At 63.6% G+C, this 56999-nt stretch carries 51 protein-coding genes (1 of these 51 running past the window's edge); 29 read left to right on the top strand and 22 right to left on the bottom strand.

Translation table 11 applies throughout. The features are described 5' to 3' along the window. The 8 genes from FYJ44_RS14960 to FYJ44_RS09545 all read right to left on the bottom strand — a co-directional run. On the bottom strand, nt 1-208 hold the beginning of the coding sequence (locus tag FYJ44_RS14960) for a GntR family transcriptional regulator (RefSeq protein WP_287700782.1). Its footprint begins 449 nt before the window's first position; only the first 208 of its 657 coding nucleotides appear in the window; its start codon is at nt 206-208; its stop codon lies beyond the left edge, outside the window. Nucleotides 209-287: 79 nt separating this feature from the next. Further along, complete coding sequence (locus tag FYJ44_RS09575) at nt 288-1574, bottom strand: TRAP transporter large permease (RefSeq protein ID WP_154511532.1); 1287 nt, start codon at nt 1572-1574, stop codon at nt 288-290. Continuing rightward, nucleotides 1571-2077: a TRAP transporter small permease gene (locus FYJ44_RS09570; RefSeq protein ID WP_195841007.1), complete on the bottom strand. Its 507-nt coding sequence runs from the start codon at nt 2075-2077 to the stop codon at nt 1571-1573. The genes FYJ44_RS09575 and FYJ44_RS09570 overlap by 4 nt, the downstream gene beginning before the upstream one ends. An 89-nt stretch (nt 2078-2166) precedes the next feature. Then, a complete protein-coding gene (dctP, locus tag FYJ44_RS09565) occupies nt 2167-3210 on the bottom strand; it encodes a TRAP transporter substrate-binding protein DctP (protein ID WP_154511528.1) in 1044 nt (347 codons plus the stop codon). A 171-nt stretch (nt 3211-3381) separates the two neighbouring features. After that, complete coding sequence (eno, locus tag FYJ44_RS09560; protein ID WP_154511526.1) at nt 3382-4668, bottom strand: phosphopyruvate hydratase; 1287 nt, start codon at nt 4666-4668, stop codon at nt 3382-3384. 43 nt (nt 4669-4711) lie between these two features. After that, nucleotides 4712-6094: a glycerate kinase type-2 family protein gene (locus FYJ44_RS09555; protein WP_154511525.1), complete on the bottom strand. Its 1383-nt coding sequence runs from the start codon at nt 6092-6094 to the stop codon at nt 4712-4714. Nucleotides 6095-6410: 316 nt separating this feature from the next. Next, nucleotides 6411-8180 (bottom strand): calcium-binding protein, encoded by a 1770-nt coding sequence (locus FYJ44_RS09550; protein WP_229772642.1) that lies wholly within the window; start codon nt 8178-8180, stop codon nt 6411-6413. A gap of 115 nt (nt 8181-8295) precedes the next feature. Beyond that, nucleotides 8296-10668: a heavy metal translocating P-type ATPase gene (locus FYJ44_RS09545; RefSeq protein WP_154511521.1), complete on the bottom strand. Its 2373-nt coding sequence runs from the start codon at nt 10666-10668 to the stop codon at nt 8296-8298. A gap of 85 nt (nt 10669-10753) precedes the next feature. Between FYJ44_RS09545 and FYJ44_RS09540 the strand changes: the two genes are divergently transcribed. The 12 genes from FYJ44_RS09540 to FYJ44_RS09485 all read left to right on the top strand — a co-directional run bounded on the left by FYJ44_RS09540 (nt 10754) and on the right by FYJ44_RS09485 (nt 23068). Beyond that, entirely contained in the window at nt 10754-10951 is a 198-nt protein-coding gene (locus tag FYJ44_RS09540) for a heavy-metal-associated domain-containing protein (RefSeq protein WP_154511519.1), read from the top strand. Between the two features lie 697 nt (nt 10952-11648). Further along, the gene (locus tag FYJ44_RS09535; protein ID WP_154511517.1) at nt 11649-13121 is read left to right on the top strand and encodes a M99 family carboxypeptidase catalytic domain-containing protein; all 1473 of its coding nucleotides are present in this window, start codon (nt 11649-11651) and stop codon (nt 13119-13121) included. Between the two features lie 4 nt (nt 13122-13125). Further along, nucleotides 13126-14136: an NAD(P)H-dependent glycerol-3-phosphate dehydrogenase gene (locus FYJ44_RS09530; RefSeq protein WP_154511516.1), complete on the top strand. Its 1011-nt coding sequence runs from the start codon at nt 13126-13128 to the stop codon at nt 14134-14136. 236 nt (nt 14137-14372) lie between these two features. Continuing rightward, on the top strand, nt 14373-18140 hold the full coding sequence (locus tag FYJ44_RS09525) for a complex I subunit 5 family protein (RefSeq protein ID WP_154511514.1): 3768 nt from the start codon (nt 14373-14375) through the stop codon (nt 18138-18140). Continuing rightward, nucleotides 18140-19111 (top strand): respiratory chain complex I subunit 1 family protein, encoded by a 972-nt coding sequence (locus tag FYJ44_RS09520; protein ID WP_154511513.1) that lies wholly within the window; start codon nt 18140-18142, stop codon nt 19109-19111. The genes FYJ44_RS09525 and FYJ44_RS09520 overlap by 1 nt, the downstream gene beginning before the upstream one ends. Before the next feature lie 10 nt (nt 19112-19121). Then, on the top strand, nt 19122-19571 hold the full coding sequence (locus FYJ44_RS09515) for an NADH-quinone oxidoreductase subunit B family protein (RefSeq protein ID WP_008682106.1): 450 nt from the start codon (nt 19122-19124) through the stop codon (nt 19569-19571). Next, nucleotides 19572-19733: a hypothetical protein gene (locus FYJ44_RS09510; protein WP_154511511.1), complete on the top strand. Its 162-nt coding sequence runs from the start codon at nt 19572-19574 to the stop codon at nt 19731-19733. A gap of 1 nt (nt 19734) precedes the next feature. Beyond that, entirely contained in the window at nt 19735-20313 is a 579-nt protein-coding gene (locus tag FYJ44_RS09505; protein WP_154511509.1) for a hydrogenase, read from the top strand. A gap of 30 nt (nt 20314-20343) precedes the next feature. Beyond that, the gene (locus FYJ44_RS09500) at nt 20344-20880 is read left to right on the top strand and encodes an NADH-quinone oxidoreductase subunit C (protein WP_154511507.1); all 537 of its coding nucleotides are present in this window, start codon (nt 20344-20346) and stop codon (nt 20878-20880) included. Next, complete coding sequence (locus tag FYJ44_RS09495) at nt 20877-21959, top strand: hydrogenase large subunit (protein WP_154511505.1); 1083 nt, start codon at nt 20877-20879, stop codon at nt 21957-21959. The genes FYJ44_RS09500 and FYJ44_RS09495 overlap by 4 nt, the downstream gene beginning before the upstream one ends. Nucleotides 21960-22104: 145 nt before the next feature. Further along, entirely contained in the window at nt 22105-22488 is a 384-nt protein-coding gene (locus tag FYJ44_RS09490; protein ID WP_154511503.1) for a hydrogenase maturation nickel metallochaperone HypA/HybF, read from the top strand. Next, nucleotides 22481-23068, top strand: a complete 588-nt coding sequence (locus tag FYJ44_RS09485; protein WP_154511501.1) for a 4Fe-4S dicluster domain-containing protein — start codon at nt 22481-22483, stop codon at nt 23066-23068. Before FYJ44_RS09490 ends, FYJ44_RS09485 begins: the two co-directional genes overlap by 8 nt. A 536-nt stretch (nt 23069-23604) precedes the next feature. Here the strand turns inward: FYJ44_RS09485 and FYJ44_RS09480 are convergent. The 8 genes from FYJ44_RS09480 to fliD all read right to left on the bottom strand — a co-directional run bounded on the left by FYJ44_RS09480 (nt 23605) and on the right by fliD (nt 33549). Continuing rightward, nucleotides 23605-24159, bottom strand: coding sequence for an HPP family protein (locus FYJ44_RS09480; protein WP_154511499.1), 555 nt, complete (start codon nt 24157-24159; stop codon nt 23605-23607). 111 nt (nt 24160-24270) lie between these two features. Further along, a complete protein-coding gene (locus tag FYJ44_RS09475; protein ID WP_154511497.1) occupies nt 24271-25587 on the bottom strand; it encodes a 4Fe-4S binding protein in 1317 nt (438 codons plus the stop codon). 255 nt (nt 25588-25842) lie between these two features. After that, nucleotides 25843-26319 (bottom strand): pyridoxamine 5'-phosphate oxidase family protein, encoded by a 477-nt coding sequence (locus FYJ44_RS09470; RefSeq protein WP_154511495.1) that lies wholly within the window; start codon nt 26317-26319, stop codon nt 25843-25845. A 63-nt stretch (nt 26320-26382) separates the two neighbouring features. Beyond that, on the bottom strand, nt 26383-26877 hold the full coding sequence (locus tag FYJ44_RS09465; protein WP_154511493.1) for a flavodoxin family protein: 495 nt from the start codon (nt 26875-26877) through the stop codon (nt 26383-26385). A 30-nt stretch (nt 26878-26907) separates the two neighbouring features. Then, complete coding sequence (locus FYJ44_RS09460) at nt 26908-27609, bottom strand: Crp/Fnr family transcriptional regulator (RefSeq protein WP_154511491.1); 702 nt, start codon at nt 27607-27609, stop codon at nt 26908-26910. Nucleotides 27610-27795: 186 nt separating this feature from the next. Beyond that, nucleotides 27796-29400, bottom strand: coding sequence for a hydroxylamine reductase (hcp, locus tag FYJ44_RS09455; RefSeq protein WP_154511489.1), 1605 nt, complete (start codon nt 29398-29400; stop codon nt 27796-27798). 171 nt (nt 29401-29571) lie between these two features. After that, on the bottom strand, nt 29572-30234 hold the full coding sequence (fliS, locus tag FYJ44_RS09450; protein ID WP_154511487.1) for a flagellar export chaperone FliS: 663 nt from the start codon (nt 30232-30234) through the stop codon (nt 29572-29574). Between the two features lie 57 nt (nt 30235-30291). After that, on the bottom strand, nt 30292-33549 hold the full coding sequence (gene fliD, locus FYJ44_RS09445) for a flagellar filament capping protein FliD (protein ID WP_154511485.1): 3258 nt from the start codon (nt 33547-33549) through the stop codon (nt 30292-30294). A 301-nt stretch (nt 33550-33850) separates the two neighbouring features. On the opposite strand from fliD, the gene FYJ44_RS09440 reads away from it, so the two are divergent. Next, on the top strand, nt 33851-34099 hold the full coding sequence (locus FYJ44_RS09440; RefSeq protein ID WP_154511483.1) for a hypothetical protein: 249 nt from the start codon (nt 33851-33853) through the stop codon (nt 34097-34099). Here FYJ44_RS09440 and rdgB read toward each other — a convergent pair. Together rdgB and FYJ44_RS09430 are read right to left on the bottom strand one after the other, a co-directional pair. Then, nucleotides 34086-34718: an RdgB/HAM1 family non-canonical purine NTP pyrophosphatase gene (rdgB, locus tag FYJ44_RS09435; protein WP_154511481.1), complete on the bottom strand. Its 633-nt coding sequence runs from the start codon at nt 34716-34718 to the stop codon at nt 34086-34088. The two genes, FYJ44_RS09440 and rdgB, sit on opposite strands and share 14 nt — an antisense overlap. Nucleotides 34719-34738: 20 nt before the next feature. Continuing rightward, nucleotides 34739-35644, bottom strand: coding sequence for a DMT family transporter (locus FYJ44_RS09430; RefSeq protein ID WP_154511479.1), 906 nt, complete (start codon nt 35642-35644; stop codon nt 34739-34741). Nucleotides 35645-35782: 138 nt separating this feature from the next. Between FYJ44_RS09430 and FYJ44_RS09425 the strand changes: the two genes are divergently transcribed. The 4 genes from FYJ44_RS09425 (at nt 35783) to FYJ44_RS09410 (ending at nt 41086) form a co-directional block, all read left to right on the top strand. Next, the gene (locus tag FYJ44_RS09425; protein WP_154511477.1) at nt 35783-37078 is read left to right on the top strand and encodes a molybdopterin molybdotransferase MoeA; all 1296 of its coding nucleotides are present in this window, start codon (nt 35783-35785) and stop codon (nt 37076-37078) included. Nucleotides 37079-37215: 137 nt separating this feature from the next. Beyond that, nucleotides 37216-38277 (top strand): N-acetylneuraminate synthase family protein, encoded by a 1062-nt coding sequence (locus FYJ44_RS09420; RefSeq protein WP_154511475.1) that lies wholly within the window; start codon nt 37216-37218, stop codon nt 38275-38277. Next, a complete protein-coding gene (locus FYJ44_RS09415) occupies nt 38274-40028 on the top strand; it encodes an LIC12162 family transferase (RefSeq protein WP_154511473.1) in 1755 nt (584 codons plus the stop codon). Before FYJ44_RS09420 ends, FYJ44_RS09415 begins: the two co-directional genes overlap by 4 nt. Next, on the top strand, nt 40025-41086 hold the full coding sequence (locus tag FYJ44_RS09410; RefSeq protein WP_154511471.1) for a tetratricopeptide repeat protein: 1062 nt from the start codon (nt 40025-40027) through the stop codon (nt 41084-41086). The genes FYJ44_RS09415 and FYJ44_RS09410 overlap by 4 nt, the downstream gene beginning before the upstream one ends. Before the next feature lie 266 nt (nt 41087-41352). Here the strand turns inward: FYJ44_RS09410 and FYJ44_RS09405 are convergent, their stop codons facing one another. Both FYJ44_RS09405 and FYJ44_RS09400 read right to left on the bottom strand, forming a co-directional pair. Further along, nucleotides 41353-41757 carry a DUF302 domain-containing protein gene (locus FYJ44_RS09405; RefSeq protein WP_154511469.1) on the bottom strand — a complete coding sequence of 135 codons (405 nt, stop codon included), beginning with the start codon at nt 41755-41757 and terminating at the stop codon, nt 41353-41355. Between the two features lie 130 nt (nt 41758-41887). Continuing rightward, complete coding sequence (locus FYJ44_RS09400; RefSeq protein ID WP_154511467.1) at nt 41888-42457, bottom strand: DUF417 family protein; 570 nt, start codon at nt 42455-42457, stop codon at nt 41888-41890. 656 nt (nt 42458-43113) lie between these two features. Between FYJ44_RS09400 and FYJ44_RS09395 the strand changes: the two genes are divergently transcribed. Further along, nucleotides 43114-44301: an EAL and HDOD domain-containing protein gene (locus FYJ44_RS09395; RefSeq protein ID WP_229772641.1), complete on the top strand. Its 1188-nt coding sequence runs from the start codon at nt 43114-43116 to the stop codon at nt 44299-44301. A 205-nt stretch (nt 44302-44506) separates the two neighbouring features. Here the strand turns inward: FYJ44_RS09395 and FYJ44_RS09390 are convergent, their stop codons facing one another. Then, complete coding sequence (locus FYJ44_RS09390) at nt 44507-45337, bottom strand: putative metalloprotease CJM1_0395 family protein (RefSeq protein WP_154511463.1); 831 nt, start codon at nt 45335-45337, stop codon at nt 44507-44509. A gap of 158 nt (nt 45338-45495) precedes the next feature. Beyond that, a complete protein-coding gene (locus FYJ44_RS09385) occupies nt 45496-46536 on the bottom strand; it encodes a methyltransferase (RefSeq protein ID WP_154511461.1) in 1041 nt (346 codons plus the stop codon). Nucleotides 46537-46613: 77 nt separating this feature from the next. On the opposite strand from FYJ44_RS09385, the gene FYJ44_RS09380 reads away from it, so the two are divergent. The 11 genes from FYJ44_RS09380 (at nt 46614) to FYJ44_RS09330 (ending at nt 56888) form a co-directional block, all read left to right on the top strand. Then, the gene (locus FYJ44_RS09380) at nt 46614-47393 is read left to right on the top strand and encodes an AzlC family ABC transporter permease (protein WP_229772640.1); all 780 of its coding nucleotides are present in this window, start codon (nt 46614-46616) and stop codon (nt 47391-47393) included. Continuing rightward, nucleotides 47390-47746, top strand: coding sequence for an AzlD domain-containing protein (locus FYJ44_RS09375; RefSeq protein WP_229772639.1), 357 nt, complete (start codon nt 47390-47392; stop codon nt 47744-47746). The genes FYJ44_RS09380 and FYJ44_RS09375 overlap by 4 nt, the downstream gene beginning before the upstream one ends. Further along, a complete protein-coding gene (locus FYJ44_RS09370; RefSeq protein WP_154511459.1) occupies nt 47746-48090 on the top strand; it encodes a DUF4911 domain-containing protein in 345 nt (114 codons plus the stop codon). Before FYJ44_RS09375 ends, FYJ44_RS09370 begins: the two co-directional genes overlap by 1 nt. 130 nt (nt 48091-48220) lie before the next feature. Further along, the gene (gene pyrH, locus FYJ44_RS09365; RefSeq protein WP_154511457.1) at nt 48221-48937 is read left to right on the top strand and encodes a UMP kinase; all 717 of its coding nucleotides are present in this window, start codon (nt 48221-48223) and stop codon (nt 48935-48937) included. Between the two features lie 85 nt (nt 48938-49022). Next, nucleotides 49023-49583 carry a ribosome recycling factor gene (gene frr, locus FYJ44_RS09360; RefSeq protein WP_154511455.1) on the top strand — a complete coding sequence of 187 codons (561 nt, stop codon included), beginning with the start codon at nt 49023-49025 and terminating at the stop codon, nt 49581-49583. A gap of 186 nt (nt 49584-49769) precedes the next feature. Further along, nucleotides 49770-50501 carry an undecaprenyl pyrophosphate synthase gene (locus FYJ44_RS09355; RefSeq protein WP_154511453.1) on the top strand — a complete coding sequence of 244 codons (732 nt, stop codon included), beginning with the start codon at nt 49770-49772 and terminating at the stop codon, nt 50499-50501. Continuing rightward, nucleotides 50491-51300: a phosphatidate cytidylyltransferase gene (locus tag FYJ44_RS09350; RefSeq protein WP_154511451.1), complete on the top strand. Its 810-nt coding sequence runs from the start codon at nt 50491-50493 to the stop codon at nt 51298-51300. Before FYJ44_RS09355 ends, FYJ44_RS09350 begins: the two co-directional genes overlap by 11 nt. A gap of 183 nt (nt 51301-51483) precedes the next feature. Further along, nucleotides 51484-52797: a 1-deoxy-D-xylulose-5-phosphate reductoisomerase gene (gene dxr, locus FYJ44_RS09345; protein WP_154511449.1), complete on the top strand. Its 1314-nt coding sequence runs from the start codon at nt 51484-51486 to the stop codon at nt 52795-52797. Between the two features lie 13 nt (nt 52798-52810). Continuing rightward, complete coding sequence (gene rseP / locus FYJ44_RS09340; RefSeq protein ID WP_288230097.1) at nt 52811-53947, top strand: RIP metalloprotease RseP; 1137 nt, start codon at nt 52811-52813, stop codon at nt 53945-53947. Between the two features lie 17 nt (nt 53948-53964). Continuing rightward, nucleotides 53965-54777 (top strand): tRNA (adenosine(37)-N6)-threonylcarbamoyltransferase complex dimerization subunit type 1 TsaB, encoded by an 813-nt coding sequence (gene tsaB, locus FYJ44_RS09335; protein ID WP_154511447.1) that lies wholly within the window; start codon nt 53965-53967, stop codon nt 54775-54777. A 458-nt stretch (nt 54778-55235) separates the two neighbouring features. Then, nucleotides 55236-56888, top strand: coding sequence for a sensor histidine kinase (locus tag FYJ44_RS09330; protein ID WP_229772638.1), 1653 nt, complete (start codon nt 55236-55238; stop codon nt 56886-56888). Nucleotides 56889-56999: the final 111 nt, after the last annotated feature.

Genomic DNA, 56999 nt, shown 5'->3' with positions numbered 1-56999 from the left:
CTATGGTGACCAGGCCCTCATGCTCCAGGCTGGCTATGGCCTCGCGGATGGGCAGGCGGCTGATTCCCATTTCTTCCGACAATTCCTGCTCAATCAGGCGGTCGCCGGGTTTCAGCTTGCCGGACAGGATGGCCTGCCGGACCTGGGCAAGAGCTTTGTCCCGGAGGGTGGTCTTTTTTTCTTTGGTGAAAATGGTTGCGGAAGGCACGGCGCTGACTCCAAAAGTTAAGGGGAACTCCTGAAAAGTGGCGCTACGGTATAGGGTTACGCATTGAAACTCAAGACAGCTATAAAAATCCGAGCAGGCGCGGCAGGAAGAGCGTCAGCTCGGGAAAGACGTTCAGCAGTACGATGACGCCGATATTGGCGCAGAACAGCGGCAGAATAGCCACAAAAACCTTTTCCATGGGCAGTTCCGCGATATCCGCCGTGGCGAAGAGCACCAGGCAGACCGGCGGCGTTATCAGCCCCATGACCAGAAGCATGACCATGATGATGCCCCAGGTGAAGGGATGCAGGCCCACCGAAACAGCCAGGGGCGCCATGATAGGCGCAAAAAGCAGAATGGCCGGCCCCTCGGTCATCCACATGCCCACAAAAAGCAGAAAGATGTTCATGCAGAGCAGAATCAGCCAGGGGCTGGGCACATGGGCCAGCACCGTGTCACGGAGCAGCAGCGGCAGACGTTCGAAGCCGAAAATCCAGGACATGATCCCGATGAAGGCCAGAATAAAGAAAAGCTTTGCGGAGCCGCGCGCCGCGGAAAAAAAGATGTCCGGCAGTTGCGAGACGTTAAGACTCTTGTACACCCCGAAGCTGACGGCCAGAGCGTAAAGCACGGCGCAGGCCGCCGCCTCGGTGGGCGTGACCACGCCGGACATGATGCCGCCCAGGATGATGACAGGCATGAGCAGAGCCAGGGAGGCGTCCTTGAAGCTCACGGCGAATTCGCGCGGCGTGATCTTGACCTCATGCCGGGGGTAATGGCGCTTCTTGGCAAGCATGTAGACGATGATCATCTGGGACAGGCCCATAAGCAGGCCGGGCACGATGGCCGCCGCGAACATGCCGCCCACCGAGAGATCCGTGGCCGCGCAGTAGACCACAATGACGATGCTGGGCGGAATGATGGGACCGATCAGCGACGAGGCGGCCGTCACCGCCGCCGCGAAGGGCCGGTCATACCCTTCCTTTTCCATAGCCGGGATGAAGATTTTCCCCAGAGCCGCCACGTCGCCCAAAGCCGCGCCGGTTATTCCGGCGAAAAACATGCTGGCCATGATATTGACCTGAGCGAGTCCCGCGGGAAAGCGCCCCACCAGGATATTGGAAAAAGTCACAAGGCGTCCGGAAATGGTGGCCCGGTCCATAATTTCCCCGGCCAGGAGGAAAAAGGGAATGGCCATCAACACAAAGGAATTGAGCCCGTTGAAAATGAAATCAGGCAGCATGTTCAGAAACATGTCCTGCCCGGAGAAGAGAAAGTAGGCGCAACCGGCTACGCCCATGGCAAGGCCGATGGGCATGCCCAGCAGAAGCAACAGCAGAAAAATCGCGGTGAGCAGAAGTATCACGACGCACCTCGTGCCGACTTACTGAAACAGTGCAGGAGCAGGTCCACAAACTGGAAAAGTGTTTCAAGAAAAATCAGGGCAAAGGCCACGGGAATGGAAAGGCTGGGCAGGAACATGGAGATGCCGAGGGAAACGGCCTGCACCCTGGCGGCATGCTCCAGAGCCCCGGCGGAGTGAAACAGAATCAAGGCGATGAAGGCGGCCTGCACGAGCAGAAGCAGGGCCTTGAGCAGCGCCCGCAGCCGGAAAGGAAGACGGTCAATGAAACACTCCACATACAGATGCCCCCTTTCGGACAGCACAAAGACCGAACCGAAGACAGCCAGGGAAATCATCATGTAGACCGAACTTTCCTCCGCCCAGGGCATGGGAATGCCGAGCAGATTGCGCAGCAGCACCTGCATGCCCACGATCACGAGCATGCCCGCCAGCATGAGGATGCAGTACCAACGGCAGATGCGGTGGATGCCTCTCCGGAATTTCCGCAGGATGGGGGTGATCATGACGTTCCCTCCTGTTTTCCGGAGCCTCCCCTCGCGGAGGGAAGGCTCCATCCTGTCTGACGAGCGTCAGGAGCAAAAGAGCTGTGCCGCTAATATCCCAGTTTCTTTTCCGCCTTGGCTGTCTCCTCCAGCACCCGGTCCACCAGGGCCGGATCCACGCTTTCCTTGAGCACTCTGAGCACGGGCTCACGCGTGGCGGTCTCGAACCGGGCCTTCTCCTCCGCCGTGGGCGCATAGACCTGCATGCCTTTGCTCCGGAGGTAAGCAAGGTCGATGCTTTCATTGACCCGGCTCAGATAACGGGTCACCTGGGCCGCTATCCTGCCGGAGCGCAAAATGTCCTGACGATATTCGGACGGCAGGCTCTGAAACCATTTCTCATTCACAAAGATGGCGACCACGCTGTACAGATGCCCGTCCAGAGTCAGGTACTTCTGCACTTCGTCCAGGCGGGCGATGCGGATATTGGCGATGGGATTTTCCTGGCCGTCGGCCACGGCGGTCTGCAGGGCGGTGTACAGTTCGCTCCAGGAAACCGGCGTGGGGCTCGCGCCCAGGGCCTTGACCATCTCCAGATGGGCGGGCACGGGCATGGTGCGGATCTTCATTCCCCGCATGTCGGCCGGACTTTTGATCATCCGCTTGCTGTCCGTGAAATGCCGGAAGCCGCCGTCCTCGCCCCAGGCCAGCGGCCGGATGCCCGCCTTTTTCGCCATGTCCTCTTTGAGCCAGTCGCCCAGCGGGCCGTCCAGCACCTCATAGGCGATGTCCGGTTCCTTGAACAGATAGGGAATGGAAAGAACCGCAATGTCCGGATAGAAGGGGGCCAGCCCGCCTTCGGAAATGGATACCGCCTGAATCACGCCCCGGGTGAGCTGCTCCAGCATGGCCTTCTGTGTGCCCAGAGTACCGTTGGGATAAATGCTGACCTTGACGTGGCCGCCGGTTCGGCGCTCCACTTCATTTTTAAAAACCACCAGAGGGGAATGGAGGTGGGAATAATCCTTTTCGGGATTGGAGTGCGCCAATTTCATTTCGTAGTCCGCGGCCGGCGCGGACGCAACGGCGCCGAAGCACAATCCCCCGGCCAGAAGCGCGGCAAGAAGAAAACGGATGGTTCTTGTGGCGTTCATAACGGCTCCCTTGGTGTTTGAAGATGCTGCTGACTGAAGTTTGTTGCCCTGCCGACTGTATCCTTGTTTGTGTTGCGCCGATGCGCGTTCAAATCCGCGTGAAGCCGGGGCTCTGCGCCGCAAGCGCACTGTGGCGGCGCGATGGCAAAAGAGCCGGTTTAGAAACACGTCCTAGACCGACAGCCAGCGCCGCACCTCTTCCTCTCCGATCATAGCGGCCGCCGCGCCCAGGGATTCCTCAATACGCATAAGGGTATTCTGCTGCCGGGTGCGTTCGCCGGTCTGAGGCGCGCCCACCTTCATCAGCCGCGCGCTCACGGCCATGCCCAGCTCCGCCGTGGGGTCTCCCGGCGAAGTGGCGGCGCGTAGCGAGGGAATGACCTCCATGCCCTGCGCCATGGCATAGCGTGCCGCGTCCAAAGCTTCGGTCACCGTGCCGATCATATTCGGCTTGAAAATCATGGCCCCGGCGCTGTTCAGGGCCGCTCCCCGCCGCAGCCGCTCAATATTGGTCACAAAGAGGTCGTCCCCGCAGATCAGGGTCGCCACTTTGGCGTTGAGACGGGCGAAGCCCTCAAAATCGTCCTCGTGCAGAGGGTCCTCAAGCATGAAAATGGGATAGTCGCGCACCAGCGCCGCGAAATAATCCACCATCTCCTCCGGGCTGAGCCGTCCGAAGGACATGGCGTAAACATTGGCCTCGCGGTCGAAAAGATGGCTGGTGGCGCAGTCCAGGCTGAGCACGAACCTGCCGCCGTAGCCCGCGTCCTCCACGGCGGCCAGCAGGGTGTCCAGCACGGCCCTGGGATCCGCCGCCGGAGCGCCGATGCCGCCCAGATGGCCCGGCCGGTAGGCGTCGGCCCCATGCCGCTTTCTGATGACTTCGGGCAGGCGCAGGGAAACTTCCACTCCCATGCGCATGGCCTCAGCGAAATTCGGCGCGCCCAGAGGCACGGCGTGGAATTCCTGAAAATCCGCCGGTCCGGCGGAATACGGGCCGCCGTTGATCAGGTTGAGCAAAGGCAGCGGCAGCGCATGGCAGAGAGCGCCGCCAAGATGTTTGTACAACGGCAGATCCATCTGCCGGGCTCCCAGCTTGGCCACGGCCAGCGAAACGCTGCACAGCGTGTTGCCGCCCAGAGCGGATTTGTCCGGCGTGCCGTCCAGTGCAATGAGCGCCGCGTCCACGCCCCGCTGATCACGGCTGTCCATGCCCTTGAGAAGAGGCAAAATGCGTTCGCGCACCAGGCGCATGGGTGTGCGCACGCCCATGCCGCCGTAGCGCGCTCCGCCATCGCGGAGAATGGCCGCCTCGTGGCTGCCCGCCGAGATGCCGAAGGAGGCCGACGCCCGGCCGCAGCGGCCGTCTGCGCTGACAACATCTACTTCCAGCACAGGACAGCCCTTGTTGTTGAGAACTTCTCTGGCGAGGATGTCGCTGATGCGCCACTGGTCCATTACCGTCCCCCTTTGCCCGCAAGGGCGCTGAAAAGCCCTCCGCTCAGCGGATATAGATGATGTTCAGATCGCAGAGATTCGTGCCCGTGTTGCCCGTTACCAGGTGGTCGCCCAAAGCCGTGAGGGCCGGGCAGCAGTCATGCCGGTCCAGCGCGTTCAGGATGTCGATGCCCGCCTCCCTGGCGCGCCTGACCGTCGTGCAGTCGGTCAGCCCACCGGCCAAGCCGGTGGGGCCGTCCGTGCCCTCGGTCTCAATGGCGGCGATGCCGATGCCCCGCAGATCCCCGACCTGCTGGGCGAAGGCCAGGGCCAGCTCCTGCGAGGGTCCTCCGCTGCCCGCCTCTCCCTCCAGGCGCACCGTGGTTTCTCCGGCGGCGATCAGGATGCAGGGCGGCGCCACGGGACGCTGGCGGCAACGTACCTCCCGCGCCAGCGCGCCGAGAAAAAGCCCGGCCTGCCGGGAATCCCCTTCCAGAAACGAGGTGAGCACCGTGGCCACGAGGCCTTCCCGCTCCGCCGCCGCCACAGCCGCCACACAAGCGTCCTCCAACCCCTGGATCACAAAAGTGTGGACGCGCGGCAGCCCGGCCTTGGGCGTTTCCGGCAGGGAGGACCCGCGCCGCAGGTGCGCGACGACCGACGCCGGAGCGCGCTCCAAGAGGTGGTAGCGCTCCAGTACGGCCCAGGCATCGCCGAATGTGGTGGGATCAATGCCGATCTGTGTGCCGGTATAGGCCACCGGCACCCGGGGCGTGCCCACCGCCTCGTCGCCCACCCGGTCCGAAAGCACGAGATTGATCATTTCCGCACCCACGGCCGCCACCCGCTGGGCCAGACGGCCGCCGTTGACCGCCGAGACGTGCCGCCGCACGGTGTTGATCTCCAAAATTTTCGCCCCGGCGGTGAGCAGTTGCCGGGTCAGGCGGCTCTCTTCCTCAACCGGAATGCCGTCCGCCGGGCAGTTCATCAGGGCGGAGCTGCCGCCGCTTATCAGGGAAAGGATCAGGTCTTCCGGAGTACAGGCGTCGAGCAGTTCAAGAATGCGCCGGGTGGCCTTCCAGCCCGCCTCGTTGGGATAGGGGTGCCCGCCCAGCGTCAGCTCAATGTGACGAAGTTCATCGCCCGGCTCCAGTTGCTTGACGATGACGATGCCGCGCGCAATACGCTCTCCCAGAATCTTTTCCAGCGCGCGGGCCATATGGTTGCCCGCCTTGCCCGCGCCGATGACGAAAATCCGCTTGTACTTCGCGAGATCCCAGGTTCTGTCGCCCACATGCAGGCAATTCCCCTCCAGGCAGACCAGGGAGGCGATCCGGCTTTCAGCGTTGAGCATAGTCAACGCGTTGTTGGCGATGTGCAGCAGAACGGTTCTCACGGCGGGGTCGCCGGTGTTCAGCAGTTCCTGGCTATTTTTGATGGGAAGCATGGCCCCTCCGTTTCAGCGTGTGACGCCCCGGCTTATGGCCGCGGCTTGGGACTCGGCTTGATTTGAGAACTATCGGGCATATTGTATTTTGTCAACAATATTCAATATACAAATTGCTCGCAGTCGAAAAAAAACAGCCCGCCTCCCAAGGGAGACGGGCCGCGCAAAGCAGCGTTCGGCGATGTTTTTCGCGTAATGAATTCAGAATGTTATGGCATCAAAACTGAGTACACAGGTTCCGGAATGAGCGCACGGGAAAGCCGTAAAAAACGGAAGAGAAAAATCACATGCCACGGGTTCGCAAGAAGGACGCCGCTTACCCGGCCAGTTTCATCCAGCGGTCCCAGGAGACGGAACCGTCACGGCCGTAGCGGCGCACCGTCCGGATCATGCCGCCCTCCGGGTCCTCGTAGTGTGCTTCCCGCCGGGCTATGCCGTTGAAGCCTTCCCGATGTCCATCGGCATAGACCACCGTGGCCGCAGGTCCGGCGGCGTTTTCCGACTCCGCATCCATCACGAGACGGTAGCGGTTGATGGCGGCAAGCAGCGCCTTATCGACGCCGCCCATCTGCGCCTCCGGCCTGTTTTCGGCAACCGGGGCGTCGGCGTTGTCGACGGCGTCTTCGGAGCCGGGCGACTTTCGGCCGTCGGAAGTCGCAACATGCCGGGAAGTTTCGCCATTGTTGATGACTATCGTGCTTTCGCCCGAAGCCGCGATGACAGTGTTCCGCGCGATCTCGCCGGTTTGCGTGGGCCTTGTCCGCAGGGCATGCTCTTCGGCCGTCTGCCAGGTTCTGGCCTGATCGCTCACGCCATTGCGCCCCATGCTGATGGTGTTGCCGCCTTCACCGGCGCTCACCGTATTATTGACGCCGGTGGCAAGGTCCACCACATCGCCTTCGCCGTCGCCCGTGTCAAAGGAAGTGCCGTTGGCATAGTCGGCTCTCAGCGTATCCTTGCCGCCTCCGCCAAGAATGACGGTTTGGGAAAAGACGCCGTCGGCATTGTCGTCTCCCTCGCCAAGATCAAAGACGCCTCCCCAGACCACGCCGTGCAGGCTGTCACGCCCCGCGCCCGCAGTGACGTCGGAATTGACGAAGTCGGCTTCGGCGACCAGGGTGCGCATCAGGTTCATGCCCAAATCGCCGAAGGAGTTGTCTCCGTCGCCGCCGTCAATGCTGCTGTTGATGAAACGGCCGTTGAAAAGGTCGTCGCCGTCGCCGCCCTGTATGATGCAGGCGTTCAGAAACATGCCGCTCATGGTGTTGCCGCGCCCGGTGGAACCCGTGATGGCCGAAGCGGAAAAATAACCGCTGAAGACGCCGTTGCCGTCCTCAAGATTAACGTCCGCCTCTTCGAACACGCCGGAAAAAGACGAAAGCCCGGTCAGCTTGGAAAACGACGCGCCCTTGAAATAGCCGCCGAACGTCACCCTGCCCGTGGTGTCGGTGAACGTGCCGCCATTGTACTCACCCAGATACGTGACACTGTCGCCGCCGGAGTACGTGCCCGCGGCGCTGGACAGATTATAGACCACAGTCCCCTGCCCGGCCTGCACATCACAGTTGGACACCCGGAAGAGCAGTTCGTTTTCACCTCCGGCCTTGAGGACTCCTCCGGTCATGGCCGCGCGGCCGGTCAGAATCTGCGGCTCGCCGTCCGCGTTCCAGACCACTCTGGCGTCTTCTTTGATCTCGGCGGCGACAAAATCCTCGAACTTGCCCGTCTCCTGATTTCGTTTGGAGATGGTCAGGATGCCGTCGGCAAAGTCGGCGCGATAGTCTCCGTTTCTGTAGAGGGCGGCGTCGTCCGAAACCTTGCCGTCACTGAGATCCTGATCGCTTATGGAGCGGAACTGTCTGACGTTTTTTCCGCTTCGCGCGGCCTCTCTGACCTTGTTGAAAAGATCGCCGGACTTCAGTTCGACATCGTCGCCCTTGCCGACAATCACGTTGTCCGGAGCCCCGCGCGCGAAACCGGTGGCGGTCAGCGCGCCCACATCCCGCCCCACCCTGATTCCGCCGGAATCAGGGTGCCACAGAGAGCCAAAACTGTTGGCGGTCAGGAGGCGGCTTATAAGACTCATACAACATTTATCGGCCGCTTGCGATAAAACATGAGGGCATTTCAACTTTTCTTGAAATGCCCTCATCTTGTTATTTCCGCGGCCGGTTCCGTCAGTTCCGCCGGTTCTGCGGAGGCTATGAAGTGATCTTGAAAAAACGCAGCCGCAGGGCGTTGGTCACCACGGATACCGAGGACAGGGCCATGGCCGTGCCCGCCAGCATGGGCGAGAGCATGGGGCCGCCGAAAACGTGCAGCAGACCGGCGGCCACGGGCAGGCCCAGGATGTTGTAGCCGAAGGCCCAGCCCAGATTTTCGCGGATGTTGCGCATGGTGGCGCGCGACAGCGCAAGGGCGGTGAGCACGGCTTCCATGCCGCCGCGCATCAGCACGATGTCCCCGGCTTCAGCGCTGACGTCCACGCCCGTGCCCACGGCCATGCCCACATCGGCCAGGGCCAGGGCCGGAGCGTCGTTGATGCCGTCGCCCACCATGCCCACCACCTGGCCTTCGCCCTGAAGACGACGCACATAATCGGCCTTTTCAGCGGGCAGCAGTCCGGCGGCCACCTCGTCCACCCCGGCCTGACGGGCCACGGCGCGGGCCGTGCGTTCGTTGTCGCCGGTGAGCATGACCACCCGCACGCCCATGGCGTGCAGGCGGGCCACCACCGCCGGGGATTCCGGCCGCAGGGCGTCGGCCAGAGCCAGAATACCGGCCAGGCGCGCCGCGCCCGCCGCGCCCACGGAGAGCAGCAGCGGAGTCTGCCCGGCCTCGGCCAGGGCCGCCAGTTGCGCGTCAACCGCCCCGGAGGCCTCCAGACCGCGTTCCCTCATAAATGCCCGGTTGCCCACGGCCACCACATAGTTCTGATTGTTCAGCAACACCGTACCGGCAATGCCCAGCCCCGGCGAAACCTCCACATCCTCCACCGGACAGGACGGGCAGTTGCGCTCGCGCCCTGCGTTTATCAGGGCCAGCGCCAGAGGATGCTCGGAACGGGCCTCCAGAGCCGCCGCCAGCGTCAGCAGGGCCGTTTCATCCAGTCCGTCCACAGTCCTATCCGTGGCTGAACCCTCTGCGTCCAGCACCGAAATGCCGGTGAGCACAGGCTTGCCCGTGGTCAGGGTGCCGGTTTTGTCCACGGCCAGGGTGGTGAGCCGCCCGGCCTGCTCCAGGGCCGCGCCGTTCTTGATCAGCACGCCCAGTTGCGCGCCCCGGCCCGTGCCCACCATGATGGACATGGGCGTGGCCAGGCCCATGGCGCAGGGGCAGGCCATGACCAGCACGGCCACGAACACGGACAGCGGCGTGCTGATGGGTTCGGCGCTGAAGACCAGCCAGGCCAGGGCCGCCAGCAGGGCGAAGAGCATGACCGCAGGCACGAAATAAAAACTCACCCGGTCGGCCAGACGGGCGATGGGAGCCTTGCTGCCCTGGGCCTCGCGCACCAGACGGATGATCCGCGCCAGCCGCGTGTCCCGGCCCACGGCTTCCGCGCGCATGGTCAGGGAACCCTCGCCGTTGACGCTGCCCGCTACCAGCTTGTCCTCCGGTCCCACGGGCACGGGTATGGATTCCCCGGTCAGCAGGGAAAGATCCACGGCGCTCTTGCCGGTCAGCACCACGCCGTCCACGGGCACGCGGCTGCCGGGCCGGATCAGCAGGCGGTCGCCCGCGCGCAGGGCTGCGACCGGCACTTCCTCGGGCGGCGCGGCCTCGTCCTCACGGTCCAGGCGCAGAGCCGTCTCCGGCGCGAGGCTCATCAGCGCGCCCATGGCGTCACCGGCCTTGCGCTTGGCCGTGGCTTCCAGGAATTGCCCCAGTTCGATCATGGTCAGCAGCACGGCGCAGGATTCATAATAGAGATTCATGGCCCGCATGACCGGGTCGAAGCCCAGCACGCCCAGCACGGTGTTGCCCAGGCTGTACAGAAAGGCCGCGCCCGTGCCCACGGCCACCAGGCTGTCCATGGTCGGGGATTTGTGCAGCAGGGCCGCCGCGCCCTCAAGGTAAAAATGCCGCCCCAGCCAGACCACCGGCAGGGTCAGCAACAGTTGCAGCAGCATGAAGATCCGGGGCGCGCTGTGCGGTTCCAGCCAGGAGGGCAGGCTGAGCCCCATCATATGCCCCATGGAGACGACCAGCAGCGGCACGGAAAAACCGATCATGGGCCAGAGGCGGCCCAAGCGCTGCCGCCGGTCCTCCAGGGCTTTGGCCCTGGCGGTCTCGTACTGGGTCGCGGCGTCCACGTCCGCCGCCGGTGTGGCCGAAAAGCCCAGAGCGGCCACCCGCTCCATGACCGCCTTGCGCACCGCTTCCTCCTCGCCGGGCTTGACCCAGATCTTGGCCGTGGCCGTGGGCAGGTTCACGCTGATCTTGTCCACGCCGTCCATCCGGCCCACCACGCGCTCGATGCGCGAGGAGCAGGCGGCACAGTGCATACCGCCGATATCAAAACGCAGGGGGCAGGCCTCCCCGTCGTTGTTTGTCTCTTTTTCCGCAGTCATTGCCGCGCCTCCGCTTGTTTTTTCAACGGGCCCGGCGTAATCTGGGCACGTTGAAAATGAAAACCAAATTATTCTGGAGGATAATATGAAAACATTAAAAGTCAACGGCATGCATTGCGGCCATTGCAAGGCCGCCGTGGAAGAAGCCGCCGCCAAGGTGTCCGGCGTGAACAAGCCTGAAGTGGATCTGGCCGCGAGGGAACTGCGCTATGAGGAAACCGGCCCCGTGGACCTGAACGCGCTGAAGTCCGCCATCCGTGATATCGGTTTCGACCCGGAATAGGCACGTGACCGCGCCGGGAGCGAGGCAGACGCAGCTAATTTCAGTTTTGCCAGTCTGTTATTTGTCGTGATTATCCGTCAAAACCAGCCTTTCCGGCGCTGGCGGCGTCATCTGGCGCTTTTTGCTGCTCACGTACTTGAGTACATCTCTGCTCTCGATGCCCGTAAGCTCGCTACGCTCGTCAACGGGCACGGCCCTTTGGACCGCCTTCCGGTCGGTTTCCGCGCAAAAAACGCCAGATGACGCCGCCAGCGCCAAAAAATCTTGCTTCAGCCGTTGCGACGCAGGAGCTTTAGCCGTAGGCGAGCTTGTGAGCCGTACGGATAAAGACAGCACTGCCAGCTACGGCTGAAGACAGCAATGAGTTACACGAAATTGTGTCCAGGGAAGTCACTGTCGCTATCCGTAACGATGCTGTCTTGTTCCGTAATACGGCTTCGCCGTGAACGGCTCAAGCAAGCCGACGGCGCGGCAACGGCTAGCGCATTTTTTAGGATTCTCCCGGCACCAGCCATCCGCCTGCGCTTCGCTCCGGCGGAGCAAAAGCGGCTTTGCCCCTTTTTGTCCGCTACTGAGCTATCTAGTCAATAAATAAAGATTTTTTAGATGAGTCTGCCCTGCGCTCCGCCCCGCTTATCCTTGCCGTTTGGCGCCAAATGGCGTACCTTCCTCCTGCCATTTACAGCAGGAACAGGCAATGAATACAAAGCCATGCATCATGTCCGCCCCCGGCGCGGGGCCGTTTTTTCACGACCGCCACGGCCTGTTGCCGCGCTTGGCGGCATGTCTGCCGCTGTTCTGCGCCTTCCTCTGGCTCTGCACGCCCGCGTCGGCGCGCGGCGAGGAAGCCTTCTCCCTGGATTTCACCACCATCCGCCTGGGCGACGCGACGCGCGCCGTGCTGGTGGTGGGCGGCATCCAGGGCGACGAGCCAGGTGGTTTTTCCGCCGCCACCCTGCTGGCCACCCGCTATGAAATCCAGGAAGGGACCGTCTGGGTAGTGCCCAACCTCAACTTTCCCAGCATCATCAAGCGCTCGCGCGGCCTGCACGGGGACATGAACCGTAAATTCGCCCGTCTGGACGAAAACGATCCGGAATTTCCCACTGTGCGCCGCATCCAGGAGCTGATCGGCCATCCGGATGTGGCCCTGGTGCTCAATCTGCACGACGGCAGCGGCTACTACCGCGAAAAATATCAGAATTATCTTTGCAATCCCGCCCGCTGGGGCCAGTCGGTGATCATCGACCAGGACAGCCTGCCCCCCGGCGTGTTCATGGGCGCGCTGGCCGAAGAGGCGGCCCTGGTGGCGGAAGAGGTCAACCGCCGCCTGATCAAGCCCCTGCACGCCCTGCACGTTCACAATACGAACACCGCCGCCGGGGACAAGGAAATGGAAAAAAGCCTGTCCTACTACGCGGTACGCCAGGGCAAGGCGGCTTTCGGTCTGGAGGCCAGCAAGGAATTTCCGGTGGAACTGCGGGCCTATTACCATCTGAACATGGTGGAGGCCTTTCTGCGCCAGGCGGGCGTGCGCTTCAGACGCGACTTCGCCCTGACGCCCCAGGGCGTGGGCGAGGCCCTGCGGGACAATCTGGGAGTATCCTTTGCCGAAAACCGCATTTTTCTGCCCCTGGAAAACGTGCGCCCCTCCATCAAATATCTGCCGCTGCCCAAGGGCAGCCCGGCCAGAGCCGTGACCACCAAGCCCATCATGGCGGTACTGCCCTGCCAGGGCCGCGACGACCGGCTCTGCATCCACTACGGCAACCGCACCATCACCCTGATCAGCCCCGACTGGCGCGAAATGGACAACAGCCTGGACGCCGTGCGCGTCACCGTGGACGGACGCGACGAAACCGTGCCCTTCGGCCGGGTGCTGGACGTGGAAGAAACGGCGCGCGTACATCCGCAGAAAGGCTTCCGGGTCAACGCCATCGGCTTTGACAGCGGCCGCCGCGACGAAAGCGGCCTGCCCCTGCGCCTCAAGGATTTTGCGCCGCGCTTCTCCGTGGACCGCCGGGGCACGCTCTTCCGGGTGGAAGTGTACAAAAACCAGAATTTCGCCGGCATGTTCCTGCTGCGCTTCGGCGCCAAAAACGCCCGCATGGCCGTGACCCGCCCCATTCTGCCCGACCGGCCCGGCCCGGAATCAAAACTGGGATTCTGAAATCATGTCCGGCGCGCTTTCCACCACAACGCCCGTCAGCGTGGCAGGCGGCGGCAGCTGGGGCACCGCCCTGGCCCATCTGCTGGCCGCGCGGGGCCTGCCCGTGACCCTCTGGCTGCGGGACGCGGACGTGGCCCGCTCCGTCAACGAAGACCACGAAAACCCGCGCTACCTGCCCGGCTTCACGCTGGACGCCCGCCTGACGGCCAGTACGGACCCGGCCGTCCTTGACCGCGACTGGCTGGTGCTGGCCGTGCCCAGCCAGCAATTGCGGAGCTGGCTGACCGCGCACAAAAAACATTTCCGGCCCGGTCTGGTGCTGGTCAACGCGGCCAAGGGCCTGGAAACCGGCAGCCTGTCTACCTGCGGCGCGGTGGCCGCCGAGGCCCTGGCCGGTCTTGAACCGCGCTATACGGCGCTCTCCGGGCCGTCCTTCGCGGCGGAAGTCTTGCAGGGCCTGCCCACGGCCGTGGTGCTGGCCGCGCACGACGAAGCCCTGGGCCGCACCTTGCGGGAACTGTTCTCCGGCCCGGCCTTCCGCTGCTATTCCAGCACGGACGTCATCGGCGTGGAGATGGGCGGCGCGCTCAAGAACGTCATGGCCATCGCCGCCGGGGTCTGTGACGGCCTGGGTCTGGGGCACAACAGCCGGGCCGCCCTGGTCACGCGGGGCCTGGCCGAGATGAGCCGCCTGGGTGCGGCCTGCGGGGCCCGCCAGAGCACCTTCATGGGCCTGTCCGGTCTGGGCGACCTCACCCTGACCTGCACCGGCGACCTGTCGCGCAACCGGCAGGTGGGCCTGCGGCTGGGCCGCGGCGAAAATCTGGAAAACATCACCCGTAGCCTGGGCATGGTGGCCGAAGGCGTCAAAACCACGGCCGCCGTGCATGCGCTGGCCCTGCGGTTGGGCATTGAGGCGCCCATCACCGCCGCCATGCATTGCGTCCTTTACGAGGGTCAGCCCCCGCATGAAGCGCTCAGAACCCTGATGAGCCGCGACCTGCGCGAGGAATAAAGAGCCCTGCCGCGCTGTGAAAAAAAAGATTTTCAGGCTTGCGCCTGAACGTAAAGTAGGGTATTGACTGACTACTCAGCTAGGGATTTTTTTCACGAATGCCGCCGACTTCCGCCTCTGGCGAAGGTCCGCGCCGTGCAAAAAATTCCATCCGCCGTGGCGGCGCATATCGGCCCGGACCGCAATGCCGGATACGGTGGATGCGATCCGGATGATCCATAAATCACGGGGCGTCTATGACATCACCACTGTTCATGGCCGGCGGCTCCTGGCTGCCGCTGCTGCTCGGCGCGATTCTGCTGCTGTTCGCCACGGTCAAGGCCGTACGGGAACGCAAGGATCCGCGCCGCCTGATCCTCTGGGGCGCGCTGCACGACGCGGGCATCGCCTGCATGGCATTGACCGCGCAGACAGCCGTGGGCCTGACCGGCCTGTGGCTGTTCGTCATCTTCCAGATTTCGGCCAGGCTGCTGGCGCTGGTCGCGCTGGCGCGCCTCGCGCCCGCGCACGGGGCCACGTCCTTTGACGCGCCCGCCGTCACCCTGGACGAACTGAGCGGCGCGGGGCGGCGGCAGCCGTGGGCCGGAGCGCTCTTCGGCCTGGGACTGCTGGCCGCCGTGGGCGGTTCGCCCTTTCTTCTGCCTGAAGCCCGCGCGCTCATCGTTCAGGCCCTGCTGGAATCCGCCCCGTCCGGCGGCATGCTCTGCCTGCTGCTGATGGCCGCGGCCACCACGGTCTTCATCTGGCTGTATGTGGACGCCGTGCGCCGCGTGTCGCTGGAAGCCCCCTATGATGCGGAAGACGAAGCCCCGGCGACGCGCTCCGCGTTCGGCGGCCTGTCGCTTCCGTTGTTGGGTCTGGGCCTGCTGACGGCGGCCCTGGGCCTGCTGCGCGGCCCCCTGACCGACGCCGTGGGCGGGCACTTCGGCCTGACGGTCATGCACGTGCCCGTGCATCCGGCCTACTGGTGTTTCTACGTCGGCGCGTTCATCGCCGGTCTGGCCTTTTTGCTGCGCCTGCGCGCGGCCCCGCTGATCGCCGCCCTGTTCTCGGCTCTGGCCTTCGCGGCGGTCTGCGTCGTCCCCGCCCCGCCCCTGGCCCGGCTCTTCCTGGTGATGATCGCCCTGGTGGCCCTGGTGGTCAGCGTCTACTCCCTGGGCTACATCCACGACAACCGCAAGGGCTGGTACTGGTTTTTCCTGCTGCTGACCTTCGCCTCCCTGACGGGCATCGTCTCCACGCCGGACACGGCGGCCATGTATGGCTACTGGGAGCTGATGACCTTCGCCTCCTACTTCCTGGTGGTTCACGAAGGACGGCGCACGGCCTATGAGGCCGGTCTCAAATATTACGTGATGTGCGCGGGCGGCGCGCTGTTCATGCTGCCCGGCCTGTTCATTCTCGGCGTCTTTTCCGCCTCGCCGCTGGCCGCCTTCCACTTCCCGCTCTGGTTCCAGACGGCCCTGGTGCTCTGCCTGGCGGGCTTCGGCGTCAAAGCTGGTCTGGTGCCCCTGCACTCCTGGCTGCCCGACGCCCACCCCGCCGCGCCGTCCTCGGTGTCAGCGCCCTTGTCCGGCATCATCACCAAAATGGGCGTGTTCGGCATCGTCAGCGTGATCATCATGGGCGTGGGCCAGGCCGCCGGTGAAATGCGCGGCCTGTTCGGCCTGTCCTGGTTCGGGGCGGGCCTCACCGCCATGGGCGTGGCCACCCTGATCTACGGCGAACTCATGGCTCTGCGCCAGGAAGACATCAAACGCATGCTGGCCTACTCCACCCTGGGGCAGATCGGCGAAATCGCGCTGGTGCTGGGCCTGGGCACCTGGCTGGCCACGGCCGGAGCGCTCTGGCACATGTTCAATCACGCCGTGATGAAAGACCTGCTCTTTTTGGGCGCGGGCGCGCTGATCATGCGCGCGGGCAGCCGCAACCTCGCCGACCTGCGCGGCCTGGGACGCCATATGCCCTGGACCGTGGCCTGTATGGCCGTGGGCCTGGTGAGCATCATGGGCCTGCCGCCCTTCGGCGCGTTCTACAGCAAATTCCTGATGATTCAGGCCGCCGTGGACGCCGGTCAGATCTGGCTGGCGGCCCTGATCCTGGCGGCCTCCCTGGTGGGGGCCGTGTACTACACCCGCATTCTGAAAACCCTGATCTTCGAGAAGCGGCCGGACCATCTGCCCCAGGTGGAAGAGGCCCCCTTCAGCATGCGCCTGAGCCTGCTGGTTCTGGCGGCCGTCAGCCTGCTGCTGGGCCTGTTCCCGCAGGCGGTCATGCCGCTGGTGCTGCCCGTGGCCTCACTCTGCTACCCGCCCGCCATGGACGTTCCGCAGATCATCGCGGCCATGAACGTCTCCTGGCCGGTCTACGTGGTGCTGCCGGTCTTCGGCGCGGTGCTTCCGGCCCTGTTCGCGGACTGGCGCAAGATGGCCGGCTGGACCAGCGTGGGCGTGCTGCTGCTGACGGCCCTGCTGGTGCTGTTCTTCGGGCGAGATCTGGACACGCTCTCCTTCTGCTTCGCCCTGATCGTGCCCCTGCTGGGCGCGGTGAACATGGCCTATGCCGTGGGCTACATGGAGCACAGTCACAGCCAGTGGCGCTTTTACTGCGCCTTCACCTGCATGTGCGGCGGCCTCATCGGCATGGCGGCCAGCCAGTACCTGCTGAGCTTCTTCCTGTTCTGGGAAATCATGAGTTCCTGGAGCCTGTACATGGCCATCGCCCATGAGGGGGACAAGGCCTCGTTGCGCGAGGCCTTCAAGTACTTCCTCTTCAATCTGCTGGGCGCGAGCTTCCTCTTTGTGGGCCTCTGCGTGCTGGGACCCTTCACGCCCTTCAACGCCGGGCTGCTGGCCGGGCTTGCCCCTGACCTGGCCCCCGGCGCGGCCTGGCTGGGCATGGCCCTGCTGGCCGTGGGCTTTGTGATGAAGGCCGCCCAGCTGCCCTTCCGCATTGACTGGCAGATGCACCCGGCCCTGGCCCCCACGCCGGTGTCCGGCTACATATCCTCGGTGCTGCTGAAGAGCGCCGTCATCGGCCTGATCAAGCTCTTCATGCTGCTGGGCGGCGGTTTTGCCCTGGCGGGCATTCTGGGCGGCTTCGAGCAAAGCCTGATCAGCACCGTGGTCATGTGGATCGGCGGCATCACCATCATCATGGCCGCCGTGCAGGCCCTGCGGGCCAACGGCGTCAAGCTGATCTTCATCTACTCCACCGTGAGCCAACTGGGCTACATGGTGCTGGCCGTGGCCGCGGGCGGCGCCTTGGGCTATGCGGGCGGCATGCTGCACCTGATCAACCACGTCTTCTTCAAAGACCTGCTCTTCCTGATCTGCGGGGCCGTGATGTTCGCCACGCACCGGGACAGCCTGGACGATCTGGGCGGCATCGGCCGCAAGATGCCCTTCACCCTCTGCATGTTCGCCATCGCGGGCCTGTCCGTGGTGGGCGTGCCGCCCACCAGCGGCTTCTCCTCCAAATGGCTGATCTACCACGCCCTGATGCAGGCCGGGCAGCCCTTCCTGGCCCTGCTTTCCCTGGTGGGCAGCGTGCTGACCCTGGCCTACATCGCCAAGTTCCTGCACGCGGCCTTTTTGGGCCAGCCCGCGCCGGACCTGGACGACGTGCATGAAGCCCCCAAGGTCATGCGCGTGCCCATGGGCATTCTGGCCGCCGGTTGCGTGCTGACGGGCGTATTCCCCGGCCTGGCGCTCCTGCCCATCAACGGCGTGCTGGGCGAATACGGGCTGGAGCCCCTCAATGTGGGACTTTCCGGCGTGCTTTCCGGGCCGGGCGCCTGGAACGCCACGGGCATGTTCGTGATGGCGGCCCTGGCCTTCCTGGCGGGCGCCTGGTTCGTGCGCCGCTTCACGCGCCTGCGTGAAATCGACGTGCATACCTGCGGCCTGCCGCCGGAAATCGCCACCAGCCGCATGACGCCCTCCAGCATCTACGGCGACCTGACGCGCCTGCTGGGCTGGCGCGCTTCCAAGGAGAACCGCTGATGAGCGACACCCTGCTTGCCATTCTGCACATGTGCATCTTTCCCGGCGGGGTCTTCGCCCTGGCCGTGGGATTCTTCTTCAAGGGCCTGGACCGGCGGGTGGAAGCCCGCCTCCAGCGCCGCGTGGGACCGCCGCTGATCCAGCCCTGGCTGGACATCGCCAAACTGCTGACCAAGGAAACCCTGATTCCGAAAACCGCCTGCCGTTCGGCCTTTCTGCTGGCTCCGGTCTTCGGCTTCACGGGCATGGCCGTATGCGCGGCCTTTATTCCGGTGCCGGGCGTGTTCAACGGCCTGTTCAACATGGGCGACCTGCTGGTGATCTTCTACCTGCTGCCCATTCCGGCCATGGCGCTGATGCTGGGAGGCTCGGCCTCCAGCTCGCCCTTCGGCGCGGTGGGTTTTTCGCGTGAAATGCTGCTCATGCTGGCCTATGAGACGCCGCTGCTGATGATTTTGCTGGCGGTGGCCATGCTGGTGGGCAAGGGCATTTCCGGCGGCGACTGGGGGGCGGAATTCTCCCTGCTCAAGATCGTGGCCTGGCAGCAGCACAGCGGCTCTCTGGGCTTCAACCCGGCCATGATCCCGGCCCTGCTGGCCTACCTGATCTTTCTGCCCGGCACCATGGGCGTGGCCCCCTTCGACATCCCGGAGGCGGAAACAGAAATCATCGAAGGCCCCCTGCTGGAGTACGGCGGACCGCTGCTGGCGCTGTTCCAGGTGACGGCGGCGCTGAAGACCTTCGTGGTTCTGGGCCTGGGGGTGGCGCTTTTCTTTCCCGGCACTATATCTGAATGGTGGCCGGTGAATCTGCTCTGGTTCGTACTCAAATGTCTGGGCCTGATGCTGGTTTCCCTGACCCTGGTCAAGTCGGCCACCGGGCGTTTCCGCATTGATCAGGCCTTCCGTTTTTATGTGACCGTGCCCACGGCGCTCGCGCTGTGCAGTCTGATCCTGGTCTGGGTGATGTAAGGAGGCCGCTGTGGCTTTGGACAACCTGCTCAAAAAACTTTCCGTGCGCTCGCCGTGGCTGTTCCGGATCAACGCCGGTTCCTGCAACGGTTGCGACGTGGAACTGGCCACCACGGCCTGTATTCCGCGCTACGACGTGGAGCGCCTGGGCTGTAAATACTGCGGCAGCCCACGGCACGCGGACATTGTGCTGATTACCGGCCCGCTGACCACCAGGGTGCGCGACCGCGTGCTCCGGGTCTGGCATGAGATCCCCGAGCCCAAGGTGACCGTGGCCGTGGGCATCTGCCCCATTTCCGGCGGCGTCTTCCGCGAGGGCTACTCCATTGAAGGGCCCATTGACCGTTATCTGCCGGTGGACGTCAACGTGCCCGGCTGCCCGCCGCGCCCCCAGGCCATTCTGGAAGGCGTAGTGCTGGCCCGCTCCATCTGGCTCAAAAAGCTGGGGCTGGAGGAATAAATGGCCGCGCTGTGGCACGCTTTGCGCACAGTCTGCGCGCGCCTGCGGGCGGCGCCGGCCGACAGCGGGCACACCTGCCTGCGTTGCGGCGTCTGTCACCATGTCTGCGGCCTGCTGGGGCGACACAAGCCCCGTAACGACGCCAAGGCTCTGGAGGAATAATATGGCGGGCTTTCTGAAAGTTCTGTTCCGCAATCTGCTGGAGGGCCCGAGCACCGATCCCTTCCCGCTGGGCGAAACCTTCACGCCGGCGCGCCTGCGCGGCCGGGCCAAAGTGGACCCCACCATCTGCATGGGCTGCGGCGTCTGCCGTCACGTCTGCGCGGCCGGGGCCATCAATATCACCCATCTGCCGGACGACAGCGGCTACACCATCACCATCTGGCAGAATTCCTGCTGCCTGTGCGCCTCCTGCCGACATTACTGCCCCACCGGGGCCATGAGCATCAGCGACGACTGGCACTCGGCCCATCCGGAAAAGGAAAAATTCGACCGTCTGGAGCAGCACACCATCAAGTATGAGCCCTGCGCCCACTGCGGCACGCTGATGCGGCCCATTCCGGCGCATCTGGCCCAACGACTCTACGCCAAGAATCCGGATATCGACCCGGAGTTGATCCGTCATCTCTGTCCCAAATGCCGCCAGATCGAGGACGCCAAGCGCAACGCCTGCCTGCTGCCTTCGCCTTCGGAGGAGAAGCCGGAAGAGCGCGTGACTTCAGCCACGCCCACCAAGGAATAAAAGACGAGCGGAAACCACAAAGGATACGCCATGCAAGACACAATCCGGGGCGACGCGCGGGTCATTGAGGACATTTCGCCCTTCTGCACCGAAAGCGACGCCATTCATCACAGTATCGACAGTTACGGCAACGCTTTCCACTGGTTCCGGCTGGACACGCCGCGCCATCTGCCGCAGGCCGCCGCCGCGCTGCACAAGGCGGGCGCCCGCCTGGCCATGGTCACGGCCTACAACCGCCGCCAGTTGAGCGAGCCCATGCAGGAAGTCTGCTACCACTTCGAGCTGAAAGGCATCATCTACAACCTCACGGTGACGCTCAACGGCGAATGGCCCACCGTGCCTTCCATCACTCCGCTGTTCGCCAATGCCGACTGGCACGAACGCGAAATGATGGAGCTGTACGACATTCAGGTCACGGACCACCCCAATCCACGCCGCCTCTTCCTGGACGAGGAGCTGGACGCGGGCATTCTCAACGAGGCCGTGCCCCTGTCCATCATGATGAACGGGGCCTGCACCACGGACCTCTGGGAACGCATTCTGAAAGACAAGGAGAAACGGCCATGAGCAGCACCTTCACCATGCCTCTGGGACCGGTGCATGTGGCCCTGGAGGAGCCGGTCTACTTCAATCTCACGGTGGAAGGCGAAACCGTGCGGCGCGTGGACCTGACCTCGGGCCATGTACACCGCGGCATGGAGGCCATGGCCACCCAGCGCAACCTGATCAAGAACACCACTCTTACCGAGCGGGTCTGTTCTCTCTGTTCCAACAGCCACTCCTTCACCTACTGCATGTCCGTGGAAAACGTGCTGGGCATCTCCATTCCCGAGCGGGCGCGCTACCTGCGGGTTCTGGCCGAGGAAATCAAGCGCGTGGCCTCGCATCTGTTCAATACCGCCATCCAGGCCCATATCATCGGCTTCAAGTCCCTGTTCATGCACGTCATGGAAGTGCGCGAAATGATGCAGGACGTGAAGGAAACCGTGTACGGCAACCGCATGAACCTGGCCTCCAACTGCATCGGCGGCGTCAAATGCGACGTGGACCGCGAAATGCTGGACTACATTCTGGGCATGATCGCCAAGGTGGAACCGGCGGTGGATGAAATCCGCGAAATTTACGCCACCAACAGCATGGTGCTGGCCCGCACCAACGGCATGGGCCTGCTGCCCAAGGCCGACGCGCTGCGCTTGGGTGTGGTGGGCCCGGTGGCACGCGGTTCCGGCGTGCATATCGATGTGCGCAAGGATTCCCCCTACGCCGCCTATCCCGAACTGGAATTCGAAAGTGTCGTCGCCGACGGCTGCGACATCCACGCCCGGACCATGGTGCGCCTGAACGAGATTTTTGAATCCTTCAAACTGATCCGTCAGTGCTGCCAGCGCGTGCCCGACGGCCCGGTGACCGCGCCCATGCGCCAGATCCGCACGGCCGAGGCCTGCGCCCGCACCGAAGCGCCGCGCGGCGAGGTGTTTTACTATATCCGCACCAATGGCACGGACATGCCCGCGCGGCTCAAGTGGCGCGTGCCCTCGTATATGAACTGGGAAGCCTTGGGCGTGATGATGCGCGACTGCAAGGTGGCGGATGTGGCGCTGATCACCAACAGCATTGATCCCTGCGTCTCGTGTACGGAGCGCTGACAGCGGGTCTTTTTCCTGTTGACTGCGTCAAACTGCGCGGCACGCCCGGTCACATAGACGGCTATGCTCCGCTTCGGCGCGCCGCTTGTTTTCCTTGCGGCGGAAAAAATCTCCACTGTCAGGAAAAAACGGTAAAGAGAAATACATGCATGAGGCCAGCCTGGTTCAGGGCCTGCTGGGCATGGCGCTGAAGGCCGTGGAAGAACACAACGCGGCGCATCCGGAAAACCGCGTCACGCGGATTCAGGAAATTGTCTGTGAGCTGGGGCTGATCGCCTGCGTGGAGGCCCGGACCCTGACCGCCTGCTTTGAACTTTTTGCCGAAGGCACAGTGGCCGAGGCCGCGACGCTCACGCTGAACACAGCTCCCCTGGCCTGCCGTTGCGAAAGCTGCGGCCACGCTTTCAGTCTGACGCAACGCCGCTTCGTCTGTCCGGCCTGCGGCGGCGAAAACATCCATTTCAGCGGAGGGCACGGGCTTACGCTCCAGTCCCTGCGCGTCGAATCCGAGGAAACGGACCATGATTGAACACATCCAGGTCGTACCCGACAAGTGCCGCGCCTGCCGCCGCTGTGAAGTGGCCTGCATCGCCGCTCACCACGGCATGTCCTTCAAGGAAGCCATGAAGCACCGCGACGTGCTGGTTTCGCGCGTGCAGGTAGTCAAGGCCGAGGGCTTCAAAACCACGGTGCGTTGCCATCAGTGCGATCCCGCGCCCTGCTGCAACGTCTGCCCCACCGGCGCGCTGCAGCAGGAGAAGGACGGCCGCATCACCATGCGCGTGCAGTTCTGCGTGGCCTGTAAAATGTGCATCGCGGTCTGCCCTTACGGCACCATTTCTCTGGACACCATCGGCATGCCCGACCTGAGCGGCGACGACGCGGAAACCATCGCCCAGCGGGCTCGCCGGGAAGTGGCCGTGCGTTGCGACATGTGCCGCGCCTGGCGCGAGGAGAACGGCAAAAAGATCACCGCCTGCATGGAGGCCTGCCCGGTACGCGCCCTGTCCATGGTGGAGCCGGACGGCACGGTGGTGGAAGCGCCGCAGCCCGAGAAAAAGCCTGTAGCGGAAGCCAAGGAAGCTCCCAAAGAAACCGCGCCGGAATAGGACGCCGCCTTGGCCGCCAGAACCGCGCTCAGGGCCGGAAATAAATCCTGTTGACAGGCAGGGGCGTTTTCCTTACCGGCTGAATCAGAAAGATGTGATGCTTGTCACGCTTCGTTTGACCGGCGTCAGCGCCGGATCAGGCGGAGTCGGAAATTCCGGCCCCATAGGGATTTTCCCTTATGCATAAGGGGAATCTGTAGGTTGTTTTCCAAAACCCTTGCCCGTTGTCTTGTTCTGACCTGTGCTCTCTCCATCTTCTGCGCGGGCGTTGCCTTTGCGGCTCCGCAGCAGGGCGCGGGGGAAAAAGCTCCAGCCGCTTCCAAAGCCAAGGCTCCGGCGCACAAGTCCGGCGCGGCTGTGAAAAAACCGGCCAAACGCGCTCCCAAGGCCGCCAAACCCGCGACCAGACATCCGGCGAAAGCGCCTGAAGGCGTCAACCAGAACAATCCCACTCTGACAAGTCGCCCCCGGCCCTCCGGAAAGGAAGGCCGGGGGCTTGTATTTTCACCCGCATCCGGCGTAAGGCGGACCGTCCGTCACCACCATGTCTGCGGGTAGCGCCGCCGCGCGCCCAGATTGTTGGTCAACAGGGCCAGCAGCAACATGCAGCAGGCTCCCGCGCCGCACGGCAACAGCACGTACCAGTAGCCCAGACGGTGAATGTCCGCCCCGCCGATGACCGCGATCAGCGCAGTCGCTCCGCCCGGAGGGTGCAGGGTTTTGGTGACGCGCATCAGCGCGATGGCGGTGGACACGGCCAGCGCCGCGGCCGCCGCTGGTTCCTGGCCCAGCAGCATCTGGCAGCTCACGCCCACCAGCGCCGAAAGCATATGGCCGCCCACCAGGTTGCGCGGCTGGGCCAGCGGGCTCTCGGGCGCGCCGAAGGCCAGCACGGCCGACGCGCCGAATGAACCGATGAGCAGCGGCAGATTCCATTCCTGAGCGCACAGCCGTTCCAGCCAGGCCAGACAGAGAATGGAAAGCGCGCTGCCCAGCCAGGCCCAGACCACATCATTCCAGACCACCCGCGCGCCGGACATTGTACCAATCCGCTCGCCGCCGCGCAGGCGGCTCCACACTATGCGTGCCATCCCGGCCATTTTTTTCTCCCAAAACATGTTACGCCCGAACTTGCCGTGCAGCGGCGGCTCGCGCCGCGCCTGTCCGACGGGGCCATCTCAACAGACGGATTGAAGGCTGAACTAAACCCGCGCCAGAGCCAAAAATACCGCATGCAGCGCGACCACCTGAGAGATGAAGGCGCTTTCCACCGCCGGGCCGTAGTGTTTTGTGCCATACAGACTGAAGGTGAGCGCCTTTTGCCGACAGGCTGACAAACAGTCGCGGCAGAGAGTGCATGTGGGGCCAGGCATGGCCCGGCTCAGATTTTCCTCGGTCATGGCCCCATAACGGCAAACCCGGACGCAGGCTTTGCACCGGGTGCACGCGTCCGTGCGCCAGACGCGCCAGGGTGACAGCCGCCCCAGCCAGCCCGCGACGAGTCCAAGGGGGCAGATGCCCAGGCAGTACGCGCCGAAGCCCATGCGGCGACTGACCAGGACGGCGCAGACCAACAGCAAGAGGCCCAGCAGCAGACCGCAGGCCAGCGCAATCACAGAAGGCAGTCCGGCCAGGCGCAGCGCAACGGGCGTCAGCAGGGTCAGGCCCAGCAGGCCCAGACGCAGACGGGGCAGCCAGACAGGTACGGGGCGCGGCCGCCCCCGGGCCGCCGTGCCCGCGTCCCAGACGCCGAAATAACAGAGCTGGCTGCACCAGGCCGCGCCCGCCAGCAGCACGGCAACGCCGAAGAGAATCAGCATGAAATACCCGCCGCCGCGATAAAGGGGCGCGGCCAGAATCAGGCCCGGCACCGGCAGATGCGGACTGCCGCTGAGTAGAAAACGGCTGTCCAGAACGAATCCCAGCAACAACTGGCCGAAAAAAACCAGAGAGAACAGTCGCCAGGTCCAGAGCCGGGTGGAGGGAGCCGTGCGCCGGTCGGCCAGACGGCCCGCCACCCAGGCCGCCCAGAGGCCGGGCAGAAAAACCTGGGCCGGCCCCCAACCCGGCGCGAAACGCTCCAGCACAAAGATGCCCGGCACAAGCGTCCAGACCACGGCCAGAATGCCGGAAGTCAGGATCAAGGCCGCCAGCTGCGTGCCCGCGCAATCCTGCCGGAGGGCGTAGCGCGCCCGCGCCCGCCCGCTCAGCAGCGGCAGGGCGGCCAGGGCGGTGAACAGGGCCACGCCCAAAAGAATGGCGGCCAGCCGGTGCCAGGGCTGCTCCATGAATTGGCGCAGCTGGACGAATTGCCCGGCGGTCCAGATCCAGCGGGCCGCCAGCAGCGGCAGGACCAGCAGCAGGAACTGGCGCACCCAGGCCCCGCGCGTCCAGGCCAGCAGAGCCAGCAGGGCGCAGCCCAGGCTCAGAGCGGACAGGCCCGCCCGCCAGAAATGCGCTCCGGCCAGCAAGAGGGCCAGAGAGGCGGGCAACGGGCACAAAAGAGACTTTGCGGACATGGTCGGCACTTCCTCGCTTGACGTTTTCCAGAGGTCCTGACGCCGTGGCGGCACCTGGGACGCAAGACCAGATTCCCTGTCGACGCGGGTCGGCGGGAAGAAGAAAAATCTCACAATGCGCGCCGGCACGAGGCGCATTTCCGGCAATATGAGGGCGCGCGCTCTTGATTCAGCCCCTGGCGGCATAGCCGCCTTACGGATGAAAACAGCGGCGATCACGCATAACGCGCCGAAAAGGCGCTCGTGACGAACGCTCTATACGGGATCGGGACTCGTGACCCCCTCCGGCAGGCAACGTTTGCCGGTCAGGGAAAGGATGTCGATACGGATGATGGCCACCCGGCGGACATTGGCGTCCGGAGCGGGGCGCGGACAGCGGGCGGCATAACGCTCGGCCAGGCAGTCCAGGGCCAGGCGTTTTTCTTCCGGGTCTTCAACCACAACGGCGCGGCCCGTGCCGCAGACGGATTTATAGTAGGTGGAGGATTTTTCGCGGTCGATCCGCACATCCGCCGCCAGACTGAACGCCACGCGGCCGTCCTTGCGGATCAGGTCCAGCTTGGCGCCTTCCGGCGCGCTGTGCAGATAGATGCGCCGCTCCCGGCGCACGAAATTGAGCGGGATCAGGTAAGGGAATTCCCCATCGTTGAGGGCCAGAAACAGCTCTTCGGCTTTGGCGAAGACCTCGTCAAAAAAAGCCGGTTCCGAACATTCGCGTTTACTCAGGCGCATGCCTCTCTCCTTGTTTTTGTTCAGCTTGCCGTCGGCGCAAAACCCGCACAACGGGCTTTGCCGTCAGGCCTGTTTCAGAACATCCCGCCAGCGCCGCCCGGCCTCGGCCAGGTCCGCCGCGTCGGGATGGCGGGCGGCCTCTTCCAGGCGGGCCCGGCGCTCCGGCGTCATGGGGTGGCTGCCCTTTCGCTGCGACAGGGCCAGAATTTTCGGGTTGACCCTCCCCTGGCACAAAAAACCGTCCAGCACCGTATTGCCGCCCTTTTCCAGCAGAGCCCGCGCGCCGTCCATGCAGCGCCGGGCGTGCGGCGAATTCGGCCAGGCCCCAAGGGTACCGAAAAAGAAGATCTTTTTGCCAAGCACGCGCCGCATGTAGCGCTGCGTCCTGGCGTCCGCCTGGCCCAGACGCACCCAGAAGCCCAGCGCCAGCAGATCGTAGTCCGCCGGGTCCGGCGCGTCCCGCACAGGGAAACAGGGCACGCCGGAAACAGCGGCCAGGGCCTCGGCCACTGTGCGCGTATTGCCCGTGATGGAGGAATATACAATACAGATTTTCATCTTCAGGAGTTCCGGGAAATGTTAAAATGTCTAACTGTCCGCCAGCTTTTGCAGTTCCGCCCTGTCCAGCAGGACAACGCGGCGGCGCTCCACGCTGATCAGACCGTTGCCGGCCAGCAGGCTCAGTTCCCGGCTCAGACTCTCGCGGCTGATGCCGATAAGCCGGGCCAGAATCTCGCGGTTGACGCCGAGGTCCAGCGTTTCGGCTTTTTCCATTTTCGCCCGGTGCAGCAGCCAGGCCGCCACCCGGCGGGAGGCGGAAATCCGCCCCTGCGAACCGGCCAGCTTGTTGATGAACAGGCGCTGACGCAGGGAAAGCGCGGCGATCAGGCCCAGACCCAGAGCCGCATTGCCGCGCAGCGCGGTCAGCAGGGCGGACTTGTCCAGCCAGAGCAGGCGGCCTTCCTTGACGCCCACCGCCGTGGCGGGCAGACCCCCCTCATAAAACAGCACGCCCGCGTCCAGCATGCGGCCCGGACGCACCAGATGCAGCACGCATTCCCGGCCACGGGCCGCGCTGCGGGACAGTTTGACCAGACCGGACAGCAGAAAGGCGGGGTCAACGCTCTCCTGCCCTTCCCGGAAGAGCACGTCGCCCCCGGCAAAAGCGCGCAGCCGGGCGCGCCGGGCCAGGGCCAGACGTTCGTCGTCGCTCAGGACGGCAAAAAGGCCGTTGCCGAGAGCCGCCAGTACGGCCTGTGACGTATGTCCTCCGGGAAGCGGTTCCGGCATGACGCCCTGTCCTTTTAGAGCGGTTAACACTTGCAACGCTCGTTTACGACGGGCAAAGCCCGCCAACTCGCATTTTGCGGCAAGGATTTGCAGACGGATCCTTGCCGGGCAGTTAACGCATTCCATGCGTTAACTGCCCTAGCCTGCGCCGCCGGGCGGCATCGTCACCGCCCGGCGGCCATGGCGTCACTTCAGAATAGCCGCCAGATCCTCATCCGGCGTGGTGATGGGACGGATGCCCCATTTTTCCACCAGAAGATTCAGGATGTTCGGCGAAACAAAGGCCGGCAGGCTGGGGCCCAGGCGGATGTTCTTGATGCCCAGAGCCAGCAGCGTCAGCAATATGCTCACGGCTTTCTGCTCATACCAGGAGAGCACCAGGGAGAGCGGCAGGTCGTTGACGCCGCATTTCAGGGCCTCGGCCAGGGCCTGGGCCGTGCGCACCGCCGCGTAGGCGTCGTTGCACTGCCCCATGTCCAGCAGGCGCGGCAGATCGCCGAGCTTGCCCAGATCCTTGTCGAAAAAACGGAACTTGCCGCAGGCCAGGGTCAGCACCAGGGTATCCTGCGGGGTTTTTTCCACAAATTCCGTGTAATAGTTGCGGCCCGGTTTGGCTCCGTCGCAGCCGCCCACCAGGAAGATGTGGCGCAGCTTGCCCTGGGCCACGGCCTCCAGCACCTTGGGCGCGGCATTGAGCATGGTCCGGCGACCGAAGCCGGTCAGAATGTCCTTGCCCAGCTTGTCTTCGGCAAAGCCGGGCAGTTCCAAAGCTCTGGCGATGACCGGCGCGAAGTCGCGCCCCGTGCAGTGCGTACAGCCGGGCCAGCCCACGTTGCCGCTGGTAAAGACCTTGTCGCCGTAACCGCGGGGGTTCTGGATGCAGTTGGTGGTAAAGAGCACTGCGCCGGGGAAGTCCGGCAGTTCCTTCTGCTGGTTCTGCCAGGCCGTGCCGTAATGCCCGGCCAGGTGGCCGAAGGCCTTCAGGCGGGGATAGCCGTGGGCGGGCAGCATTTCGCCATGGGTGTAGACGTTGATGCCCGTACCCTCGGTCTGCTCCAGCAGGGCCAGAAGATCCAGCAGGTCATGCCCGGAAACCAGAATGGCCTTGCCCTTGCGCCGCCCCAGGGAAACCGGGGTGGGCACGGGATCGCCGAAGGTTTCGGTATTGCCCTTTTCCAGCAGTTCCATGGCCCGCAGGTTGGCCTTGCCGCATTCCAGCACCAGTTCCAGCCAGCCGCCCAGATCGCGGACTTCCTCATCCCAGGGGCTGCCCGCAACCAGAGCCTTGCAGATAAAGGCCGAGAGCTCGGGGTCACGCCGGCCGAGCCGTGCCGCATGATCAGCATAGGCGGCCACGCCCTTGAGCCCGAAGAGCAGCAACTGCATGGCCGAGGCCACATCCCCGTCCGTACTGAACCTGTCGATGCCCACCACGCTTTCCGGCAGGCGGGCCGGATAGTCCTCCGGGGAAAGATTCAGATCCTCCGGCTGGTCCCCCAGCCGGGCGGCCAGAGCTTTGGCCCGCTCCAGGGTTCCGGCCTGCATCCGGCGCAGCGCCTGCGGGTCGAAGTTCACATTGGTCAGCGTGCCAAACAAGGCCTCGACCATGAAATCGTCCGTATCCGTATCCACAATGCCCGCGGAGCGGGCTTTCAGAACCAGGGCAGCCAGCCGCCGCAGAAGATAAACCAATTGATCCTGAATGGCCGCCACATCCGCGCTTTTGCCGCAGACGCCGACCACGGTGCAGCCTGTTCCTTTGGCTGTCTGTTCGCACTGATTGCAAAACATAGGGGCAAAACTCCTTTTCCTCCCTCAGTGGAAGATGCGCCCCATATACAACACAACTCCACTACAAGCACTGTGATTGAAATCACAGTTTTTTGCAAAAGGTAAAAAAACTCGCCGGACCTTCGGCACTGCGAAGGCCCGGCGCGGCAAAGGCGGGGCGGCGCGGCAAGCTCAGTTGTTGCCGTTGGGTTTGGCGTAGGCTCCGGGCAGGCGGGCGGCAACGGGTGGAACGGGCGCGGCGGGCGGCACGAAATTCCGCACATGGGCCCGCACAGCCGTTTCCGCCGGGGCCGGGGCTCCGGCGGGCGGAGCAGCCGGAGACTGTATGGCGTTTCTGCCGTAGACGGCCTGGGCGTGGGCGCGCGGCACCGCCGTCACCGGCGACTGCATGATGGGTTGCGCTGTTTTCACCGCCGACCCCACTGGCTGCATGCGACCGGCGATTTCCGCCGCCGCGCGGCGGGCCTCCGGCGTTTCGAGAATCTGGGCGTAGGCCCCGCGCAAGCCGGAGAGAATCTGCACCACGCTGTCCAGGGATTCCACGTTCATTTTCAGGTTGGCCTGCAGGAGGCGCGCGGTGCAGAGAATATACAGGTTGTTCAGGTTAACGGCCAGGCTGCCGCCCCTGTCCATGTTCAGGGAACTGGAGAGCTCATTGACGATGTCAATGACTTTGGAAATCAGAATGCCCTTGCCCGCGAAATCCCTGGCCAGCATTTTGTCGCGCGCCTGCTGCAGATAGTTGAGCGCGCCGTCGTAGAGCATGAGCAGAAGCTGCCCCTGATCCGTGGTGTTGACCTTGGTCTGAAAATACGCTTGCGCCGCTTTGTTCATAGTCTGTTCCTTCTCGTTGCGCGTTCCGGGCCGCCGCGCCGGAACGGAAATTAATGCTTAATCGTTGCCGCTCAACTGCTTGAGCTGCGACTCCAGGGATTTCTGCTGTTCGCCGTACTTCTTGAGCAGGGTTTCCAGATTGGCGAAAATCGTCTTCTGCCGACTTTCCCAGGTTTCAATGCGACGCTGTTCCTGACTGATCTTTTTGTCGATATTCTCCATGACCGTCTTGTAGTTGTCCCGCAAGGACATCAAGGCGCCGTTTTTGGACTTCAGGGCAATGGCGTCCGCTATTTCGTCAGGCGTGCTGTTGGCATTGATGTTCACATTAGTGAAGGTCAGCTCATCCTTGCAAAAGCTGTTCACCGTCTGCACAAGGCCCTGCTTGATGCGCACATACATGGGCTCTTCACCGGCCGGGGGATGCTCGCCGGGCGTGAGATCGTCGATCAGGATGGACAGGCCGCGCGCGTCGCCACGAGCCACGCTGTAATAATATCCCGGCATGCTTTCGTCACGCGTGGCCTTCACGCCGCCCACATAGACATCGCCAATCGTACCGTCATTGCCCACGGTGTAGGTCACTTCATAGTTGCCGGCCTTGGTGATGCCCTCGACATGGCTGCCGTAGCGGAAGTCAGCGCTGGTGGAACTGCCTGTGCCGCTGGCGCAGAAAAAATCCACCACGGCTTCCAGGTTGTTGGTGATCATGCTGTTGTAATTTTCTTTGTCCAGCGTCTGCAGTTCCGCAATGCCGGACTTGGGGGCGATCACCAGCAGGCCGTAGGTATCGCTGCTTTCATCCGTATCGGTCTTGATGCCCAGGTTGGCCAGACTGGCCAGCACGTCGCCGGAAAGGATGTCGTCCGCCGACTGGCGGCTTTTGAAGCCGGGCGGGGCGGAACTGAGCAGGCTCGAAAAGCGGCTTTTGAACAGCTGCACCCCGTAGTTGCCCGTGAGCAGACCGCCTTTCTGGTTGGTCAGGCCCGAGGGGCTGTAGTTTTTCTTTTCAATATCATCGGGATCGTTGGAGGTGACCTCCTTGTCTTCATCATAGGCGGTATAGTCGCGGATGGTCAGCAGAACGGAATTGACCGCGTCCAGAAAATTCTGAATGGACTGCTCCACCGAGGTGATGTCCGTGCTCACCGCAATGCGGGCGTCGCCCACATCCTGAATATTGAAAACCACACCGTCAATGACGTCGCTCACGCGGTTGGAGGAGGACTCCATCTCCATGGGCCAGTTGTCCACCTGGTAACGGGCGTTGGCCGAACGCTGGATGCTCCAGTTGCTCGACGTGGCCACCTGCCCCTGGATGCTTGGGCCGCTGACATTCTGGACGTTCTTGAGTTGCAGGTAAACGGGCTTGCCACTGGCGGCGATCTCGTCCAGCGTCAGGGGGGTAACGCCGTCCGCCCCCACGTATTCCTTGCCGTCGGCGTCCGTGAAGGCTACGCCCAGGTCGGGAGCAGGGGAGAGCGGATTATTGTCCTTGTCCTTCCAGACCCAGGCTCCCGTGCCATTCTTCAGGCTCTCCAGCACTTCCTTCATGCTGGTGCCGGAGTTCAGGGTAAGCGTCCCGGTCGCTCCGTCATTGGTGGTGACGGTGTAGACCAGATCCGGCGGTTCCTCCAGATAGGTGCCGGTACCGTCGGTGTAGAACAGGGAATTCCCCCCCGGCGCGGTATTCGTTGCGGGCACCGTCGTGCTGGTTTCAATTCTGGTCGTAAAACCCGCCGTCCCGCTGGCGCCGGTAGTCAGTTTGAAGTCCTGAACGTTGTCCAGTTTCAGAATATTGTTGTCGGCGCCCGAAATTGTGCCGGGATAGGCGGCATTGACGGCGTCCAGCAACTGCTGGTTGGTCATGCTGCTGTTCAGCCTCGTGCCGTCGGCCAGACTGTCCACATAAACGACAGAGCCGTCATCCAGGGTGAGGGTGAAAACCAGGTCGACGCCGGGGTCGCCGGCGGCCTTGCCGTCAATGCGCTCGCTCAGTTTGTCCTTGTCAAAAGTCAGGGTGGCGGAAGCCGAAGTCAGATTACCACCCAGAGTGTCCTTGACGCCCGAAGCGGGTGTAGGCTTGGTCTTCAGCTGGCTCGCGTCGGTGAGGTCGGCGCAGGCCACATTGGTGACGCCGCTCAGACTCACCCCCCATCCGTCAGCGCCGAGGCCTATATTCACGCTGTCGCCGCTCTGGGTGGCCTGGGCCATCTGGACCAGAAGGTCGCGCTTGGTGGCTCCGGCCTTGATCTTGAATTCGCGTGTGGTGCCGTCCTCCATGGTCATGGTGAAGGTCAGCAGATCGTTGTCGCCCTTGCCCGCGGCCATGCCGCCGACGGCGTTCAGCTTTATGTCATTATTATTGGAATCTTTAAGATCTCCACCAACGCCCACCCAGGTGGAGGCCGGCTTGTAGGCGTCATCCGAGCTTTTCCGGCGGCTAAACGACTTGACCCCGCCCATCACCAGATTGCCGCTGCCGTCCAGGCTGGCCGTGATGCCGCCCGCGGCGTTGAGCGCGGTCACAAAATCGTCGGCGGTGGCGTTGCCCTTGATGGTCACACTTTTTTTGGCGCCGCTCTGCAAGACGATATCGTAAATATATTCCGTGGGATCGGTCACGTTCTGGCTGATATCCAGACTGTTGTTGGTCAGCCAGGTGGACGTCGTCGAGCCTGTGGTGCCCATGCCCACCAGGTTGTTGTTATAGATAATAAGATTATTATCCGCACCGGTGTCCTTGCCCGCCACCTGAAAGACATAACCCGAACCGGACTTGATCAGGCTGATTTTGATGCCCGGATTTTCCGTGGAGTTGTTGACCATGCTGGCGAAGGATTCCAGCGTGGTGCCGGCCGGGACCTTGATCTCATGATCCTTGCCCGCATAGTTGAAACGGAAATACTGGGTCGTGCCCGTGGTGTTGATAACATCGGTCTTGGAGTTGAACACATGGCCGGTATTGGCCCAGATGGCGTTGCTGGCCACCTGCGAGACCTTGATGGTGTGCTGCACGTCCTGGGCCGAGGCGTTGGCCACGGCGGTGAGGATGTTTTCGTTGCTGCTGGTGACGTTTTTGGTGACGAAATTGTTCTTGTCGGCCAGCGTGGACAACAGATTGCTGGCGGCTTGCACCTGCTCGATGAGCTTGCCGAAGGCCTCATAGCGCAGATTCCAGTCGCTTTTCCAGGCTTCAAGCCGGTTCAACTGTGTGGATTCGATCTTTTTGAGCTGCTCCAGCACCTTGTCGAAATTGGTGTCGTTGCCGCTCAGACCGGAAATGGAGTTGGAGCCGGAAATGCTGATTGCCATACGCGCCTCGCACTGCGAAAGATAACTGCCGCGCCAACGCGCGGACCCGCTTCAAAAAAACAGCGGGGCACAGAAATTTATGCAAAATGCGTGCAAAGAATTTTTTGCCGGGTGTGAACGCCCTGTGGGCGGGCGCAGCACGATCCGGCTTCTGCTGTTCTCTTTTTTTAACGGCTGCCGTGTGACAAAGTTTAGAGTATTCCAACCCTTCCAATGTCAGAGTACCCTGCGCGTATTATGCGTGAACCGCTCTGCAAGGATTTGTCTGCAAATCCTTGCCACGGAATGCGAGTAGGCGGGCTTGGCCCGTCGTAAACGAGCATTTCACGTGTTACATGTTCTGGAAGACCTGCGCTGCGCGGCGCTGCCGCACGGCGCGCGGTTTTCACTGTCAGGCGGCGCTATCAGCGCAACGGGATTCCAGGGATGTTTCCAGAGCGTGAACGACGAGCGCCGCGCGCTCACTGAAAACAGCAAACGCGCGGCGCTCAAAAAACGCATCCGGTGGAAAATGCGCGGATCCGGAAAGGCCGACGCTAACCGGCCATAAACGCCTCCCAGCGCGCCAGCAGCGCCCGCAGGGCGTTGCCGCGGTGGCTGCGGGCGGTTTTGTCCTCCCGGGAAAGCTGGGCCGCGGTTTTGCCGATCAGAGGATCGAAAAAGACCGGATCGTAGCCGAAGCCGTTCTCCCCGCGCGGCGCGGTCAGCAGGCATCCCTCCCAGACGCCGCGCACCACCATTTCCGCGCCGCCGGGCTTCACGGCGGCCATGCAGCTCACAAAACAGCAGGCGCGGCGGTCTTCGGGCACCCCGGCCAGTTCGTGCAGCAGCTTGCGGATATTGCGCTGGTCCCGGCTTTCGCCGGGCAGGCTTTGCCAGTCGTCGGAATAGCGGGCCGAATAGACGCCGGGCCTGCCGTCCAGGGCCTCCACCATCAGGCCCGAATCGTCGGCCACGCTGACCAGGCCGGTAATCCCGGCCACGGCTCGGGCCTTGATCAGGGCGTTTTCCTCAAAGGTCGTGCCGGTTTCTTCAATATCCTCAATCCGGGGGAAAGCCTCCAGGCCGATGACCTCCACGCCGAAATCGGCCAGGGGCCCGGCCAGTTCGCGCACCTTGCCCGCGTTGTGGGTGGCCAGGACGATGCGTTGCCGTTGTTCTTCCGCCATGTCAGCTCCTTTGAAACGCCTTAAGCTTGCGTATGATGATGGGGGACAACCAGGGTGGCGGCCAGAATGCCGCCGATGACCAGCACGCCCCCGGCTATCTGGGCCGGAGCGATGTGTTCGCCCAGCACCAGCACCGAGGCCACGGCCGCGAAGACCGGCAGGCTGTAGTAGACGATGCCCGCGCGCACCGGGCCGATTCTGTCCACGGCCAGGGTCCAGAACCAGAACGAAATGAAGGAACAGCCCACACCGGCGTAGAGAATGCCCGTCAGCAGGGCCGGGGACAATGCGGGCGGGGGCAGCAGGCAGGCCTCGGCCACGGTGAAGGGCAGGGAATAAAGCAGGCCCAGGGCGAATGTGGCCACATTGAATCCCAGAGGCGACACATCGCCGGAGCGCTGGCGCATGAACAGCGAATAGAGCCCGAAACAGAGCGCGCCGCCCAGGGCCCAGAAATCGCCGCTGTTGATGCGCAGCCCGGCCAGACGCTGCCAGTCGCCCCGGCTGACCAGGATGATCACGCCCGCCAGCACCACCAGCATCCCGGCCAGGCGGCGCGGGGTGATGGGTTCGCCGTAGAGGACGCGTGACAGGATCAGGATCACAATGGGCGCCGTGGGCACCAGCAGGGCCATATTCAGGCTTTCCGTGGTCTGCCCGGCCTTGTAGATCAGGGTGTTCATCAGGGTGACGCCCAGCACGGCCATGAGCGAGAGATACAGCCAGTGCCTGCGAATGCCCGGCCAGTCCCGTTTCAGATGCCTCCAGGCAAAAGGCAGCAGGACCACAAGGGCCACCAGCCAGCGCCAGAAATTGCATTGCCACGGGGGAATCAGGGTGGCCAGAGCCCTGGCCACCACGAAATTGCCCGACCAGATGATGGTGGCCAGCAGAGCGCTGCCGTACCCCAAAGCGGTTTGCTGCATAATCCGTCCTTCGCGCTTTCGCGTAGTCCGGAAGCGTAGCCGATTCCGGGGGCGAAAGCAAAACAGGGGCCGGGGCGCGGGACCGCCGCCTTGCGGCCCCGTCGGAGATGCGCTACATGGGCGCAAGCGAGGAAAGCCATGCCCCAGGATTTTTTTGTGGTCTTGTCCGTGGCGGAAGTGACCCGCCGCCTGAAAACCTTTGCCCCTTTGCCCGCTGAAACGGCAGCGCTGGAAGACCCGCGCGGTCTGGAAGGCCGGGTGCTGGCGGCCGACGTCACGGCCAGGGACGACGTGCCCCTGACCAACCGTTCCGGCATGGACGGCTACGCCGTGCAGGCGGCGGACGTCTTCGGCGCGTCCGAGGGCAACCCGGTCTATCTGACCCGCGTGGGCCGCATCGCTGTGGACCGCCCGGCGGATTTCAGTCTGGAGCCGGGCCAGTGCGCGGCCATCGTCACCGGCGGCTCATTGCCGGACGGAGCCGACGCCGTGGTCATGGTGGAACATACCCTTGAACTGGCCGCCGGACAGGCTGATGCCGGACCGGTTGCCGGGCAGGGGGAAACGCTGGTGGAAATCCGGCGGCCCGTGGCTCCGGGCGCGCATGTGCTCCGACGCGGCGACGACGCGCGCCGGAGCTGTCCGGCGCTCCGGGCCGGCACGCCGCTCCGCCCGCAGGAAATCGGCCTGCTGGCCGCCTGCGGCGCGCAAGAGGTGACGGTGCGCGCCCGGCCCAGGGTGGGCATCCTCTCCACCGGGGATGAGGTCATTCCCGTCAGCGCCGATCCCCGGCCCGGTCAGGTGCGCGACGTGAACAGCCACGCTCTGGCGGCCATCTGCCGCGAGGCCGGGGCCGAGCCGCGCCTGCTGGGCATTGTGCCGGACGATCTGGAGGCCATCGCCGCCGCCCTGCGGAAACATCTCGCACAGGTGGACGTGCTGCTGCTCTCCGGCGGCAGTTCGGTGGGCGCGCGCGACTTCACCATCGCCGCTCTGGAACGCCTGCCCGGCGCGGAAATTTTCTGTCACGGCGTGGCGCTTTCGCCGGGCAAGCCGCTGATTCTGGCCCGCGTGGGCGACAAGTGCGTCTGGGGTCTGCCGGGGCAGGTGGCTTCGGCCCAAGTGGTCATGTTCGTGCTGGGCGCGCCCTTTCTGCGCCACCTGGCCGGACGGGCCAATGCCTTTGACCAGCGCCTCCGGCCCGCCCGCAAGGCCGTATTGTCGCGCAATATGGCTTCCAAACAGGGGCGCGAGGATTATCTGCGAGTGCGCCTGGAAGCTCCGGCGACGGACAGGGACCTGCCTCTGGCCGTGCCCGTGCCCGGTCTGTCCGGCCTGTTGCGCACCCTGCTGGACGCACAGGGCTTGGTGCGCATTGACGCCAACCTTGAGGGCCTGGAAGAGGGCAGCGTGGTGGACGTGCTCTTGCTGTAGGAGCGCACGGGCGGGCTGTGAGGCCGCTCGACGGATGGGGCTTGCGCGTCAGCGGCACAACACGCCCCCATACGCTTTTCTTTTGCGCCGCAAGCGCGTATACGAAAAATTTCAGTCATCACAGTGAGGAGCGCGCCATGAAAATCACCGATATATTCGCTGTCCCCGCGCAGGAAAACCGCATCCCCGTGCCCTATGTCATCGCCGAAGCCGGCGTGAATCACGAGGGCAGCATGGACATCGCCCACCGCCTCATCGACGAAGCCGCCGAGGGCGGGGCCGACGCCATCAAGTTCCAGACCTACAAGGCCGCCACCCTGGCCTCCAAGGATTCGCCCGCCTACTGGGATACGCGCAAGGAACCCACCAAAAGCCAGTATGAGCTTTTCAAACGGCACGATTCCTTCTGGAAAAACGAATTTGAAGCGCTGCGAAAGCACTGCGACGCGGCGGGCATCGCCTTTCTGTCCACGCCCTTTGACGTGGAATCCGCGCATTTTCTCAACGATCTCATGGACGTATTCAAGATCTCCTCGTCCGATATCACCAACAAGCCCTTCATCCGCATTCTCTGCGATTTCAAAAAACCCATCCTGCTGTCCACGGGCGCGGCCCATCTGCATGAAATCGCCGAGGCCGTGGAGTGGATTGAGGAAAAAGGCAATCAGCTGGCCCTGCTGCACTGTGTGCTGAATTATCCCACAGCCGACGAACACGCGGCCCTGGGCATGATTCCGGCCCTCAGCCGGCACTTCCCGCGGCACGTCATCGGCTATTCCGACCATACCCTGCCCCAGGACATGCACATCCTTGAAACGGCCACCCTGCTGGGCGCGCGCGTGCTGGAAAAGCATTTCAGCCACGACAAGACCCTGCCCGGCAACGACCATTACCATGCCATGGACAAAGAGGATCTGAAGCGTTTTTACGCCCGGCTCCGGCGCACCCTGGCCAGCGTGGGCGAACTGGACGTGCGCGCCCTGCCCGAAGAGGAACCGGCCCGGCAACACGCCCGCCGCTCGCTGGTCACGGCCCGCGCCGTGCCCGCCGGTCAGATCCTGACCCCGGTGGACCTGACCTGGAAGCGTCCGGCCCACGGCATTTCCCCGCGCAATTATGACGAAGTGCTCGGCCTGCGCGCCCGGCGCGACCTGCCGGAAGACACGGTACTGAACTGGACGGATCTGGACAAGGCATGAACGCGGATAGCCTGACGGACACGACGACGGGCGCGCTGACCGGCGGCGTCACCCTGGTGCTGGGGACCATGCCGCGCGGGGCCGAACCGGAAACGCATTGGGCCGCCGGGCCGTGGTGCTTTGCCGGGGCCGAGGATTTTTTTCCGGACTGGGAGGACCGCTTCGTCTTCGCGCCGGAGCCCCTGCGCGACCTCAAGGTTCTGGAACGCGCGGCCAAAGAGGCGCAGGCCCTTTGCGTGGACAGCCTGCCCGCCCTGGCCGCGCGGCTCTGCCCGCACAGCGCGGAACTGCCCGCCCCCTACTGGGAAACCCTGCTCACGCCCTGGGCCATCGACGTGGCCAAACAGATTGTGGAACGCTGGCAACGGGTCAAGGCCATGACCGAGGCCTGGGGGCATCTGCCCCTGCTCGTGCCCCTGCTGCCGGAAAACTGCACTTTCAGCTTTCGCGGCGAACACGATTTCACCCTGCACGGCGCGCTGGGCGTGGCCTTCAATCACTGGCTGCTTTCCCGCCTGCTGGAGGCCCACTGGCCAGAAGCCTGGCGCAAGGAAATGCTGCCCCCGCTCAGCGAAGCCTACGGCGACGAGACGCCCACGGACCTCAAGGGCCGTCTGCGACAGTGGGCCCGGCGCGCGCAATTGCGCCTGCTCTTTCCGCGTCTCAAAGGCATGAGCCTTTGGCAGGCCCTGCGCTTTTCCCTCTCCCTGCTGCATGTGAGCTACGGCCGGGACCATTCCCAGCCCCTGGCCCAAACCTACGGCAGCCGGGCCACAGGCGCGGACGCCGCTCTGCCCCTGGATCCCCTGCCCCTCTTTCTGGCCGCCCTGCCGCGCTCCCTGGTCCGGTTGCGCCATCCGCAACGGCTCAAAAAGCATCTCTTTCCGCCCTGCCTGCGCGTGGCCAGCGTGGCGGCCTATGAGGACGCGGCCTACCGCCAGCGTCTAGCCGTCTGGCGCGCCCACGGCAACCGGCTGATGTACGTGCAGCACGGCGGCAATTACGGCCAGGTGCGGGTCGTTTGCGACACGGCCCTGGTGGAATACAGCCAGCACGCTTTCGGCACCTGGGGCTGGAGCGAGCACGCCGGCAGCCGGGGCAATTTCATCCCCCTGCCCTACCCGCAGATTGCCCGCATCGCCGGGCGCTGGCGCGGTGAAAACGGCCGCCATCTGCTCTTTGTGGGCACGGAAATGCCCGCCTACGGTTACCGCCTGAACTCCTATCCCACGCCGCTCCAACTGGTCCAGTACCGCGAGGACAAGCAGTGGTTTTTCGAGGCTCTGGGCCGCGCCCTGCAGTCCCGTACCTTTTACCGCCCCTATTTCGACCTGCCCGGCGCCCTGCAGGACGCCACCTGGCTGCTGCCGCGCTTTCCCCGCGTGCGCCTGAGCGTCGGGCCGCTCACCCCCCAGATGCTGGACTGCCGCCTGCTGGTTCTGGACCACCACGGCACCACCATGCTGGAAGCCCTGGCCGCCAACGTGCCCACCATCCTGTTCTGGACGCGCGAGGTCTGGCCGCTCACGCCGGAAAGCGAAGCCCTGCTGGACCTGCTGGCCCGCGCGGGCATCTGGTTCGGCTCCGCCGAGGAGGCCGCCGCCAAGGCCAACCAGGTATGGGAAGACCCGGTTTCCTGGTGGCGCAGCGCCGCCGTGCAGGACGCGCGCCGCGCGTATTGCGCCCTCCAGGCCATGATGGTCAAGGGCAGCGAAAATCCCTACTGGACTCAAACCCTGACAAAATTATGAGCATGATTTCCCGTTATTTTCTGCTGTTCCTACTGGCCGCCGGGCTGCTCTGCTGCCCGGCCGCGCTTTCCCTGCCCTCGCTGGTGCCCGCGGCTCTGGCTGACGACGCCGGCGACCTGCGCGAAGTCCAGGCCGCCATCAATGCGGCGGATTACGGCAAGGCCGTGGGCCTGCTCAAGCCTCTGGCCGACGCGGGCAATGCCGAAGCCCTCTATGTGCTGGGGCGTCTGACCCTGGACGGCAAGGGCGTCAAAAAAAATGAGCAGCGCGCGGCCCTGTTCTTCCGCCAGGCGGCTGAAAAGGGCGACATCAGCGCCCAGAACGCCTGGGGCACGGCCCTAGCGTCGGGCCAGGGCGTACGCCGCAATTACCGCGAAGCGGCGCGTTGGTTCCGCAAGGCCGCCGAACAGGGCCTGGCCATGGCCCAGTACAATCTGGGCTACCTCCATGCCTACGGCCGGGGCGTGGCCAAGGATGAAAACGCGGCCATTGACTGGTACAGCCGGGCCGCCAATCAGGGGCTGGCCGACGCCCAGTATTCCCTGGGCTGGACCTATCTGAACAGCAAGGGCGAAAACCAGAGCGACACCAAGGCCGTGCACTGGTTTGAAAAAGCCGCCGAGCAGGATCATGTCAAGGCCCAGAACAATCTGGCCTTCATGTATGCCGAGGGGCGCGGCTACGCGCAGGATCCGTCCAAAGCAGTGCAGTGGTACACCCGCGCCGCCGAGCGCGGCTACGCCGAAGCCCAGTACAATCTCGGCTTCATGTACGAGCAGGGCCGGGGCGTGCCGCAGGATTACAACAAGGCCGTGGAATGGTACCGCAAGGCCGCCGAACAAAACGAGCCCGCCGCCCAGTACAGCCTTGGCCTGATGTATGATCAGGGCACCGGCGTGCCCCGTAATCTGAGCGAGGCCACCCGCTGGTACCGCCTGGCCGCCAAAAACGGCGATCCCGACGCCAGGGCCGTGATCCGCGCCCAGGGCAAACCGGAAACCCCGGCCAAACCCACGCCCGCCGCCAAGCAGACCCGCAAGAAAGCCAAACAGCAGTAACCCTTCTCTCCGGCGCAGACAGTAAAAGAGGCCGCATTAATGCGGCCTCAGACGAATGACAAACCCCGCTTCGCGGCGTTTGCGCCGCCTTCGGCTCGTTTTCAAGAAAACTCGCCGGGCGGAAAGGCAGGAAAATCAATCGCTTAACGGCGCAGCAAAGCTGCGACCTACTCCTGATTTTCGGGGCTGCCGACTTTGTCAACAGCCTGAAAGAGGCCGCATTAATGCGGCCTCTTTCAGGGTTATGGGAGAGTATTGTTCCCGTTCTATGAACCGGCTGCGGCGCTGGTGAGCTTCTCCAGCATGCCGCGCATCTTGGCCACCACTTCCAGATTGGGGGCGGCCCCGTAACGGCCCGCGATCCAGGCGGGATCGCTCCAGCTCAGCATGACGCCGTCCGGACTCTCCCAGACCAGAATCTTCAGAGGCAGGTCCAGGGCCGCTTCCGGGGCGGCCTGCATCAGGGCCGTGCCCACGGCGGGATTGCCGAAAATCACCACCCGCGCGCCGGTCATATCCAGACCCGCGCCCTGGGCGTTGGCCCTGTGGTCCACTGTGGCAAATACCGGCGCTTTGGCCGCCGTGAGCGTGTCGAGCAGACGCTTCCAGACCGTGTCCAGATCGCCGTGGGCCTTTTTCCGCATCAGGCCATGCTGCATATCAGTATTCATTGAAACATCCTTGGCTTGAGTTTCAGAGGCAACGCCCATGCACAACAGGGCTAGCAGACAATACAGGGCCGCACAAGCGGCCGGGCCGCGAAAAGAAGTCATAATGGAGCTGTTCATGCCGTCCTCCCGTTCAGGCCGCCGCAGTGCGGCGGCGCAGGTATTTTTTTGCCGAGTCGGCCATGCAGACCAGAGCCGCGCCCATCATGATGACGTCCTTAATTACCAGCCGTCCCCTGCCGCTCAGATAGGGGAAACCGTGCTCCGCGTCGCCCAGATTGGGCACCCAGACCTGCGGCGTGGTGATCAAGAAAGAGAGCGTGACCAGGGACATGCCGAACACCAGCAGCCCGCCTATTGCCGCCACCTGCGGCAGCCAGGGCTGAAAGCAGAGCAGAATGCCCAGGCTGACGATGATCGCGCCGATGATATGCGAGGCCGTATAGGTGCCGTGCTCCTGATGCCACTGACGGTTTTCCGGCACCAGCTTGCCTTCGGGATTCATGTGCGCCCGGTAGTCCGCAGGGTTGTTCATCAAAAAGCTCATAAAAGGGCTTTCGGCCACAAAGGGCACAATGCCGTCCGCCTCATAGGGCGCGACTTTCAGGCCGCCGATCCAGAGCAGGACCACAATGAGCCCCAGGCGGGTCAGAGAGACGGCAACGCTTTCAGTCTGGGCCATGCATCGGAAAACGGATGACATACGGATTTCCTCCGGGTTGGGGTGGACAGGCGGGTCGGTGAAGCCTGTCATGCAAGCGTATTTTCTCGCGCCGCATATTTATTAATTATCGTTTATTAAAAAATAAGCGTCATTGTCAAGAACAAAAAAGCCGCCCCCCTCGCCGTCGCGAAAAATCCGCTGCGGAAACATAAGAAATTAATCTATAAATAATTAGCAAGATATTGCATGGCCCGCTTGTCCGGGATATCGTCAAAAAGTTTCAGCGGCAGCCGGCATGCAAGCCCATAGTCCACGTATATGCGCTCAGGCCATGCCGGTTCGTTCCGGCCTCCCGGCTTCCCGTCGCGGGAAAAACCATTATGCCGGGCAGGATAATTTTTGCGTTTCAGGGTCCCCACAGGAATTCGGCCACATATTTTTCACTTAACGTAAATATTGCGAAATAATTTTCCATATTGTATGATTTTTTCAGATGTCGAGAATGCATCATCGAACAATCGCAATAATTGTTCCTCTTTTCCGATTATTGATACTTATATATTTGAAATAAAAAAATCGGCAAAATGTACGGCCGCCACAAATAACTTCCCGGCATCCTGCCGGTCAATTCAAATATGCTTTTTTTTGCACGACAACCGATATTTACCGCACGCGGGAATCTATACGGATATGAATTGCTCTTTCGGGATCAGTTTAATCTTACCGCGGCCAATATTCGGAATCAAAGCCAGGCGACCTCGGAAATCATTGTGGACGGCATTGCTTTTGCCTCCAGCCATACCGCGCCCCATGCCAAGGTATTCATAAATATACCTGACGATCTGTTGCGCACCGGGATACCCGAATCCATTTCACCCGGCAGATGCGTTCTCGAAATTCTGGAAACCGTGCCTTGTACCCGGGAGAATGTGGAAGTTCTCCGTCATCTCAAATCCCAAGGTTATACCCTGGCGCTGGATGATTATACCGGGCAGCCGGACATGGAAGGTTTTGTTGAGATTGCCGATATCGTGAAGGTGGACTTGCGGAGCGCCAGCGCGGAACAACTGTCCCAGGTCTCACGGGCGTTACGCCATCGCGGCGTGACCATGCTGGCGGAAAAAGTGGAAAGCTCCGAGGAGGCGCACTGGGCCAGGGAAAACGGCTATGAACTGCTCCAGGGCTTTTACTTCCAGCGGCCCGAACTGATCTCCGCCAAACGGCTGGCGCCCGACGCACATACCAAGCTGCGGGTGCTCTGCTACCTGATGTCGGGAAACGTAAAGCTGCAAAAACTGCAGATGCTTCTTTCCCACAGTCCGCAACTGGCGCTCAGACTGCTCAATTTCGCCAATTCGGTGGCATTTTCCGTCACCACCAGAATAGACTCCATCAAACAGGCCATCGCCTTTATCGGCCTGGACCGGCTGTGCCGCTGGCTTGCGGCCATGCTTATTGCCGACCAGTTCCACACCTCCGACACCGCCCGGGAGCTGACCACGATCTGCATTTTCCGGGCGCATTTTCTGCGCAACACGGCGGCCTTCATCGGCCGCCCGTATGCGGAGCAGCTTTTCGCGCTGGGGCTTTTTTCCACTCTGGACGCCATGTACCATATGTCTTTCGAGGATCTTCTGGCCCGGACCTCGCTGAGCGAGGACGTGAGAAACGCGCTCACCCGAAAAGAAGGCTGCTTTTATCCCTGGCTGAATGCCGTACTCTGCCTTGAGGCGGGCAATGTGGACGAAGCGAGGCGTATCTTCGGCGGATTGGGCGTTCAGCACATGGGCGATGTCGTGAAAATATACAGGGCGGCCATGACCTTGGCCACAAATCTGCACCTGGACGACAAGGCGGATGACGCCCATTATTTCTCCAACTGACACGCTGCGGTAACGGAAGAAGGCCGCACTTGGAGTTGTTTCTAAATTGAGGAGTTTTGCCTTTGCGGCGAGGAAAGCAAGCTTTTTACGAAAAGAGCGTGCTCTCAACGGTACTTGCTTCAACCGTTGTGACGAAGGAGACTACGGATGAAGGCAACAGAAATGACGAAGCCGTAAGGCAAAAAAACCAAGTTAGAAACAGCGCCTAGACTTGGAGGGAGATGCCCGTGCCCCCGGGAGCCAGGGCCGTGGGCATGACGCCGCGCATGGACATGTCGGCATACGCGCCCGCAGCGCGGCGGCGTGTGAGCAGCTCCGCCGGACCGTTCAGCGGGGACGCCCCGGCCGACGCGGCAGCGGCGATGCTTTCCGTGGACGCGTCCGGAGCGCCGGGGTCCACGCCATCAGCGGGAGCAGCGGCGGCAAGAGACTCCGCTCCGGCGGAAACAGGCGCGTCCGGGACGCCGCCGGATGCGGCCGCGCTCCGGCTCTCCTCTGCTTCCTCTTTCCGCTTGTCCCGCTCGGCGCGGGCTTCCTGGGCGGCGGCGCGGGCCGCCACCTGCCGGTCCTGGCCGGAAGGTTCGCCCGGCGCCAGGGCCGCGCGGCGCACCTGTTGCGCCTTTTCCTTGGTGGCCTCCGGGTCGCCCGGCACGGACGAGGCGTCAATGGAAACATGGCCGCCGATGGCGTACTGCCGCCCGTCCGGCCCTTTCTGATAGGTATAGTCGGCCCCGCCGGTCACATGCGCGCCGCCCGCCGCCATATGTGCCCCTTCGTGGGCGCGCACTTCGGCGTCACGCTGTTTCAGCTCGCGCAACTGCTGTTGAGCTTCGGGACTCAGGCTGAGACTGTCCGTCAGGGCCGCGCCGCTCAGCCGCGAACCGTCGCCGTTCTGGTCCGCACGGCCCGGCAGGCTGAACGCGCCCGACTCCCGGCCGCGCTCATCCCTGGCCGCGCCGCCGGAACCGGCGACGGAAGCGGACGGCGCCAACGGCCCCACAGCACGGGCGCTGATGCTTTCCAGAGCTTCGGGCATATTCCTTTTACCTCAGGACGACAAAAACTTCAGACAGGCGGCGCGGCCCATACCGGATGCCGGACACCATACCAGACTACGCTTCTTTTATCGGCAGGACCAGAGGGAAATTTAGGGTTCGCGGCCTGACTCAAACGCAAAAGAATTCGAAGTCCCGCTTACGGCCGCACGGCGCTGACCACAGCCGACATGGTTTCAGCGGGCACGGCCAGTTTCACGGCCGTGAAGCCCGCGAATTCCAGATCCTCCCGCACTTCCTCAAAGGTGTAGACCCTGCCCTCGGCGCAGTGCACCAGCATGTTCAGGCCGAACAGGGTTCCGGCCGCCGGACTGGTCCCGTCCGCGCTCATGATGAAATCGCGCACGGCCACCCTGCCGCCGGGCTTCAGAGCCTGAAGGACGTTGCGGTAGAGCGCGCGGCTTTGCTCCCGCCCGTGCTGGTGGATGATGGCGCTGATCCAGGCCAGATCAAAACCGGAGGGCAGGGCGTCCTGATAAAAATCCCCGGCCTGAAAATGCACCCGGCCCTCCAGGGGCGTGCCCGCGAAACGCCGCCGCGCGGCCTCAATACCCACATGGCGGTCGAAAATCAGGGCTTCGGCCGTGGGCAGGATTTCCAGAAAGGCCTGGGTATAGGTGCCGGACGCGCCGCCCACATCCAGAATCCGGGCCGGGCTCGCGGCGAAATCCAGCACTCCGGCCCGTTGCAGGGCAGCCGCCAGGGGCCCCGCCGTGCGCACGGCTATGGAATTCATGCCCATGATGAAAGAGCGGTCATCCTCTTCCGCGCCGAGAATGCTGGGCCGCCGGGTCTGGGGTCTGCCGTCCCGGACCGTGCGCGCCAGTTCCGCCCAGCCCCGCTGGGCATTGGCCATATGCCGCAGCATGGGCACGTAGGAAAGGGGATGGCGGCTGTCCAGCGCCTCCCGCCAGACCTCGGGCACAGTGTAGACCGCCGGGCCGCCCGCCACGGCGGGCGCGGTTTTCTCCAGGTAGCCCATGCCGGTCAGGGCATCCAGCAGGACAGCCGCGCCGCGCGCGTCCACGCCGCGCTCTTCCGCCAGGGCCAGGGCGCTCATCCGGTTGCCGTTGCGCAGAATGAGCGTGAAAAAATCCAGTTCAGCCGCGGCCGTAAGCGCGCAGGAGCGCTGATAGCCCGTGGCGTCGCGCTGTAATGCGGCAAAGGGGGTTTCGTCCATGCAATCCTCCATAAACTTGCCAGAGCGAATCAAAAAGAGTAGCTCATATAGTTTACTTTTACGCTGAGGTCAGTCCTATGTCGAGTCCTGCCACAGCCTCACCTCCGGCGGAAGGCCTGCGGCGCGCCCTGCCCATTGTGCTGGGCTATGTGCCCGTGGGCTTCGCCTTCGGCGTGCTGGCGGTCAAAAACAATATTCCCCCGTCCCTGGCCGTGGCCATGGCCGTGCTGATGTTTTCCGGCTCGGGCCAGTTCGTCTTCGCCAGTCTCTGGGGCGCGGGCGCTGGCATTCTGTCGGTGATCGCGGCGGTCTTCATCGTCAATCTGCGCTATCTGCTAATGTCCGCCGCCGAATCCCCCTGGCTGGCCCGCCTGCCGCGCGGGCAGCGCTTTCTGCTGGGCCTGGGCCTCACGGACGAAACCTTCGCCGTGCACATCACGGCCCTGCAACGCGGCTGGCCGCTCAACCCCGGCGTCATGTACATCTGCAACAGCACCACCCATCTGGCCTGGGTCATCGGCTGCACCGTGGGCGCCTTCTGCGGCGAACTGGTCAGCGACGTCCGGCCGCTGGGCCTGGATTACGCGCTTACCGCCATGTTTCTGGCCCTGCTGGTGCCCCAGTGCGTGAGCCGCCTGCATGTGCTGGTGGCCCTGTTCACCACGGTCCTGTCCATCGCCCTGAAAGCCGCGGGCATGAGCCAGTGGAATGTGGCCGTGGCCACCGTTCTGGGCGCGAGCCTGGGCGTGCTGCTGCTCTACGCCCGGCGCGGCCCCGGCCTGAACGCGCCCGGCGGCGGGTCGGACAGCGGCGAGACACGTCCCGCGCAACCCGCAACCTCGGAGGTCCGGCCATGAATCCGGGAATGACCGCATGGATCGACGCCCACGGCGCGCTGCTGCTCTGCGTTCTGGGCAGCGTGCTGGTGACCCAGCTGCCCAAGGTGTTGCCCGTGACCTTTCTCAAAGGCGACTGCCTGCCTCCGCTGCTGCGTCACTGGCTCTCCTTTGTGCCGGTGGCGGTCATGGCCGCCCTGGTGGGACCGGACGTGCTCTTCTACGAGGGACGCTTCAACATCGGCACGTCCAACCTCTTTCTGATGGTCTCCCTGCCCGCCCTGCTGGTGGCCTGGTGGGGCAAAAACTACTTCGTGACCATCGCCTTCGGCATCGGCCTGGTGATCCTGGCCCGCTGGCTGGGCTGGTACTGATGGGCACGGCTCCCCGTCCGGCAGCCGCCCCGCCTCCGGCCCTGCGCGGCCGCCGCCGGACAGGGCCTCCCCTGCGGCCGCCGTGTCGCAGCGGCCGTCTGCTGCTGCGTCTCGCGCCGGAGCACGTGGCCCTGTTCCGCTTTCTGCTGGAAGCCTACGACAATTGCGCCTATTTCACCGTGCTGGAACGCCGTCCGGCCCTGCTCAAGCTGGTCTTTTCGCCCCAGCGGGAGCGCGCCGTGCGCCGCGCACTGGCGGAAATGTCCCAAAGCCTGCCCTTCCGCGTGGAGGAATGGCCTCTGCCCGGACTTCCCGACTCCGCCGACACGGCGGCACGGCCCTGACAGGGTAAAAAGACTTTGAGCCGGACGTGTTTTCTGCTATGACTTGTCCGTTACAGGACGGCACGACACGGTTCTGTACCCGTTCCGGCGGCAGGCGTATCCTTTCAGCGGCTTTTACCAAGGCGGAGCCATGCCCTCACTCAAATACAAGCGCGTGCTGCTCAAACTGAGCGGCGAAGCCCTGGCGGGCGAGCAGAAAACCGGCATTGATCCTGAAACCGTGGCCGCCATCTGCGGCGAAATCGGCACCGTGCTCGACATGGGCGTGGAGATGGCGCTGGTCATCGGCGGGGGCAATATTTTTCGCGGGCTTTCGGGCTCGGCCAAGGGCATGGAGCGTTCCTCGGCGGACTACATGGGCATGCTGGCCACGGTGCTCAACGCCCTGGCCGTCCAGGACATGCTGGAAAAGCAGGGCTACCCCACGCGGGTGCTCTCAGCCATCACCATGCAGGAAGTCTGCGAGTCCTTCATCCGCCGCCGTGCTCTGCGCCACCTGGAAAAAGGCCGGGTGGTGATCTGCGCCGCGGGCACGGGCAATCCCTATTTCACCACCGACACCACGGCGGCCCTGCGCGGCATGGAACTGAAATGCGACGCCATCATCAAGGCCACCAAGGTGGACGGCATTTATGACAAGGACCCGGCCAAGCACCGCGACGCCGTGAAATTCGACAGTATCAGCTACGACGAGACGCTCGCGCGCCGTCTGGGCGTCATGGACGCCACGGCTTTCGCCCTGGTGCGCGACAACAATTTGCCCATCATCGTCTGCCGCATGTTCGGCGGGGATATCCGCCGGGCCGTGCTGGGCGAGGCCGTGGGCACCATCGTACAGGAAAATTGAGGGGCGCGCCCGCCGCGCGCAACGGCCCGAACGACCGTTTTCCGCGCGTCCCCGAGTTTTTCATCCACCCAAGGAGTGAGGATTGATGGATATCGACAGCACCCTTCTGGACGCTGAGGACCGCATGGAAAAGGCCCTGGCCGCGCTGGACCGCGACTTCGCCAAACTGCGCACAGGCCGCGCCTCCACCGCCCTGGTGGACGGCATCAAGGCCGACTATTACGGCACGCCCACGCCCATCAGCCAGATGGCCTCGGTGGCCGTGCCCGACAGCCGCACCCTGACCATCCAGCCCTGGGACAAGGGCGGCATCGCGGTGGTGGAAAAGGCCATTCTCAAGTCCGACCTGGGTCTGACCCCGGTCAACGACGGCAAGATCATCCGCATCGTCATTCCGCCGCTTACCGAGGAGCGCCGCAAGGATCTCGTCAAAGTGGCCCGCAAGTACAGCGAAGAGGCCAAGGTGGCCGTGCGCAATGTTCGCCGCGACGCCAACGACGGTCTGAAAAAGCTGGAAAAGGACAAGGAAATCACCGAGGACGAGCTGAAAAAGGCTGTGGACGACGTCCAGAAGCTCACGGACAAGTTCGTGGGCGAGGTGGACAAGAAGTGCGCGGGCAAGGAAAAGGAAATCATGGACATCTAGACAACAGGGGAAGTTTTTCCGTCGGCAAGGAAATCAAGCTTGGGCCGACAGGAGTGGACTCTTCTCGTCCATGACCGGAGGCCCAAGCGAAGATTGACGCCGACGACGGAAAAACTTCCCCTGTTGCCGATGTGGGATGTTCGTTTTTTTACTGCTTGTTGGAGCAGTCCGTATAGGCATTCTTCAATGATTCAAGCTCAAGACATCCCGGACAATCTGCCCGCGCACATCGCCATCATCATGGACGGCAACGGCCGCTGGGCCCAGGCGCGCGGCCTGCCGCGCTCGGCCGGGCACCGCGCCGGAGCCGAAACCGTGCGCAATGTGGTCACGGAATGCCGGGAACTGGGCATCCGCCATCTGACCCTCTACGCCTTTTCCAGCGAAAACTGGAACCGGCCCAAGGCCGAAATCAGCGCCCTGTTCAGCCTGCTGCTGGAATTTCTGCGCCGCGAGGTGCCGCTGATGGAAGAAAAGGGCATCGCTCTCAAGGTGCTGGGTGACCTGGACGGCCTGCCCCTGCCCCAGCGCACGGCCCTGCGCCACGCCATGAGCCGCACGGAAGCCGGGCGGGAAATGACCCTGAACCTGGCCCTCAATTACGGCGGCCGCGCCGAACTGGTGCGCGCCGTGCGGACCTTTCTGCGTGAAAACGCGCGGCCCGAAGACGTCACTGAGGAAAGCCTGGCAGAACGCCTCTATACCGCCGGACAGCCCGATCCGGACCTGCTCATCCGCACCAGCGGCGAGCAGCGCCTGAGCAATTACCTGCTCTACCAGTGCGCCTACAGCGAGCTGTATTTCACGCCCGTGCCCTGGCCCGATTTCGGGGCGGACCAGTTGCGCGAAGCGCTGGCCGTCTATGCCGGGCGCTCGCGCCGCTTCGGCAAAACACAGGAGCAAATCGATGTCTGTTGACCATGCCGTCGACATCCGCCGCATCATTACCGGTCTGGCTCTGGCCGCCGTCCTGCTGCTCGTGCTCTGGCTGCGGGGCTGGCCTCTGCTCTTCGTCATCCTGCTGGTCGCCGCTCTGGGCCTCTGGGAATTCTATTCGCTGTTCTGGGGCCCCACAGAGCGCATCCCCAGCCGGATCTGCGCCATCGCCCTGGGCTGGGGCATGCTCTGCCTGACTTGGCTGAACCGGCCGCAGGACGCCTTGGTCTGCCTGGGCGCGGGCTTTGTGCTGGCGGCCATGACCTTTCTGTTCCGCTGGAACGTGGTGGAGGAGGAAAATCCCTTCTCGGACAGCGGCATTTTCATGGCCGGGCTGGCCTACATTCCCCTGCTGCTGCTGCCGGCCACCTACCTCTCCACAGTCAAGCTGGTCTTCGTGCTCGCCGCCGTGGCCGTGTCCGACACCGCCGCCTATTTCGTGGGCACCCGCTTCGGGCATCACAAACTCTGGCCGCGCGTGAGCCCCAACAAGAGTTCCGAAGGCGCTGTGGGCAGCCTGGTGGCCTGCGTGATCTTCTGCGCCGTGTACGGTGAAATTTACGGCAAGGTGGGCTGGTTCTCCTTTGCCCTGCTGGGCGTGGCGGTCAATGCCTTCGCCCAGGTGGGCGACCTCTTCGAGTCCGCGTTGAAGCGCTCGGTCCACGTCAAGGATTCCGGTTCCCTCCTGCCCGGACACGGCGGCATTCTGGACCGCGCGGACAGCCTGCTGTTCGCCATGCCCATGGTGGCGGTTGTGGACCAGTGGTTTTTCTTCTTCTGAGAAAGGACCCGCGCAACGCGTCTTTTGCCCCCTGAACCGCGTCAGGCGTCCGCTGCGGTTCTGGTCTGTACCGGTTTGCACTATCCCTGAACCGCAGCGGACGCCTTCCTTGTCAGGGAACAAAATCCATCGCCGCGCGGGTCCTTTCTCCCCACGGCGGGTTCACGGAAACAGAAAAATACAATGGCAGAACTCTGGCCGGGCCAAGGCGGCCCGGCGATCGACTACATATCAGGGCCGCCCTCCGGGCGCTGGCAGCATGAGACGCCGCGCGGTCTGGTTATTCTGGGCGCCACCGGTTCCATCGGGCGTAACGCTCTGGCCGTGGTGGAAGCCCGGCCGGACTTTTTCCGTGTGCTGGGTCTGGCCTGCGCCCGCAATGTGACGCGTCTGGCGGCGCAGGCCGAGCGCCACCGCCCGCCCTTTCTGGCCGTTCTGGACGAGGCGGCCGCCGCCGGGCTGGGGGCCCTGCTGCCCTCCGGGTACAGGCCGCGCATTCTGACGGGACGTGAGGGCTACGCGCAACTGGCGGCCCTGCCTGAAGCCTCCACCGTACTTTCGGCGCAGGTGGGCGCGGCCGGACTGGCAGGCACTCTGGCGGCGGCGCTCTCCGGCAAGGTCGTCTGCCTGGCCAACAAGGAATCCCTGGTGTTGGCCGGTGGTCTGGTGCGCGACATCTGCGCCCGCACCGGCGCGGTCATCCTGCCGGTGGATTCCGAGCACAACGCCATTTTTCAATGTCTGGCCGGGCGCGGCCAGGAAGTGGCCGCCCTGGTGCTCACCGCCTCGGGCGGTCCCTTTCGCGGCAAAAGCGCGGCGGAACTGCGCCAGGTCACTGTGGAGCAGGCCCTCAGGCATCCCAACTGGAGCATGGGCGCGAAAATCAGCATTGATTCCGCCACGCTGATGAACAAGGGTCTGGAAGTGGCCGAAGCCTTCCAGCTTTACGGCGTGCCCAGCGAGCGCATCCGCGTGCTGGTGCACCCCCAGTCCGTGGTCCATTCCATGGTGGAACTGGCCGACGGTTCGCTGCTGGCCCAGATGGGCACGGCGGACATGCGCATGGCCATCGCGCACTGTCTGCTCTGGCCGCAGTGCGCGCCCGTGGGCGTGCCGCCGCTGGATCTGGTAGCCGCCGGGCCGCTTTCCTTCCATGAGCCAGATCTGGAGGCCTTTCCCTGTCTCGCTCTGGCCCGCACGGCCCTGGCCCGGCGGGGCGGGCTGTGCGTGGTGATGAACGCGGCCAACGAAGCCGCTGTGGAACTTTTCCTGCAAGGGCATTGCGCGTTCGCGGACATTCCCCGGCTCATCGGCGCGGCTCTGGAGGCCCATGAGGCCACCGCGCCGGGACGCAGCCCCCTCTGCCCGCCCCTGAGCACGCCGGCGGACGCGGCTGATCCCCTTGCCCTTGAACGTGAAGTGCATATCTTGGTGGAGCGCATCGAGCGCCTCGACCATCACAGCCGCGCGCTGGTCCGTGAACTGGCCCGCGGCTGATCGGAGAACATGAGTGCTGACGACCATTATTGCCGTAATCATTGTCCTGGGCGGCCTGATCTTTTTCCATGAGCTGGGACACTTTGCCGTGGCCCGCGCCTTGGGCATGGGCGTATCCACCTTTTCCCTGGGCTTCGGCCCCAAAATCCTCAAATACAAGCGGGGCAAGACCGAATACGCTCTGTCCCTGGTGCCGTTGGGCGGCTATGTGGCACTGGTGGGCGAAAGCGACGAGGCCGACATCCCCGAGGGCTTCAGCAAAGAGGAAAGCTTTGCCCTGCGTCCGGCCTGGCAGCGCCTGCTGGTGGTGGCCGCCGGGCCCACGGCCAATATTGTGCTGGCCTGGCTGCTCTGCTGGGGTCTGGCCTTCGGCTGGGGCACGCCGGTCCTGCTGCCCCAGGTGGGCGCGGTGACTGAAAACAGTCCGGCGGCCAGGGCCGGTCTGCGGCCCGGCGACCGCATCCTGAGCGTTAACGGCCAGACCGTAGAAAGCTGGGAAGCCATGTCCGACGCCATCGCCCGCAGCGACGGCAGACCCATGCGTCTGGAAGTGGAGCGCGTCGCTCCCGGTGCTGCCGTGCAGACCCCTCCCGACGCCGACGACCGGCGCGGCCAGGATTTGACGGCAAACGATAGGCTGGCTCTGGAGCTGACGGCGGAACGCGCCACGCGTAAAACCATTTTCGGCGAAAACGAGACGGCCTGGCTCATCGGCGTGCGGGCGGCGGGCAGTGTGGCGACCCATCCGGAAAGCTTCTGGAACGCGGCCTCGGCGGGCGCGGACCAGACCTGGCGGATGGTCTCCCTGACCTGGCAGAGTTTCGTCAAACTGGCCGAACGGGTGGTGCCCTTGGATCAGGTGGGCGGCCCGATCATGATCGCCCAGATGGTGGGCGAACAGGCCCACCAGGGCCTGGCGGGTCTGCTGGCGCTCACGGCGCTGATCAGCGTCAACCTGGGCATTCTGAACCTGCTGCCCATCCCCATTCTGGACGGCGGGCAGGTGGTCTTCTGCCTGCTGGAAATTCTCTTCCGGCGGCCCGTGAACCGCAAAGTGCAGGAATACGCCATGCGTGTGGGTCTGGCTCTGCTCATCGGCCTGATGCTGCTGGCCACGTTCAACGACGTCTGGCGGCTGCTCAAGAGCTGAACCGCGCGGGAGGGCATATGGACGCGCATTCCACGGGCCTGGAGCTGATTCTTAACGCCGCCGAGGGCGTGTTGCAGATCGCGGTCACGGACAATGAGCGTCTGCTCTGCGCCCAGGAATGGCGCCGGGCCGAGCGGGCCACGGAAATTCTGGCTCCGGCCCTGCGGGATATCTGCGCCGCGCTGGACGTACGTTTGACGGATTTCCGGCGTATCGCCTGCGTGCGCGGCCCCGGCTCGTTCACCGGCATCCGCCTGGTGCTGACCACGGCGGCTGCCCTGCGCCGCACGGGGCACGCCCGGTTGGCCGGGCTGGACTATATGCAGGCCCTGGCCACCAGCGCGGTGCTCCGACGCGCCCTGCTCTACGGCGCGCCGCTCTGGGTGCTGACCCATGCCCGCCGCAATCAGGTCCACTGCCAGCCCTTTGTCGCCTACGGCCCGCAGATTCCGGCCCAGCCGCTGGAAGCCGTGGAGCTCTGCCCGCCTGATGAGGCTTTACGCCGCATTGCCGCGCGGCCGGGCCACGTCTGCGGCAGCGGCCTGATCCGCAACGCCGCGCTCTTCACGCCCGCCCGGACGGGCTCAGGCCCCGCCGGCGCTGCGGAAGCCTGCGTGATGCCGGAACTGACCAACCCGGACATCCCGGCCCTCTGCCTGCTGGCCCGGCACGGGGATTACTTTCCTCAAGACCTGGAGCCGGTCTATGTGCGGTCCTGCGACGCGGTGGACAACCTGCCCCGGCTGGCCGGGCGTCAAGGCCTGGACGGCGGAGAGGCCGTCAGCGCTCTGGACGGTCTGCTGACGCGCACGCCCAAAAGCCAAATCTGATCCCGCTCCCCCTTCTCTCTTCGACATCTCGCCGACATCTGGTACGGAGAGGGTGATGCGGCGTTTTTTCGCCGCGATCCGCGCGTTACACTCATTATATTTTCTAAATATCGCTACAAAATAAAGTGACCAAAAATTATTTTTAATTTATTTCGTTAATATTTCGCCATGCAAACAAAATCGCGCTACGCAGCATATGCCAAAACAGCTCTTTTTCGCAGGCAGGATGCGCAATAAAACGATCATTATATATTCGTTCAGTAAAAATAATATTGTCCGTCACGCGTCTTTACGATACATATCTGCAGGTACTGTCCACACGTACCTCAACATCCTGAAAAATTGCTGTCCGCTCCACGTCAAGCGGGTAAGGCCGCCGTCTTTCGGCGGCTCTTCTCCCGTTGCAACCCAAAAGCGGCAGGGCGGCGGACACCCCGCCAGCCTAAAGGAACGGCGTGATGTTTCTGAAACAGTATCCGCTCCACAGGAGCGCGCTCTGTAACGCGTGCATCGGCCTGCTGCTGCTCGTGATTGTCATAGCTCTGCTCAACGCCATCAACGAGGCCATGTGGCGGTCCACGGAAAGCACCATTCGCAGTCTGACCCAGGCCAGCGGCGAAGCCATCGCCAACGCCGTCCGCCGCGACGTTCAGAGTCTTGAATCCTTCAAGGAAAGCCTGCTGGGCGCGGATGCCGTGGTTCCGGTCGCGGCTGTCAGCCTGATGCAGCGCTACGCGGCCACCAGCCCCTTCAGCCAGGTTGCGATGGTGGACGAATACGGCAGGGGTTATTTCGCCAACGGCGATCCGGCGAACATCAACAACGCCGAAGACTGGCACAATTTCCTCAATGACGCCCCGGTTTCGCGCACCTACCTGGACGCCGGGGGACAGCGTCAGATCACCATGCGGCGGCCGCTCTTCGTCGACGGCCACTACAGAGGCGCCGTCTACGGCAGCCTGCCCCTCAAAACCTACGCTCAGCCCAGCGCCATGGATTTTTTTGACGGCCGGGGCTCGTCCTTTATGGTTTCGGCCTGGAGCGGCGAATATCTGATCGCCTCGCCGGACGCGCGGGAGCAGGACGGCAAAACCGATCTCTACACCGCGCTGGCCGCATCGCCGGAAAACAAACCGGAGCGGATCGCCGCGTTGCGGCAGGCCATGAATGAAGGCAAGAGCGGCAGCGCGGTGATGAACATTCAGGGCCGCCAGACTTATTTGTATTACACGCCCATCTGTCCCGCCAACAATTGGGACATGGTCTCCATAGTCCCGGTAGAAGCCATGCATCAGGCCGCCAATTACGTCAACGCGCTGGTGGCCATCGTCTGTCTCATCATCCTGGCCGGCCTGCTCGTCATGTTTTCCCTGACCCGCCGCCACCGCACTCTGGCCCTGAAAATCAAGGCGCGCCATTACCGCGATTTTCTGTTTCAGACGCTCTCCGGAAGCACGGACAACGTCTTTCTGATCTACAACGCCTCCCGGCGCGCCATGGAATACGTCTTTGAAAATCTGGAGCGGGTGCTCGGCATTCCCATGCGGACCTGTCTTGAAAATCCGGCCGCACTTTTCGAGCATTGCGTCTTCAAGAGCGGATCGCGTCTGCGGGAGGATTTTGAAGCTACGGCCATCCGTGAAGCCCGCAGCGAGGAATGCCGCGTCATCACCCCCGCCACCGGCGAGAACCGCTGGGTCAAATTCGCCGTGACGCCCACCAGCGACGTCGGCGGCCGGACCTATTACGTCCTTTCCCTCACCGACATCACGGAAGAAAAAGCCGTGCGCCGCCTGCTCCGGGATTCGCTGGCCGCGGCCGAGCAGGCCAGCAAGGCCAAAAGCAGCTTCCTTTCCGCCATGTCTCATGACATCCGCACGCCCATGAACGCCATCATCGGCATGACGGCCATCGCCGAACGGCACATCGGCGACCCGAAACGCGTGGAGGACTGCCTGGACAAGATTTCCGTGGCCTCGCGTCTCCTGCTCGGCATCATCAACGAAGTGCTGGACATGTCCAAAATCGAGAGCGGCAAGCTGCTTCTGAGCAATGAACCTTTCAATCTCAACGAACTGGTCCGCAACGCCCTAGATGTAATGTTCCAATAGGTTGTTCACCCTGCCTCAAGCCGGTAAAGCTGGAGTTGACAGACAACAGTAAACCGAGCCGAGGACAGGGTGAACAGCCATAAGAATGCCAAATTGACTGCACGCGGTCGA

Origin of the sequence: Desulfovibrio porci, assembly GCF_009696265.1 — a bacterium.
GTDB classification, from domain to species: Bacteria; Desulfobacterota; Desulfovibrionia; order Desulfovibrionales; family Desulfovibrionaceae; genus Desulfovibrio; species Desulfovibrio porci.
This window is presented reverse-complemented; position numbering and strand designations above follow the sequence as displayed.

Bases quoted from the DNA above. Each gene is read 5' to 3' on its own strand.
- FYJ44_RS09570 (WP_195841007.1), bottom strand. From the start codon at position 2,077: ATGATCACCCCCATCCTGCGGAAATTCCGGAGAGGCATCCACCGCATC.
- dctP (WP_154511528.1), bottom strand. From the start codon at position 3,210: ATGAACGCCACAAGAACCATCCGTTTTCTTCTTGCCGCGCTTCTGGCC.
- eno (WP_154511526.1), bottom strand. From the start codon at position 4,668: ATGGACCAGTGGCGCATCAGCGACATCCTCGCCAGAGAAGTTCTCAAC.
- FYJ44_RS09555 (WP_154511525.1), bottom strand. From the start codon at position 6,094: ATGCTTCCCATCAAAAATAGCCAGGAACTGCTGAACACCGGCGACCCC.
- FYJ44_RS09550 (WP_229772642.1), bottom strand. From the start codon at position 8,180: ATGAGTCTTATAAGCCGCCTCCTGACCGCCAACAGTTTTGGCTCTCTG.
- FYJ44_RS09545 (WP_154511521.1), bottom strand. From the start codon at position 10,668: ATGACTGCGGAAAAAGAGACAAACAACGACGGGGAGGCCTGCCCCCTG.
- FYJ44_RS09540 (WP_154511519.1), top strand. From the start codon at position 10,754: ATGAAAACATTAAAAGTCAACGGCATGCATTGCGGCCATTGCAAGGCC.
- FYJ44_RS09535 (WP_154511517.1), top strand. From the start codon at position 11,649: ATGAATACAAAGCCATGCATCATGTCCGCCCCCGGCGCGGGGCCGTTT.
- FYJ44_RS09530 (WP_154511516.1), top strand. From the start codon at position 13,126: ATGTCCGGCGCGCTTTCCACCACAACGCCCGTCAGCGTGGCAGGCGGC.
- FYJ44_RS09525 (WP_154511514.1), top strand. From the start codon at position 14,373: ATGACATCACCACTGTTCATGGCCGGCGGCTCCTGGCTGCCGCTGCTG.
- FYJ44_RS09520 (WP_154511513.1), top strand. From the start codon at position 18,140: ATGAGCGACACCCTGCTTGCCATTCTGCACATGTGCATCTTTCCCGGC.
- FYJ44_RS09510 (WP_154511511.1), top strand. From the start codon at position 19,572: ATGGCCGCGCTGTGGCACGCTTTGCGCACAGTCTGCGCGCGCCTGCGG.
- FYJ44_RS09505 (WP_154511509.1), top strand. From the start codon at position 19,735: ATGGCGGGCTTTCTGAAAGTTCTGTTCCGCAATCTGCTGGAGGGCCCG.
- FYJ44_RS09500 (WP_154511507.1), top strand. From the start codon at position 20,344: ATGCAAGACACAATCCGGGGCGACGCGCGGGTCATTGAGGACATTTCG.
- FYJ44_RS09495 (WP_154511505.1), top strand. From the start codon at position 20,877: ATGAGCAGCACCTTCACCATGCCTCTGGGACCGGTGCATGTGGCCCTG.
- FYJ44_RS09490 (WP_154511503.1), top strand. From the start codon at position 22,105: ATGCATGAGGCCAGCCTGGTTCAGGGCCTGCTGGGCATGGCGCTGAAG.
- FYJ44_RS09485 (WP_154511501.1), top strand. From the start codon at position 22,481: ATGATTGAACACATCCAGGTCGTACCCGACAAGTGCCGCGCCTGCCGC.
- FYJ44_RS09480 (WP_154511499.1), bottom strand. From the start codon at position 24,159: ATGGCACGCATAGTGTGGAGCCGCCTGCGCGGCGGCGAGCGGATTGGT.
- FYJ44_RS09475 (WP_154511497.1), bottom strand. From the start codon at position 25,587: ATGTCCGCAAAGTCTCTTTTGTGCCCGTTGCCCGCCTCTCTGGCCCTC.
- FYJ44_RS09470 (WP_154511495.1), bottom strand. From the start codon at position 26,319: ATGCGCCTGAGTAAACGCGAATGTTCGGAACCGGCTTTTTTTGACGAG.
- FYJ44_RS09465 (WP_154511493.1), bottom strand. From the start codon at position 26,877: ATGAAAATCTGTATTGTATATTCCTCCATCACGGGCAATACGCGCACA.
- FYJ44_RS09460 (WP_154511491.1), bottom strand. From the start codon at position 27,609: ATGCCGGAACCGCTTCCCGGAGGACATACGTCACAGGCCGTACTGGCG.
- hcp (WP_154511489.1), bottom strand. From the start codon at position 29,400: ATGTTTTGCAATCAGTGCGAACAGACAGCCAAAGGAACAGGCTGCACC.
- fliS (WP_154511487.1), bottom strand. From the start codon at position 30,234: ATGAACAAAGCGGCGCAAGCGTATTTTCAGACCAAGGTCAACACCACG.
- fliD (WP_154511485.1), bottom strand. From the start codon at position 33,549: ATGGCAATCAGCATTTCCGGCTCCAACTCCATTTCCGGTCTGAGCGGC.
- rdgB (WP_154511481.1), bottom strand. From the start codon at position 34,718: ATGGCGGAAGAACAACGGCAACGCATCGTCCTGGCCACCCACAACGCG.
- FYJ44_RS09430 (WP_154511479.1), bottom strand. From the start codon at position 35,644: ATGCAGCAAACCGCTTTGGGGTACGGCAGCGCTCTGCTGGCCACCATC.
- FYJ44_RS09425 (WP_154511477.1), top strand. From the start codon at position 35,783: ATGCCCCAGGATTTTTTTGTGGTCTTGTCCGTGGCGGAAGTGACCCGC.
- FYJ44_RS09420 (WP_154511475.1), top strand. From the start codon at position 37,216: ATGAAAATCACCGATATATTCGCTGTCCCCGCGCAGGAAAACCGCATC.
- FYJ44_RS09415 (WP_154511473.1), top strand. From the start codon at position 38,274: ATGAACGCGGATAGCCTGACGGACACGACGACGGGCGCGCTGACCGGC.
- FYJ44_RS09410 (WP_154511471.1), top strand. From the start codon at position 40,025: ATGAGCATGATTTCCCGTTATTTTCTGCTGTTCCTACTGGCCGCCGGG.
- FYJ44_RS09405 (WP_154511469.1), bottom strand. From the start codon at position 41,757: ATGAATACTGATATGCAGCATGGCCTGATGCGGAAAAAGGCCCACGGC.
- FYJ44_RS09400 (WP_154511467.1), bottom strand. From the start codon at position 42,457: ATGTCATCCGTTTTCCGATGCATGGCCCAGACTGAAAGCGTTGCCGTC.
- FYJ44_RS09390 (WP_154511463.1), bottom strand. From the start codon at position 45,337: ATGCCCGAAGCTCTGGAAAGCATCAGCGCCCGTGCTGTGGGGCCGTTG.
- FYJ44_RS09385 (WP_154511461.1), bottom strand. From the start codon at position 46,536: ATGGACGAAACCCCCTTTGCCGCATTACAGCGCGACGCCACGGGCTAT.
- FYJ44_RS09380 (WP_229772640.1), top strand. From the start codon at position 46,614: ATGTCGAGTCCTGCCACAGCCTCACCTCCGGCGGAAGGCCTGCGGCGC.
- FYJ44_RS09375 (WP_229772639.1), top strand. From the start codon at position 47,390: ATGAATCCGGGAATGACCGCATGGATCGACGCCCACGGCGCGCTGCTG.
- FYJ44_RS09370 (WP_154511459.1), top strand. From the start codon at position 47,746: ATGGGCACGGCTCCCCGTCCGGCAGCCGCCCCGCCTCCGGCCCTGCGC.
- pyrH (WP_154511457.1), top strand. From the start codon at position 48,221: ATGCCCTCACTCAAATACAAGCGCGTGCTGCTCAAACTGAGCGGCGAA.
- frr (WP_154511455.1), top strand. From the start codon at position 49,023: ATGGATATCGACAGCACCCTTCTGGACGCTGAGGACCGCATGGAAAAG.
- FYJ44_RS09355 (WP_154511453.1), top strand. From the start codon at position 49,770: ATGATTCAAGCTCAAGACATCCCGGACAATCTGCCCGCGCACATCGCC.
- FYJ44_RS09350 (WP_154511451.1), top strand. From the start codon at position 50,491: ATGTCTGTTGACCATGCCGTCGACATCCGCCGCATCATTACCGGTCTG.
- dxr (WP_154511449.1), top strand. From the start codon at position 51,484: ATGGCAGAACTCTGGCCGGGCCAAGGCGGCCCGGCGATCGACTACATA.
- tsaB (WP_154511447.1), top strand. From the start codon at position 53,965: ATGGACGCGCATTCCACGGGCCTGGAGCTGATTCTTAACGCCGCCGAG.
- FYJ44_RS09330 (WP_229772638.1), top strand. From the start codon at position 55,236: ATGTTTCTGAAACAGTATCCGCTCCACAGGAGCGCGCTCTGTAACGCG.